The sequence below is a fragment of the Halorubrum ezzemoulense genome (assembly GCF_004126515.1).
In the GTDB taxonomy this organism is placed as follows: domain Archaea; phylum Halobacteriota; class Halobacteria; order Halobacteriales; family Haloferacaceae; genus Halorubrum; species Halorubrum ezzemoulense.
Genome location: NZ_CP034941.1, coordinates 1 through 57,671 on the forward strand (window position 1 = coordinate 1; position 57,671 = coordinate 57,671).

The window sequence follows — 57,671 nt, forward strand, 5'->3', positions numbered from 1 at the left end:
CACGGGGTACCTCCTCCGAGCTCTTCTGTCTCGCTTCGACATCGATAGTTGTTCGATGACCTGATCGACATTTCATATCGCACACGGGGGGTCACTACGATTAATTGATTTCGCCCGTGGTTACGGTATTACTCCATCTACCCATCGTGAAACCGTCTGTATCGGTAGAATTCAGCAAATTTAATCTCGCACACGGTACCCATATTTATTTATAGTTTCGACCTAACTGCGCAAATATGGCTGACGGCGACGACCAACAGTCCCTCTCACAATCTATCAAAGGTCGCCTCCAAGAGGGCGTTCAGAACTCGGTTTTTCGAGATAAGGGTCTTCTTGACCCGGATGCCGTCATCGACGAGGACCGGATCGTCGGTCGTGATGACCAGCTGGACGATATCATCACCTATCTCCGACCGGCATTACAGGGGAACCGCCCGCCCAATATGCTTCTCTACGGGCCATCGGGGACGGGGAAGTCACTCATCATCAACGCGGTCTGTCAGCAGGTTCTTGAACTCGCGAACGCCCAAGATGACCGTTTTGGCGTTATTAAGATCAACTGCCAGACAATCAAATCGCACGATAGGGCCGTCTACCGTCTTGTAGAAAACGCCGCTAATGAAGCCAACGTCGAAGTCGGTGTCCCGCAGAGTGGCGTCTCGACAGACCAGAAACTCAGCCGATTCTATGAGATCCTGAGCAACAATTTCGACTCGGTCATTATCATCCTGGATGAGATTGACCTCCTGGTGGGACGACAGCGGGACCCGAACGAGGAACCAGCTTACTCAAAGCTGCTTTATCAACTCTCTCGGGCCTCACAACTCGGTGAAATCGAGGGACACGTGTCCGTTGCTGCGCTCACGAACGATCCCCGATTCATGGAGAACCTCGACGGTCGGGCTGAGAGCTCGTTCAATCCGCAAGACGTTGTCTTCTCAGACTATGATGCGGACCAACTACAATCTATTCTACGACGACGTCGCGATGCGTATCGGGACGATGTACTTGAAGATGGTATTATTCCACTTAGCTCAGCGTTTGCGGCACAGGATCATGGCGACGCCCGGAAAGCGATCGATCTATTCCGGAAAGCAGGCGAGATTGCGGACCGAGGGAACGAAGATACGGTTGATGAAGGACACGTTCGCGATGCCCAGAAAGAAGCGGAACGGGATCGGACATTGACCCAAATGCAGGGTCTGTCGACCCAAAAGAAGCTCTCGCTTTACGCTACTGCGATCGTCCCCGTCTACTCACAACGCAACCTGAACGCTGTTCCCAGCACAGTCGCGTACCGTGTGTATCAGTATCTTACTGACTTACTTGATGCCGATACAAAATCGCGCGACTCTTATCTCCGCTATATGAGTGAGGCGGAGACATACAACTTTGTCACATCAGAAAAGCGGGGACGCGGCTACGGGAGTGGCGTTCACAAAGAGTACACGTTCGTTGACGATCCTGGTGTGGTTGCTGAAACCCTTCGAGCAGATATCCGGATCGAGGAAGCAGATGATGAAGGTGATCTTATCAAGTCAGTTGTCAACGCCCAGATAGATGACTTCTTTGAGGGAAAGTAACCTAGAGCAACACAGTCGCTGCTATTTGATTCATTTCGCACACGGGGTGTGGCTCCGCCGGAAGAAATGTTATCTATACTAAGTGTGTCTGACAACCGTACTCACAATTTCATTTCGCACACGGGGTGTCCCCGCTTGACTCGTCAACTGTTTCATCTCTCACACGGGGTCTGCCTCGATCGAGAGTAAAATCATTTCGCACACGGGGGGTGCTAACCAGATACCTCTGAGAATTTCATTTCGCACACGGGGTGTGTAGACCTCAATATCGGGCCAGAAACCCGTTCTACTCGTCAGGATTGACTGGAGACTTATACTTGGATTTGATCTGGTCCCCCTCTCGCCACTGCCAGTAGTAGTAGCGATTGTCGTTGATCTCCTTGATCGTGATCGTCGCTCTGGCCGGGACGTCATCCGGAAGATCGTCTGGTCGCTCTTCAACCTCTTCTTGATCTGCCGACTCCTCGAGACGGGCCTCTCGTTCCTTGTGCTCGGCGAGTGCTTCAGCGTATGTCGCAACGTCTCGAAGCTGCTCCGGCTCCGACTCGTTGAGCATGTTGACGATTTCTGTCGGGAGGTTCGCCGGTGGGGTCGGAGGTTCGTAGGACATCGACTACTTGTGTCGCTCTTATGTAGAAACGCGGAAAGCCCGTATAATTACACTCAGACAGTTCTAATCTGGCAATATGCCTTCTGCTCAACCAGCGTTTGGTGGGATGTTTCGGCAGTTGATCGAGCTCGGAGTTATCGAGATCAACACCGAGCCGCTCGATGCCCGCATCGAGCGGCGGCTCAAGCAGTTCTGGGAGAATACATCCTGTCCTCGCTGCGGTCACCAGAGCATTATGACGTGGGAGAAACACGACCGAGTTCGGTGTCGTAATTGCGAATTTAAGCCAGTATACACCCATGGAACGCCATTTCACGAGAAGCACCTCACCGCAGGAGAGGTGCTTCTCGCTTTCACCCTCTACGCAGATACGCTGCTGAGTATCAACCAAATTGCGCCGCTGCTCGGTCGCGCTTACAAAACCGTTCACACGGCGATTCGGGAGGCGGAAGCCGCGGTTCAGCGCGGCTTCCCCCTCACCTGGGAACTGTTTAACCAGACCATCGATGGACCGACACAGGTCGACGAATCTGGCAAAGTCTGTTCTGGCTACAAAGGTCAAGAGCCGCCGCGAAACAGCCGTTCTCGCGGCGGCTCGTCGCGCACTGGCCGATCACGCTGGCGAGGGCGTTACGGTGACCAACTGACGCTCGTCGCGGCGTGCCGCGACTCGCTTCGTGTGATTCGCGGACAGCGTGGGATCGACTACGAAGGCGATCTTGAGCCAGTGATTCAGGAAGCTGAAGACCTCTCCCAGCGGCTGGGAGAGGTCTGGACAGATGGACTCCAAGCGTACCGCGAGATGGATCGGGATCACCGAACGGTCGTCCATAAAGAGAGGTACGTATCGCCTGACGGAGTCCACATCAATCAGGCAGAATGCCTGTTTTCGCTTGTTCAACCGTGGCTGCGGAAGTTCCGCGGCCTGTCCAAGCAAGGCTTGTAACAGGCCGCTCATACATTCGGGATCATTAGATCGCTGAATCTCACAGGCGCATCCGTCGAAATCACCATCGACTGCCTCGTTATGGGGGCTTTCCGTAGTTCTACATAAGAGCGCGAGCTATTAACCAACAAACTGGCGCTTCTGCTGCTATCTGTTGGTTAATCACGGTGAGCTCAATCACGTACGCGCGTATGCTTTTGTCTCGCAGTACTGAATCGCCAGTATGTCGTTTCGAGTGACGTGGGACAACCTCCTCGACAACGTGGAGGAGCTTCCAGCAGACGCAACACTCCTCACTCCGCTCTCTCAGAAACCGTTTCACATTACCGACGTCCAGCAACACCGAGTGCTGATCGGGTATCAGACCGACAGTGAGGCCATCCCGCTCCAGCGGGAGCAGTTCGAGACGCTGTTCAAGCGCGTTGACGATGCGACTAGGCCGTTCGATCTCGATCGCCTCCCACCTGGAGCTGAACCGTATGCCACCGTGATGAGTCTCCATCCGCGATTCATAATCGACGATCGGGACGGCACCCTCTCTGAAAGCGAGACGCCAACCCCGTCGCCGCTCCTCGACGCACACACGGTTGAACAGGACGATGGCCCACGAGAAGAGCCTGATATCTCGGTGTACGCAGACGCACTCCTGTTGATCGACGCGCTTGAGCAGCACGATGTGACGTCACTAACGGAGCTGGACGTGCCGACGCTGGTGAACCTCTATACATTGCTGTCGGATGTCCAGCGCAATGCCAACGATCTTCGACAAGACGTCCGTGGCGTCTTGCTTGACCGTCTCCATCACGACCAGCCGGTCAGTGGGCAATACGGGTCCGTCCAACGAGCTGTCCGTCGGAATCGAACACTCAAAGATGACGAAGAAGTCCTTGAGCTACTGGAGGCGGAAGGGATCGACCCCGAGCGCGTGCTGAGTGTCGACACGAGCAAACTTGACGATGCGCTGGAAGTGACGTCACTCTCTGAGTCCGACGTGTACGAGATCGACGAAAGCGAGTATGTACGGAAGGCAGACGTCGACGACGAGATGAAAGAAAGCCGTCTCCAAGGGCTCAAAGACCAGTTAGCTGGAGCCGACGAAGACACAACCGAGCTCCAAGCTGAAATCGAAGAACTGGAAGAACGTATTACCGAACTCACGAGCTTTGATTCCGGGACATCCTTCCATACCCGTTCAACTGGTGGGTAGCCGGTACCCACATCTGTACCCGTTGAGAGACGACAGACCGGCCACGGGAATTGACTTGATGCTGTGTCCGGTTCTTCTTTGAGGCTGGTTTTATCGGTGTTATGGACGAAGTTATCGTATGAGCGACTCGGCGTCTCCAAGCATCTCTGTCTCGTTATCTGAGCCTACTAATGTTTCGACAGTCCTAGACCGAGCCGGAATCGATTACGTCACCGTTCATGAGCAGCGACTGCTGGCAATCTATCATACCGGAATTTTCAATGTGACAACCGAACCGGAGTCAGTGTCGAATGCCCGCACGCTCGAGATCGAATGCTGGGAAGCCCCACTCCCGTCTCGTAGTGATGAGCGATCGCCACAGGAGCTTCTCGAAGACTTTGCGGCCGTGTTTGATGCTGCGATGAGTCCTGAAGTGGTCTCTCGGGAACCTTGATCAGACCGGCGGTAATCAGTTGAGAGCACTAGAAACGCTAGAACCAAGTCAGCTGGCACGAGTCAACACAATACGCGATTTATGGACATATCTGAGACGCTCCAGACACTGTATACTGCGACTGTTGAGCAAGACGATGGCACCTACCAGATACCTGTGCCAGACCGTGAGATAGCCACCGGGACACTCTCTGAGGGTGAAACATACCGTGTTGCGCTCATATCGACGTCGACGCCGGATACCGAAGCCGCCGACACGACTGAGGACACTCAGTCAGCTGACCACGCTACTCAGCAACACGAATACGACGGCCCGCCTGTCGAGGAAGGTGAACAGCGAGACGTTGAAATCGAGAACCTCGGTGACCAAGGTGACGGGATCGCGAAAGTCGAGCGCGGCTACGTTGTGATCGTTCCCGAAACGAGTGTCGGGGACCGAGTCACCGTCGAGATACAACAGGTGCGTGAGAACGTTGCGTTCGCTGATGTCGTTGATGACACCCTTCGCGAGGAAGTCTAGGACCGCAGGTTGGCACGAACGGGTGGTTATTGCAAACTTCTCACACCACTACTCACTTTCTGGCTTGCCGATGTACTCCGATTTCATTGTGCCGTTCTCACGATAGTAGCGATAGAGATACGGGCCGTGCATATCCGCGGGATTCCCGCTGGCACATTTACAGCTGTCGTCGCCACAGGTGACTTTCTCTTTGACGACGGTCCCGCGTCCTGCGCCATCGGGCTCGTCGACGGGCTCGGCAGCCTCCGGAAGCTCGTCAGTGTCGACCGACTGGTCGCGATATTCGATGAGCGCCTCAATATAGTTCTGTACCTCATGGAGTGTTTCTGTGTCCTGTTTGGGGAGCCCCTCTGCGAGATACTTCGGGAGCGAGGTAGGTGGTGACGGCTGCTCCATACCTTATGTAACAACCGGTGCCATGTTAGCGTTCGGGTGCTACATAAGGAGTTGAACCTTCTCTACCAACCGTGACCACTTCAGCAATTACTCAAGATCGTAGGCCGCAATTTCGTGAGAGCCACACCGTGGACATTCATCGACATCCTGCTCCACACTGTACCCACAGTGACGGCACTCGTGGTGCGTTGTCGATGACGGCTCGAGCCTGACGATCTGCTGGATGAACTGTTTACTGAGCATGGGTGGGGTCAACGATCTCGCCACAGCTTGGACATTCGGCCCACATGCCCGGATCGCCGCCAGTGGTCTCATAGTGGATGATTGCGTGCCGACCCGTGACTGTCTCGCCGCAGAACGAGCAGTCGCCACGGATTGTCTCTGGGTCATCAGGTGTCATTCTCACGAGTTCGCGGGCTACTTCGAGGGGGAGAGGGAGCGTGTGACACTGTTTTAGAGCTAATCCGGCTGTTGAAACCGGGCCAGTGGTGCTCCCTCCCCTCAAAATTAGAGACTCTGTGATTTATAGCTCAGGTGAGCGGGGCGAAAGTATTGTTCTGGGACAGCAGCGTGACCGCAGGTCGTGAGTAGCCATTGCGCGCGATGTCATAGATCCCAACCGTGGTCGGGGTTCTTCCGCCTGAAGACAGAGGGAGATGTCAAAAAAGACGACTACAGGGGACGGCCTGAAGTATCGATATTCTGGAGATCTACAGCGGAAACGTGGGGTGGGTGTGTTGTTCTGTCTGTGGGGCGCGGACCGCTCAAACTGACCGATTCATCACACTCGCCAGTTCACGGTCAATCTGTTCAACCTGCCGAGCCAGTCGGGAGACCATCTCTGTCTGGCTTTCGTTTTCGGCCGCGATCTCTGCGATCTCCTCGCTCACGACGGTGGCCCGCTCGGAGACGTCGTCGACGGCACTCGATATCTCTTCGGCCACGCTCGCCTGTTCGTCTGTCGCAGCGGCAATCTCGCTGATCCCACTCTCGGTCTGCTCAACTGCGGTGAGAATTTGCTTCTGGTTCTCGAGGACGGCTTGGATGTCGTCTCTCGCAGACTGTATCTCGTCGTTGGCTGCGTCCACTTCGGCGGTGGTTTTGGAAGCCTTCTCCTTGATCCTCGCGACAATGCCTTCGATCTCGTCAGCTTGCTCCTGGGAGCGATTCGCGAGATTCTTCACCTTGTCGGCGACGACCGCGAAGCCGTCGCTGTTGCTCCGCGCCGCCTCGACGTTGGCGTTCAACGCGAGCATGTTCGTCTGCTCGGCGATGTCGTTGATCACACCGACGAGCTCTTCGACTTCTTCGAACTCGTCTTTGAGGTCCGCGATGTCGTCATTTCCTTCGCCGTCCCCGTCGCTTCGCCGCTCCCGTAGTATCGCTGTCTCGCTGTTGTCGCCTTCCCACCCCCACCGTCGCGTCACATCTGGTACGGTCACGGTCGCGTCTCCCCGCCCACCCACCCCACACCGCTCACATCGCGACCGCGATTCTCGATGTCGTCGACCGCGCCTCCCACCCCGCACTCTCGCATCGTGATCTGGCCCCCACCTTCTGTCGTCGCCACGCCGCCGCTGTTCGTCATCGGGTGTCGTGTCGTCTCGGCGGTCCCTCCATGTTGTCGCGCGCTCGGTGGTCCGTTCTTGATGGTGGTCGAGGTCGCTGTGTTGCTTCCTGGTCGTCGGGCCGACTTCGCTAGTCGTTCGTCTAATCGCCGAGGGTCGTCGCTGGTCGATTCTCACTTCCCATCGCTCGTCAGGTTGTTGCTGCCGGGTCAGTTCTGCTGGTGGTGTCGTGGCTCGCCTCTGGAGTGCTATCGATCAGCTGGTGGTCCGTCATCGACCTTCGTGGCCGGTTCGTCCCTCGTTCGATGTCGGTCCTCCGAGTCAAGCTCTCCTGCTACCTCGCAGTCGTTGCTGTCTCGCTTCGTCGCCGACACTGGTCGTGGCTCTTCCGTGGTCCTCTGCGCCGCTCTCCGAGGGTTCCATCCACTATCATATCTCTGATAGTATTCGCTTTGTCCGCCTCCCGCCTCCCCCACTTTCCCGCCTCCGTTTCTCGGCTCCGTCCCGAACCGTTCGCTACGCGACTATCCACTGAACTTCATCTCCCCTGAACCCTAATTGTGTGAATTCGGCTGAACGTATTAGACAACCCCAAGTTCGTTAATAGAGTCTATAAAACTCTCTTGTCGTATGGCTGAACGTATGAGACTGATTTGGCTGGTAGCGGTTTCATGAACCACCCCCCGCAATCCCGCCACCTTCCTGTCATTAGATGACCTAACAATATAGATATATATTTAATTATGGATACCCCGAATTCCGCTACCGTCTTGTCATTATAAGATGTTAGCCGGGGGTTGTTGGGTCGAAAATTACTTCATGAAGCACCCCACCAATCCCGCTCCCGTCTTGTCATTACGTACTTCATGAAGCATCCCCGCGATCCCGCCCCCGTCTTGTCATTATGCGGGATCGGCTGCTACTCACAAGATTCACATTTGGTTCATGAAACACCCCCACCAATCCCACTCCCGTCTTGTCATTACGCACTTCATGAAGCACCCCGCTAATCCCGCTCCCGTCTTGTCATTACGGTGTGTCGACCAACACTTGCCGGATTCAGAATCGCTTCATGAAGGATACCCGGTAATCCCGCTGCCGTCTTGTCATTACGCACTTCATGAAGGACTCCCGCAATCCCGGTGCTGTCTTGTGATTATAGTCCAGAATTTCTGCTAGAAGCATATGAGATGTGATAGAATGCTTGGTAGTGGTAGCAATAACGGGCAAAAGCTGTGGTTGCTGGAAGTGGATTTCTCGCCGAACAGCGATCCGCATTTTGCTTTCTGAAAGTCTTGGCTTGGAGCTGTTAGGACGGGGATTTGATGCTAATTCGTCTCTAGTTCCACGCTGTTGTGTCGCCAGTTTGTTTCCAATTCAACGCTGATGTGCCGGTAGTTCGTCTCCAGTTCTACGGTGATGTATTGCCAGTTCGTCTCCAATTCAACGCTGATGTGTCGCTGGTTCGTTTCCTAGACTAAGTATCCGCAGAGGGGGGTTAGAGTACTGGGCTGTGTTACGATGGCTGATGTCGGGTCGATCTAGAGACGGGACGAACGACGCAAAAAGAATAGCTGGTCTCGGAGCGCACGTCGACTGTCTACGGACAGAGACAGTCCGGCGATCTATCGTGTTTGTGTGGGAGCCTACTTAGGTGTGTAGCCGTGCTAGGTCTCGTCAGTAGATGTTGATGGTGAGGCAGCCGCGTAGATCCCTCCGTCTTCATCGAAGTCGATAACCAACCCACCAGGGACGTTATCGCCGCCGATGTCGCCGTTCCATTCCGGTGAATACCGAATAGTTTGGTCCACGGAGAGATCGTGTTCTTTGAAGAATCCTGTTGCGGCGATAACCGTACTCCCATCGCTGCGTTTGAGCGAGTAGACATCACCCCGATCGTAATCTGCTGATAGCGGGATGAGTGCGACCTCATTATTGGCTTTGTTGTACGCGAGGATGACGGCTTCTTTTCCCTTGAGATGCTGTTCAACTACTGTTGAATTTGGCGCGAGGTGGCTATCTGTGCGGAAGGAGATGTACTCACGGCCGTGGAAGATGTCGAAGCGCTCATCGGTGGCGTTAGACCGAAATATTCGTTCCTGCTTATCCACTCAGCTTTGAACGTTGTCGTGTTGACACTATTGGGCCCGAAATCGGAGGAAAAGACGTTCTACGAGGAGTTTACGGTATCGGCCGAACTGGAGAGTGATTCACAGAGGATAATGAAGGCAGCGTTCAGGGCGTTTGAACCTCTAGTGGAAAGTGGAGCGTCTGCGGCTGAACTCCCTTTTCCATGCTCACACCGTCTCAGCCGCCATTTTCGGTCGATTAAGTGTTAGATACTCAACGTTCAAAGCTGAGTATTCACTCATCTGGATCGATACTCGGAACTTCTTGTTCCCAGCTCTCTTCGGCGTAGCTATCGTCGTTGGGTGTCACCTCAAACAGGCGGACAGCCGAATCAAGCGACTCAAGCTGAAGTTTTGACTCATCGACTCGACGTGGTTCAATACACATCATCTGCTCGGTTGATGAGGCCGGTTCCAAAGAGTCGAGCCATCGCGTTTGACGCAGTTGTCTTGTTGAGGTCTGTTCGGGCTACAATTTTATCTGGTGTGAATCCGTACTCGTAGTATGTAACAAGGAAGCTAAGGGCCTTGTACAGGTTTGATTCTGGCGTAACCGGGAGCAGTTCATCAGCCGTGAGTTCTTCAACGGGAACTGGACTTTTTATTACAACCTATCAGAAGATGATATTACAGTTTTTACAGAGCCGTTGTTCCACACGAAATGAGAAGCGTAGTGTGTCACTACTCTCTGTACGTCAGTAGAAGTCGGAATCAGCTAGAGTTCCTGATCTGGTGTGAATGCCGGTGAAACCAACAATTGAGATCCTCGCAAAAAAAACTCTGAGAACAGAGGCCCAAATCCGGCTGTTTAGCTACTTAACACAATATCTCACTAGGGTCAATGACCAGCAGCAGGATGGGTACCATCGTCATCTTGGTCGCTTTCGATCGGCTCGTAGTCAGCGTCTTTACCCACCGGGGTGAAGCCTGGGACGTAGCTGAAGCGTTTCCCTGGCTCCCCACGAAACATTAGTGGGAACGAACCGCGATCCTCTCGAGCCCGATACTGCGGCCCCCACTCATTAAGTGCCGTAGTCGGCTTCGCTACATGCGGGGCAGGGAGTTCTGCACGCTCTAAATCCTTGAGTGTGAGTACCCGTACTTCGAGTTCGCGTGCTAGTTTTTCGGCTCGCGGAGTGAGCTCGGTTGTGTGACAGAGTACTGGCATCGCACGACAGGCAAACGCTACCGTACAGAGCCGAAAGAGGATACGCGGCGTGATTGGGTCTGTCGTCCAGTCTTTACACTGAGCGACGATCCAATCGCTGGGTTCCTGCTGTTTCGTTCGTCGGCGAGCGACAACATCCACCTCGAGACTGAAGATGTGCTGTCGTCTTGCCGCCCCGTATCCCCAGCGGTTGAGTGCCCGATCGAGTTGATACTCGAGCCACCGCCCATCACTGTCACCACGACCCCCAACGTGTGGGTCGATTTCGGCAATAGCGATATCCGCTTGAGCGGCCAGGACTGGGCTTTCTGTCGGCACCGCGGGGATGATGTCGCGTAGCGCTGTAGCGTACTCAAGCGCTGTTGTGAACTTCTCAGCGGGTGCCTCGTCGTAGTTGGCGTCTGCCAACGCAGCCTGTAGTGAGCGGATCAGCCAGCATAACTGTTCTTCCACGCGAGTGAGTGTAGTCGCGTAATCGTTGGCAGAATCGAGTGTATTGTCGTCGGTCGAGTCATCGTCACAATCTGGGTCAGGAAGAATCCGTTCGGCCTCTTTGATGGGCTGGTTGGTTAGATACAGGAGGCGGCGGGCGAACATCCGCTGGTCAGTTGTGAGCGTATGGTCGCCTTCGATCGTTTCACGGAGTGATGTGAGTGTCTCCGTAAGCGAGCACAGATGATTTGCGTACCCGTCTGGGAGGTAGGATTCGTTTGCGCTCATCGGGTGAGTGGGCTGGGGGTGAAGTGGTGGCGTGTCAATGTGGTCTCTGAGAGCGCCTTGATGCTCGGTTGGCCCTGTTGCTGGATGTGGTGGTAGAGTTCCGCTTCGTCGGTGACGGTGACCCACTGAGGGCTGCCGGCCTCTCGGTACCGCAATTCGTCGTCGACGGCCCCAAGCACACCTTGTTCAGTTGTCGCCGTCGCATCGAAGACGAGGACATCTGGATCCGGATGAGTCCACGTACCGCGAATCCAGTTAAGCTGTGTCTCGATCGTCGGCGGGTCGATGGGATCCGGATATCGTGGTTCCGCTGGTGCGCTGATCGCGACGTCGGTGACACTGTCGCGACCACAGATACGCCAGCGTTCACCTGTCCACTCGAGTTCACGGCGGGTCCAACTGTCACCGTCGCTGTCTGGGCCGAGGGTAAGTCGTCGTGGTGGAGTATGAGGTGGGTCCCACTGGAGGACACATGACCCACCGTCAGGGAGTGTACCGTCATCTGTTCGACGCTGGTGTTCGAACAGCGCAGCATCGATCTGCGACCGTGCTCGCCGGAGTGTGACGAGAGGGTCTGCGGACGGTGTGGCTGCTGTTCCGTCGGCGGTATCGACCGCCTCGAACAGGCGATGGAAGCGGGCGTCGATGTCTCGAAGTGTCGCGAGGGCACGGGCTTGTGTCTCAGTCATGCGCTTTCCTCGCGGTCTGGTTTGTAGCAGGCTGTCTGGAGCCGGCGGATGTATTCGGCGAGTGGTTCAGTTGCGTCTGTCGCGGTTACGGTCTTGGATCGGTCATCGTAGTCGACTGCACCGACTTCATCGAGGGTCTCGAGATGCTGTTGGGTCAGCGCGATATAGACCGACGTACGTTCGTCGCTGCCGACCTTGCTGGGATCTATCCCGTTTTCGATGGCCGCGATTTCGACCGCAAGTTCGTTAGTGGGGACTGCTTTGGAAGCGCGTGACAGAGACAATACGACGCGGCGTCGGCGACTATTTCCAATCGCATCGAACGCGACATCTGGTTCCATTGGAACCGCGAGTGAGGCCGTCTCGTCGGGCGTGTCTGTCATTTAGCTCGCCTCCGTAGATGGGATCGTCCGTCGATGTGGCTGGCGTCTCTTCGACAAGCTGTAATTAGTGAGGGGTTCATGCGGGGTGTCCTGTCGCCACGGCTGGGACTCTCTGGTCGGCTTGGGAGGTTGATTACCTATGGTTTGGATGTGGGCGCTGCTGTGCGCTTTGTCACGCTGGTGTGCGAGTTGTACGAGGGTGTCTGTCACTAGGTCAGTTTTGAGCGTAGTGTTCTGAGAGACAGAGTTATGACTCCTGACCCTGGTGTTTTGGATTGCTGTCATTGGGTTGGCAGCACGATTCCTCCGGCGTCCTAGCGCCGGGGGAGTTCTCTCGGATCGTGCTATTCCGCTAGACGAGCGAGTGTGACTTTTATATTCGTGTCACAAATCTCGTCCACTGTATTTGCGTCTTTGAGTGGTTGTATCGGTCGAATCTGTCTGTAGTCTTAATTTCCTGTTAAATCACACTCCACTCCCACCGGTAGCTAAAAATACACTTCTCATAGACGATGAATATACAATCAACGATATCTATGGTAGCAAGAACTGAGATCAACTCTCTTTGCCACCAGTCCGTTGATGTTGGTGGTGATGCTGTTGCGTCGTCGCTCCCACAGTCGTGGTGTCCCGCCGCCGTCGTCTCCCCCACCTCCACTCTCGAACCATCCTCGTAACACTCGATGTCGTCAACATACCACCCCACTCCCCAGTCTCGCATCGGGACGGTAACCCGTAGGTGCTGTTGTCGCCGCCTGTCGCCGCTGCTCATCATTGGGTCTCGCGTCGTAACAGGTGCCCCCCAGGGTCGCTGTTGCCGCTGGTCCGGTCTTGTTTCTAGTTCGTTCGTCGGTCGGCTTCCATGCTGGTCGCTGTTCGGATCGTGGTGTCGTCGATTCTGTTCTCTGTCGATCGCCTAGTCGTCGTCTGTTTTCCTAACCGCATCCCGTTCGTCGAACACTTGGTCCCGGACAACTGCCTCCTCGTCCGATCGATCTGGATAGCTCCCTGCGCTCTGAAAGTACGGTAGTGGGCTGTCGGCTAACTCCACACCAGAGACGCCGGCGGGCATCGGCCGTTCGCTGATAGTCTCGAATCGATCTTCGACTGTGTTCGCGACGGTGGTGCTTGTGCCAAGGTTCTCGAGAAGATGATCGAGCTTCGCGTCCAGTTGTTCGAACCGGTATCGCATCTCGCGTGCTTGGACTCCCTCCCGGAGGAGCAGTTCGATCACTCTGCTCTTCGGGATGTCATGGTGGGCGGCCATCGCTTCGAGAATGCTGTTCAGATCGTCATCTACCATCGCTCCAATTCGTTCTCCCATATGGTGTCACTCCCTCTCCGGGTAGTAAGTTATTTTCGTCAGCCGCCTCGGCTATCCCCCAATCAAGTCAGTATCTGCCGACCCCGGCTACTCCCCGCCCCCGAGTCGCCATCTGGCCCTGCCCTGATCATCCACGTCAGCTCCGTCCTGAACGATCTGCCTACGGCAATCCGGGAGGATCGAGTTTTCGCTCCACCTTCCATCTCCTCCTCCCTTTCTCATCTCTCTCGCCCCCTGCTGATCCCTGTCCCCTGCCGAGCGGTCGGTGATAGCTGTTCCTCGCTGCGGTGGTTTCGGATTGCGTCCCGTTGTCGCCGTCGCCCCCGCCCCTCCGTCGCGTCGCTCTCGCTGTTCGGTCTTCGTCGCCGTCGTCGTTGTCTTCGCTGTCCCCATCGCTTCGCCGCCCCCGTAGTGTCGGCGTCCCGTTGTCGCCGTCGCCTCCGCCCCCACCGTCGCGTCGCATACAGTGCGGTCACGATCGCGTCTCTCGCCACCCACCCCCTCGCCGCCCACATCGCGACCGCGACTCTCGATGTCGCCGCCCGCGCCCCACCCCCACTCCCGCATCGTGATCTGGCCCTTCCCTCCTGTCGTCGTCCCGCCGCCGCTGTTCGTCGTCGGGTGTCGTCTCGTCTCGGTTGTCCCCCCCGTCGCAGCCCGCTCGGTGGTCCATCCTCGATGCTGGTCGTTGGTCGAAGTCGGTGTGTTGCTTCTTGGCTGTCGGGTCGGATCCGCCAGTCGTTCGTCTAATCGCCGGGGGTCGTCGCTGGTCGATTCTCGTTTCCCGTCGCTCGTCGAGTTATTGCCGCCGAGTCAGTCTCGCTGGTGGTGTCGTGGATCGAGATCCGGTGCTATCGATCAGCTGGTAGTCTATCGTCGAGCTCCGGGTCCAGGTTGTTCCTCGTTCGTCGTCGGTTCTCCGAGTCAGGCTCCCCCGCTACCTCGCAGTCGTTGCTGTCTCGCTTCGTCGCCGGCACTGGTCGTGGCTCTTCTGTGGCCTCCTGCTGGTGGTCGTTGCTTGACTGTCGTTGGGGCCTGTTCATCGCCTCATCTCTCCCGTCCGCTGCGCCGCTCCCCGAGGGTTCCATCCACTATCATATCCTTGATAGTCTCTGCCTTGTCCGCCGCTCGTCTCCCCCACTTTCCCCCGCCTGTTTCTTGGCTCCGGCCCGAATCGTTCGCTACGCGACTATCCACTGAACTTCATCTCCCCTGAACCCTAATTGTGTGAATTCGGCCGAACGTATTAGACAACCCCAAGTTCATTAATAGGGTCTCTAAAGATCTCTCGTCGTATGGCTGAACGTATGTAGACGCTGTCGCCGGTGTAATTCTATATACGAACCCCCGTAATCCCGCCGCAGTCTAGTATTTACAGGGAAAGACAGATAGAATACATAAATTAATAGAGGAGGTGTCAATCGCCACGTCGTCTGGTATTACTAAGAAATTTGAATCAAGATCACCGGCTATATACAGAATGCCGCAATCTCTGTGCCGTCTAGTATTTACGAGACTATATACGAGACGGCCGCATCACGCCACCGTCTAGTATTTATGCTGGTGGTTCGCGCGTCGCACCTCGTGTTCTGAGAGTTAATACACACCCCCGCAATACCGGTGTAGTCTGGTATTTACGAGACTATATACGAGAAGGCCATATCATGCTGCAGTCTAGTAAATAGGTAAATGCCAGGTGGTCGTGCGATCGGGACTTTCTAATTAATACGCACCTGCTGAATACCGGTGCCGTCTAGTATTTACGAAACTATATACGGACTACCGCAATCCCGGTGCTGTCTAGTATTTATAGGGTCGGTTGGACTGTGAAAATCATACTAAATGTGGTAGGAAGCACTGAGTAGTGAGGTGATCGAGCCGGTAGCTATCGCGAAAGGAGTGAGGCTGACTTGGGAGGTGTGGGGTGTGAGGACGCTGGCACAAGTTAGTCTTCGATAGCTGAGAGCTAGAGAGTCAGTATTGGTGTGGCTTGCTGAGAATACTTCGTCGAGGGGTTGCGTTCTACTCGTGTGTTAGCCTTGTATTGAGGGTCGGGGGGTCGCGCTCTATTCGGGAGTCATTTTTGCGTCGACAGTCGGGGGGTCGTTTTCCATTTCCGCGTCAGGAATCGCTGAAGCGGGGGAATTGGGAGCAGAAACTGATCGCATCTCGCTGGGTCGAAACAGCAATTCGATGATATCGCTCTCGCAAGTGTGATTCCGAGTTTGAGGGCTTCGATGGTGGCGGGCGAGTATAAGACACGCTTCTTGTACCTCAACGGCCAGTGAATAGTGAGCCTGAAGAGAGTCGTCCAATAGTTTTGCGTCGAGAGTGAGACAGGCGTGGGTTAGGAGTCGTGTGGGAGATCGTTGGGGCTGGGAAGGTATTCACGAGTGGGTCGGCGTGGGGCGAGCCTGTCGGATGTCCTGCGTCAGGCAGTGATCAGTTGGGGATAGCCACTGCTAGCATCTCTGGGAGAGTGGGTTCTGGAGAGAAACAAATGGAGGGTCGGGGGTGACGACGCTGTGACTACGCCCGGCTTCCGATGGTCGTGCGGGAGCTGTTAGTCGGCAGCTTCAGACTCGTCGGTGGTGCTGTCGGCTTCAGACGCATCTGTATTGACGACCTCGCTGTCTTGATCGAGGTCGACTCGGAAGCCACCATCAACTTGGTCGCCGCCGATGTCGTCATCCCACTCCGGGTGATAGCGAACCGTTTCGTCATGCTCGATTCCGTACTCTTTGACGAAGGTCCGCCCTGTAATCGTCCCGCCAGGTTTGTAGCCGTAGACATCTGCCCGGTCGAACCGCTGTTCGAGGGGGACGAGGATGATCTCGTCGTCGTCTTCATTGTAGGCGAGCATCATCGCTTTGGTGTCCTCAAGATACTGCTCGACAACCGTAGAGTTCGGTGCGAGCTGCCCATCTTCCCGGATGGTAATGAACTCGCGTCTGTGGTAGACATCGTGGCCCTCATCGGTGAGGGATTCAGCGACTTTGTCGATGACTAGTTCGGGGAGAGCGTCATCCTCCGGGGGGCCATCTCTGGTGTATCTTCTTTCTTGTTAGCGTTAGTATTGGGTTGGCTGTTTGGGTTGTCTGGTGGATTATTTGTTTCTGAGTCTCCGCTGGCAGTAGCTTCTTCTGACATGCTAAATAGCTACATTCAGCCGAAGGCAGCATATCCTTTTTCCCTAGCAGCTGACTGGATTAGGGCGGGATGGAAGAGATAGAGGCGGGCAGAAAGTGGGCCTATTCGATGGCTTTGCGGAGTGAATCTAGCGTGTGAATCTCTTGGATACCAGGCTTATCGAGTTGCTTGTTTATTTTCTCAATGTTCTGTTCCCCGTGCCCGCTTGGAAGATCATCCACTTCTTCGCTGAGTTTCTCTAGGAGTGTGACTGCGGCATCGTAGTTTTTGACTACCCAGATCGCATCACCATATCCCTCCTTGAGAGCTTCGTAGTCGTCGAAGACGTGCTGTTTCTTCTCCGGGCTCATCTCGACTTCAACGAGCTGGTCGCGGTCTCCAGAGGTTTGCTTTGTCGCTTCTGCGAAGGTGTCTGTCTTGTTTTCCCCTCTGTTGATGTCGCCGTAGAGTGTAATGTCGAACCCCTGCTGGTCAAAGTATGCGGCAGAGAGTCGGACGCCAAGGTGATGCTCTGGACTTTCGTTACCGAGCTCACCGCCTTCGTCTGGGGAGAGGGATTTTCCGTCAGCGAGGAACTCGCCTTCTTTTGTCGGAATGTAGTAGACTTTGTTCTGACCGATCGTGACCTTCTCGACCAGCTCTTGATCTTCGAGGTCTGAGGCGTACTCGCTGTTGGGGAGCGTCGTCATTGGCTTGTTGAGATCGTACAGCTTGATGTCTCCACTGAGGGCGTCGAAGATGTTTTTTAGGAGCGTTTTCTGTTCGGGCTTGAGCCCACCGTCGTCGCCTGTGGTGTCGCTGTCGGTGGTCGTGTTGTCGCCCTCTCCGTCTCCAGATGAGCTGAAGTTAGCGCCGGCGCTGGAGTTGATGTACTCACTGTCCCGGTTGAGGGTGTGGAGATTCCGGCTGCGCTCCCGAACGAATTTGGACTTCGGGGAGACGTCGAACGGGCCTTCGCTGTGTCCTGGCGGGATTGGGAGGGGTTTCAGGGTGAGAATCTCTGGTTTCTGCTTGTGGAAGCCTGTCGATGGAAGCTGGACAACCCATTCTCCACGACGGAGCCCAGCGATTCGATCTTTGATCTCGTCGGTGTCTAGGTCCTCGTGGAACAGCGAATTCGCCAGCATGTCGTCGGTGGCGATGTTCCCGATGATCTTCGTGTTGACGTTGTTGAGGATCTCCTGATACGCCCGCCGATTGCTGCGTGGGTCTTCGCCGAGGACCTGCTCGGGGTACTGCATGATGAGTCCGAGCGAGAGATTGAACTCGCGTCCTTTGGGGAGGAGTTCGTTGTAGACGATCTCGTTGCGGGCGACGTTCGCGGATTCTTCGATGATGACGTTCGTGATGTAGTCGTCACCGCTGGGCGTCCAGAGAGACTGGACCGATGTCCAGAGGTGCGAGAGGAACAGGACAGTGAACACTTCGCTACTTTCTCCGCGGAGGTTTCCGGTGTCCATTAGCAGGACCTTGTTGCCGTTGAGGATGTTTTTCAGGTCCAGCATGGGGACCTCCTCACGGTCGTACCAGTCCTTTTCGTCGTTCCAGTGTTCCTCCGGGACCTCGAAGGAGAGCATGTCCCAGATGAAGTCTCGTTCCTTGAGCTTCCGAATCCGGTTGAGGACCGCGTCGGTCGTGTTCATGAACTGCCGCTCTTCTTTCTCAAGGTGAGACTTGAGGAAGCTCCGGACTTGCTCGTCTTCCGCAGGTGGGAGTGCTTTGTTGAGGTCTTCGGGGTCTGCCTCTTCGAGGTTCTCGATGGACCGGCCGTGGTGTTGGAAGTCTCGGGCTGCGTCCAGTAGATCGCCGATTGTGAAGTAGTCGGAGCCGTTCTCTTCGTCAAAGAGTCCCTTGATGAGGTTGGTGAGGATTTCGTTTGCGACGAAGGCTTGGTCGACCGTCTCCCGTCCGAGGACGAAGCGTAGCAGCTGGAAGTAGTGGTCGATGAGGTCTTGGACGGCTGTTTCACGTTCGCGACCAGCCGAACGTGTGAGCGGTCTGAGGTCGAAGAATGGGATGCCGGGGATGTTGCCGTCTTCTTCGGGAACCTTGATGTACTCGACGTCCTCGAGGTCGCCAAAGAGTGTCCGATGGCATCGCAGGTAGTTCCGACACATCTCTCCGCCCTTGGGATCGATGAGGATTGTTGGGCCATTGAGTTGCTCGTGGGTAGTGAGCATGTCGTTGATCGTGGCGACTGTCTTCCCGCTCCCAGTGGTTGCTGCCCGGACGTAGTGGTGGGTGAGGTCGCCGGCGGAGAGGGCGAGCGCGTCCCGCTTGTCGATCTCGTGCCACCATTGATTCACGCTGTCGATGGCGCTGATCTCGTTTGCGTTGTCGTTGTCATCGCGAAGAGCTGTGACCGCGTGGCCGATGGTCATCCCGTCAGAGAATTCCCTGAACACTTCTTCGTTGGGGGAGGTGAGCGCCGACTGTGCTTTGGGCTTGCCGCCAGTCCCACCTCGGCTTGCTTTCGGGAGTGCGTCGATCGATGAGACGGTGATGAAGTTCGCGAGTTCTTCGGTGTTACAGACGAGCATCGACTTCCGACGAGTCACCATCTCAAAACCGTTTGGGTAGGTGATCCCGTGGTTCAGCATCCGCCGGTACTCGTTTTCGTTCTGGCCAAGGTATTTCCCGTCGATGGAGTAGAACTTCCCACTCAGGTGGCTGAGCGAGTCTTGGAGATTTTTCGCGGTGCGTTCGGTTTGGGCTGCGGCCCGGAGGGAGACGTTGTAGGTGTGGCTAGGGTTTTTCATGTCGATCTGCCCCATCCGGCTCTGGCCGGCTCGTTGCCCATCGACTTGGGAGTCCATGATGGTCCCGCCGATTTCTTCGGGCGTGTCTCCCCGGTGGCGCTGCTGCTTTTCTTCGTCGGAGACGCCCACGATAGCGTCGAAGATACTCCGAGCGACCATGCCGCCAGTCGTGTGGACGCCGCGCTTGAGGCGGCCTTTCTGTCGTTGCGCCTTCGGCGACCAGTCCGAACGCGGCTCGAAAACGACCTGGAAGAGGACTGCGTCATCGGTCTGGATGATGCTTTCAAGCAGGTTTGAGAGGGTAGACCGATCCGTCGTTTCGGTGTCGTACCGGGTGAGAAGCGTCATCCAGTCTTTCCGCCGCTCTTCGACACCCTCGTAGCGAACCATGTGCGGCGTCTCCTCGAACACATCTGTGATGTCGAAGTCCTGCCGGTCGAACTCGAAGTTCTCGGGGTACTGCGAGCGCGTCGTACTCTCAAGAGTATCACAGTTCGTGTCGCCGCGTTCGCCAGGCCCGAGGAAGAATTGGAACTGGGCCTCGTTTTCTGGCTTGTAGATGATGAATTCGAAGTTGGAGACGCCGTCGATGCTGTCGATGTGGAGCTCCATGTCGAGCGGGAGCTTCCGACCCGTCCCGTATCTGTGAAGTCCGTAGAGTTCGCGTTTGACGGTCTCTGAGTTGACCTCTTCTCGGACGGGGATGATCTTGATGTACTCCTGACTAGCCTCTAGTTCAGTAACGCACTCTTCGGTATTTTCTACTCCTCGATTTTTTGTATCGCGTTCGTCAGACGTGTTGTCTGAGGCCCCAGATTCTTGTGAGGGCTGTCGCATGATTGAGAGATCCGATCGCACATCATATGAATTTTTTTGGAGATATACACAGATACTTTGACTTTTATTTTGAAATTGGAAGGTAAATATCTCACACAAGCGTGTCACGAATACCCGATATATGGACCAGTAGAGCACAGAAAGGGCTCACAATATTGTGACGGAATCGAATATTCCAAAGAGATAGTCTCTTGGAGCGTATTTCCGACCGATTCGGGTTGATAGGTTGTGTCGAATCGGGGTAAAGTGGAGGGATTCACTGTGTGACGAAGCGTTTGATGTTATAGACGACACACGCCAACGCGATCGATCTACCCGACATCATCAATTTCTTCGAGAGCCTCCGTGGCCACGTCCCCCAACTCGCCAGCCTCGATATGTGAGTATCGTTCGCGAACCATCTCTTCGGAGTTATCGACATACCGAGCTGCTACGGTGTACCCGAACGCGCGGACGAGGACCTCACCCATCCCACGTCGACCGCCGTGGGGTGCAAGATAGTCGTGTTTCGGATGGTTGATGTCGATCTCGGCAACCTCTGAGAGTCGCTGGAGAATCGACCGTGCGCCGTCCGTCGTGATTGACGGCGGCCGAATGTCCGCATCGAGCGCAAGCAGTAGGTCGCGAGCATATTCTTCACGACGTTTAGTGATTGCTTCTGGGCGTTCCCCTCGTTCGGTTAGCTCTTCTTGGACGAGCTCTGCGAGCGTCCGTTGGTCGAATGTCGGAAACACAGGCCAGCGCTCCGTCGGCGGCTCCATCAGCTTGCGGTAGCTCCGCAGCGGCGAGATCGCCGGGTCGGGGAGACTCGCGGCGTCCCACTGCTGTTTCTTCCGATAGACGTCCATGCTCCCGTCGTCGAGGGAGAGGTCCTCCCAGCGGATGCCACGCCGGCGTGGGTCGTTCGGATCCCGTAGTAGCTCCCCGACTCGAACGGCGGTGTAGGCAAGGACGAACACCAGAGCCCGGTCACGAGCCGTCTTCAGTGCTGCGTAGCGTGCTCGCTGCTTGTCGAGTGGGTCAGTATTCTCCGGGAGTGTCGTGTACGCCTCGACGGCGTCGCGGGCCCGTCCGTCGACGTGGCGGGTGAGGTCGTGGCGCTGTTCGGACGTCCAGGCCTGCTGGTCACCGGGCTTTCGGCCGTCATCCTCGGGGAGTGGGGCCATCGCGCTTGCCCGCTGCGCGTAGTGCGCTTCGAAATACCCCTCATTGACGCACCAGCCACACCACGCAGAGATATAGCGATAATAGGTTTGGACGGTGTTCTGTTTGAGGCCACGGTCACCAGCGAGATGCCGGGCGTACTCGCGGAAGACACGTTCGTCGAGGTCCTCGAAGGTGGGGTCACGGTCGACGTCGTTGGGGACGATCCCAGTCCAGTCGTCATCGCCACGGTCGCCGGCGACCCACTCGGCGAACCGCTCGAGTTCGCGAGCGGCGTTCCGTCGGTAGTTCCCGCCGTCGCCGCCGCGGCCTTTCCCCTTGTCTTGGAGGTAGCGCTCGAAGGAACTCGTGAGCGGTGTCGAACCATCGCGTGTCGATGAGGTGTTCTGATTCATAGGTTTCGTCACGGGAGCAAGTGGTCATCCAGAATATCACTGCAGTCAATCGGAATCCCCTCCCACGCAGCCTTCACGGCGTTGTATCCGGTCCAGCCCTCACGTTCTAACAGCTCGCCGCACGCTTCGCAGAACTCACGACGCGAAATGATGTCGTTGTCGTAGAGGATATAGAACAGAAACGGCGGTGTCACAACACGGATATCTTCGGCTTGGTCGTCGACAGCGCGGCGAATCGAACGCCGGCCCGCTGCGTCCATCAAAATGACGTAGTCGATAGCCTCGGGATTCTGTACCACTTCCTGTCGGAGCGATTCCTCGCCGGCGTCCGCTCCGTGGGGCCGGGGGACGCTCGTCACTTGGGTAAGCGGTGTCTCGTCATCTTCGAGCGCATCAAGCGCGGTACGGCTCCCGTAATGAAGCCGGTATGGGCGACTCCCCTCAGGTGCAGTCTCGCGCGTATTCTCGACGTGCCGCTTGAGTTCCTGTCTACAGACGTTCGTCGTCGTGAGACCGACGTGTTTCGTTATTTGCGTCCACAAGGAGCTATTCGCAACGGCGATCAGCGTGTCCGTATCGACGAGGATCGGATACCGTGTGTCGGCGCTAGCCATTTAGACGAGATAGTCACTGGTGTCGTCGTCGGCAGCCTCACGGAAGGCATCGATGTCCTCCTGGAGCAGATCGAACTCATCACCGAGTAGCACGCGGGCAGCGTCTTCGGAGAGCTCACCAGCCGAATAGCGTTCATAAATCGCAATCTTATCGTCGTCCGTCATCGCTCGCCGAAGCATCTGGGTGAGTCCCTCGCGTGCGAGTTCACTAACGTTGATTCCCCCCAGATGGACCGAGTCCAGCTCAGTAGCCGCCTCTTTGAGCGGGCCAGCACGGAATTTGATCGTATCATCGAGCGATTCTTGGCTCATACGCGGGTCTACGTGGGCCGGGATGTTAGTTGTTCCCCAATGTGTGAACACGTTGGTACAGAAATCATCGAGTCAGAAATCTGTGTAACTTGCCTCCAAGTTAGAGACGCGTTCGTGACACGGCATAGTCACCGTGAGACGGACCACTGATTTATATTGATTATGCGTAGTACGGCTTCCACATAAGTCCCCTATATGGATCGAACCTCACCGGTCTGTTGTGGGGGCGAGGAAGTCCCACTCACGAACGGCGAATCCGACGATCTCGATACGGCGCTGAAGGTGTTCCCATTCACGGGCGATTTCACGCCGTCGGTCTTCCTCATCGGCTTCAAGCGTTTCGTCGACAAGCGTCCCGCGAAGCTGATTCGGTGATTCGACATCGAATTCGTCTTCCCAGTCACTGATTTGTGCTTTCAGATCGGTGAGCCGTTCGGTGAGGCCTTCGGCGGTGTGGTCGCTATCCCGAAGGCGTATGGCCTCCGTAATCGCTTGACGACGGTAATCGGGGAAGTATGTCGTGTGGGCCCCGGTATCGTTATGGTGGAGGATGCCGTCGTCGACGAGCCGTTCGAGGACGCGCTTGATCGGCCCGTGTGACCAGTCCGCCTCGGAGGCGATCCAGTTCGCTGTCCGCGGCTCTGATACCTGCCGGGCGACCATCCGCACCCGGTCTTCACCCGTGGGTTGGCGTTCCATCGAGTCCTCGAAACCTGATTCACCTCCAGTCATAGAACACCGTTCGTACTTTGTCGTAATATAGGTCAGAGGAATCCGGTCTATCAGGAAAACGCCCCTCGCCATCGCCATGGACTCGCCTGAGACGGCCCAGAGAAATCTCAAACCCCGTTATTGGCGGCTCTACCTCAGGGGAAGCGTCTTTCTGAGCCAATTGCAGCATTCGTGCTTCCCCGACGGCGTCGGGGTATTTCAAACTGGTCATGATTATTGCGCTAATTCCTCCCACTCGGTAGCACGACAAACCCGCAACGGGCGTTTTTCGGTTCGTTCACACGATATCCGATATCAATTCCTTATGTAACATATAGATAACACCGGGAAGCAAGAGTTACATAAGGAATTACGAGGATGTTGAGCAGCTACTATAGCCACCCGATCTCGGCGGGTGATCAGCTGTCTTGCTCTTTATCAATACCTCTAGAACACTCGTCATAGTCAACATCGACCGTGGCGGCTCTGTTGAAATCCTCTAATTCTGATAGTTTTGAGAGGCTATGCTGAATACACAGCGCGTATGGCTCATAGCAGGAATCCGAACACCGGGTATGAGCCGATGATCGCCACCGACGGCGTCAACACCCACATCGTCACGATACGCTTGGCCGCCGCCGGGTCGAAGAGACTTCGCTGGTCGATGTCTGCCGGTCCCTCGGCACCGATATCTGGAATATTCGGGGTTTCATCCGGTTTCTCGGCCGATTCCTCGCCTCGGGCAACGTCCCCGATAGTCGGGCCGGCAGGGGCGTCCTCGGCGCGTGACGTGACCAGTGCGCCGGTCGAAACCGCGACATCCGGCCGGTCAGGGGTCGGCGTCACTAACTCTGCCAGTGTCGATATGCGACTCGCTCGACCCCATCCGAGGCCGATGATCGTTGACGTCGTGCTGACGGCGAGACTCGCTGGAATCCCGAACGACGAGAGAGCGGTGATGACCGTTCCACCGATCACGGAAACGATCAGTGAGGCGAGAATGGGGAGCTCCGTGATGTCGTCCCCGACCGTTTCGAGCGTGCGGCGGGCGATGGTGAAACTACCCAACGCGAAGGCCCCCACCGCGAGGAGGACACCCTGATTCACGGTGAGCGAGCCACCCTGACCGACGAGGGGAGCGACGGCGTTCGCGGCGTTCGACGCCCCGGCCGAGAACGCCATATAACAGCCGATGAGGACGACCAACAGCGACCCGACAATGTCCTGTGGTGATGCGTTCGGATTGATGAATGGCCGTGGAACCGTGCTCGATCGGTCAAATTGGATGAACTGGAGATTGAACGTCGTGAACGCGACGTAGCGGTCGAGATACGGGTAGACGTAGCGGCCGATAACGACTCCGAGAGTCAGACACACCAGTGGGGAGACGATCCAGGCGGAGACGATAACGAACATCAACGCCTGATTGAGAGTCCCGGTTGCGAGTCCCAATCCGACGATGGCGCCCACGGCAGTCATCGACGTTGACGCTGGGACCCCGTAGAGGTTCGATATCAACAGCGACGCGCCGGTGAAAAAAAGAACGATGATACTGGCAACGGGCGTGAACTGGATCGCTGGCACGATACTGCTGCTCATCGTTTCGATAACGTTCCGACCCACAGTCCACGCTCCGAGAAAGGCGAAGCCAACGAACAACGCCCCTGCAGTTGTCTTTCGAACGAGCCGTGAGCCGACTGCAGGGCCAAATGCTACCCCTGTGGACGATCCGCCAATATTGAACCCGACGAATGCGGCGACAATAATACCGACAGCAGTCAGGATCATCACCATTGTAATAGGATAGATATTGCCAGACACCGGTTTAGTACCTTTGACGGTCGTTCCAACTGCCAGTTCACGTTCTGCGCTGAACACAGACACAGTAGCATTCGGGTGCCGATACCGACAATATCTCCCGTTATCACTCCGACCGCGCCGGCTGTGCTTGTTCTCCCGATGAACAACACAGTAGACTGGCTATCAACGGCTCGATGTCTGAAAGCCGATTTGCGTTCAGGACAGATCGGGACGTCTGTCTGTTGACTACAGCCTCTGTATCGGTCACGTCGCTACTGAACGACGTTTGAGAAGATCCTACCCGTGATGGACACGACGTAGTGCATCAGCCGTTGCTGTTCCCGAGATACGGATGTATTTTTGTGCAGTCGCCAGATCGCTCCACCCCATTAGTGCTTGGAGCGGCACGGGAGCGACGCCTTTGTAGGCATGGTAGCTGGCGGCAGTCGCTCGTAGACAGTGTGGATAGACACGTCCTGAGAGATCGGCTTCGTCGGCCGCGGCCTGTACCCGCCTGTTGATTGTTGACCGCGAGCGGGGAAACGCATCATACCGGCTAGCGAAACGTTCGACACACAGCTCAAGTCGAAGCGAGAGATCAAACGGAATGAGCCGCGCCGAAGCGACAGTCTTCGGATGCCATCGAGACCCGAGGGCATCCGCAGTAGATAGATCGTCGTTGTGGGTAATTTCCTGTTGGGCTTGACGCCGGCAGTACCCGCACTGGCACGGTTCGTGTTGTGGGATACGAATCGTGCGGCGGTTCCAGTTCACCCACGCGGTCTGGAAGTGTGCAATCTCCCCAGCACGAAGACCCAGTCGGCCTGCGATCAGACAAATGAATCGCGCTTCAAAATCGTGTGGTGCTGGAAGGGCTGAGCATGCTTCCAACAGGACCTCGAACTGGCGGTCAGTAAGGACATCCTCGTGAGTATGTCGAGTGGTAATTGCTTGCCGATGCCGGTCAGCCCATTCAGTTCCGGGTTGCTTGTGATGAGACACGCCTAGCCGTTCTCATGCTGGCAGATTGTGAGTAGCGCCGAACCGTGCTGAATAGAGGGCGCGCGGCCTCCAAATTTTCTGTTAACAAGTCACAAATATAAGAAAACTTATGATAACGTGTACCCTCTACTGTTTGATTATGTATTCAGAGAGACGCAACAACCACCGAAATACTGTGCCACGTACGACCGTCAGCCGTCGGTCACTACTCGCAGCGAGCGGGGTTATTGTAGTTGGGGGACTCGCTGGCTGTCTGAATCAAGTTGCGTCGTCAGTGACGAACACGGGCTCGTCGCCTGCGGCAGTGTTCGCAGGGACAGACTGGAATGATGATGACACGGAAGTCACGTTTATGATGGCTCCGGGGAGCCCGCACGTGAGTCGGTTGGCTCCGACGGTGTCTGCCGGGCAGCTTGGGGATGTCGAGTTGGAGGGGTGGGTTACGTCTTCTGCGGTGATGGCTCAGGACTACAATTCGTCGCGGAGCAACAAGCGGAAGACGCAGGCGGGTGATACGGATTCAGATTCCGATGGTGATGGTGTCGGTGACGGTTCTGAGGAGGACGCTGACCTCGTCGCGTATCTGGGTGGTGAACCGATTGTTGCTGAGCGGTTCTCGGTGTGTTTGCCTGATGCGGAGGTTCCGGGTGGGAATGGGAGTCTCCGTGAGGAGGTGACGCCGGAGCGGCTCATCGCGTATCTGACGGGCGAGTCAGATGGTGAGGGTAAGGTGTACTCGTGGGGGAAGTCGGAGTATGCTGCTGGTTCGGATGGTGGTGGTGATTGTGATAATACTGACTCGTCCGCTCATCCGGGGGCGGTGTGCGGGACGACGCCTCACTTCGTTTCGGAGATGACGGGGCCTGTGGCGACGGGTGGGCGTCTTGAGGTCGTTCGAGGTGGTGACGGGACGGTGACGGTCGTCAGTTCGCCACCGACGGCGGAAGACAAGTCTGCGAAGGTGTGTACTGCGGCGGATGATGACCCGTGTGGTCCGGGTGTCTGGGCTCGTACAACGGAGTCTGGGTCTGGGTTGGGTGTGTTGGTGTATCAAGTGCTGGTGCAGCCGCCGCAGTGTCCGCGTCCGTTCCCGGCGTTGTTGTACGTCCAGCGGTGTGAGAGCAACGACCAACTCGTGTACACGGGTGGATGGGTCATCGACGACGCTGCGCTGTACGAGGATTCGGTGACAGCGTTGTCGATGGCCGGTCCGACGGAGGTGGTTGGTATCGAGTGTTGTTTCGATTACTCGGCTGACGCTGATGGTGACGGGTTCGGTGACTTGGTGAAACGGTCGGTGTCTGGTGAGCGTGCTCGGCGGGGGGCGCGGTTAGATTCCGGGACGGTAGCGGAGTTGGTCGAGACGGGTGTGCTTTCGGAGTCGGGGGGTGTCGACTACACTCTTCAGAAGCGACCGGGACGAGAGGCCGGGAATGAGGTCACGTTAGAGGTGACGGGCGACGAATACGGGTTCGTGACGCACGTGGCGGTGGATGCGCCAGCGTTACACTTGGTGAACGCTGCGAGTGTGTCAGAGGAAGTGAAATTCAAGGCGGGGGCTGAGCTGTCGAAGAGCGTGAACTGATTATCCGTGTGGCACCACGGTACTCCCGGTGACGTCCTGAGTTCTCGAACGGTATCTCTGTGCTCAATCCATCCTCTGTATTCAGCACGGCTCCAAGAATATGTCACTGGTTGAGGATTTCAACAGAGTCTTGTAACCAATTATTTGCTTCCCACCAATGATTTCCATTCAAGCATGACCGGAATCGTGATCCTCCCCGCTGGTCGCGACGACGCGTTTGAGGACTACAAACAGTTCATCCGAGAGGGGCACCCAATTGAGGATATATATTGATATCTCCTTGACAAGGACCTCGAACTATTTCGCACGACTTCTGAAACAGCCAGTTCATAACCCTTGTCGAGATGAAAGGGGTGGTGTCGATATGAACACCCCTCCATCGAAATGAATTCTCTACCTCTTCAATGTCATCACACACCAACTTCGAAGTGAAGACCCCGCCATCGATATGAAATCTCAGACATCACGACACACCGCCGGCACCGTCGGCATCCACTGTTCATGTGGGATTAGCGCAACCGTCGACACTATTTGTCTCAGCTAGATTAAGCGGATATAGTTGTAGCACAACGACTGTAATTTGATTTGGAGCGGTCTTCGATCCCGCTTATCCAAATTTGTTTATAACCCGTATGATTAAGTCGTATTAGAGACAAAGTAATTCAAAATGAGAGCAGAGGATTTGCCACCAGATGCGCCGGGGCACTACCAACAGTCGCATCCGCATCCCTACTATATTCCAGAGAAGTTGCCCCTCTCATCGCGGGTTGAGATTGACGAGGATCTCACAGCGACGATATCAGATGCGACGTTCCAGCTGGGACGTATCGACGGGATTAGTCCCACTGTCGATTTCTCGCCGGTACTGTATACGTCGCTCCTCCGGCTCGAAGCAGTCGAAACAGCAGAAATTGAGGGCGCAGATGTCGAGATGGACGAAGTCTACGCGTATCATACACGCCAGAAATCAGGCAGTTCTGGGCGTGTGAGCCGTGACTTACAGGAGGTTCTGAACGCTGAGCGCGCACTCAGTGATGGATTTGACGCAATTAAACAAGGAGAGTCGATTTCGGTCGAACTGCTCAAATCACTCCACGAAACATTACTCGACGGAGTTCGGAACGAGGGGGACGTTGTTGGTGAGTGGCGAGATGATGATGTTCATATTCCGTCGCCCCGTCCCGGACAGTCCCCATTTGTGCCACCACCGGCGGATCATGTCTCGGAGCTAATGGACTCGCTTGAAGCATATATTCAGATGGACGGCGAGTACCACCCCCTGGTTGACCTTGCGATCACTCACTATCAGTTGGAGACAATTCACCCCTGCTCGGACGGCAACGGTCGTCTCGGACGGATTCTAATCGTCCTCCAGTTACACAAGGCTGGCTATCTGTCTGAGCCGTACCTCTATCCGAGTGCCTATTTTAATCGAAACAAGCAGGAGTACGTCGAGACGATGCGTGCGGTTAGCGAAGAAGGCCAATGGCGCGACTGGATTGCGTTCTTTATCAAAGGCATTGAAGAGCAAGCGAAGGACTCCTACGAGCGAACATTCGAATTACTCGAACTCCGGCGAGAGTACGAAGCGCAGTATCCGAATCAAAAGACAAGTCACAAACTCGCCCGCGAACTGTTTGAACTGCCGTACTTCACCGCAGACAACATCACGGATCGGTTCGACGTAAGTCGACAGACTGCCTACAATGCGATTGAAGAACTCGAATCGGATGGCATTGTTATCGAAGTGACTGGCAAGCAGCGAAATCGTGAGTACAAAGCTATCGATGTATTCGATATTCTTGAACGGCCGGTACAACGGTAGCAAAGCTTAGTCGCCTATCCCGGATGCTGGATCGGTACCCATCGCTCCCGCCCCGAACAGTAGCATAGCACCGCCAATGACTGTCAAGAACCCGAGCACACGTTCCGAGTCTGGCTCTTCGGAGAGAAGCGACGTCGTGCCTGAGGTGTACACCGCGTAATATCGCCCGCTAGCGTCAACTACAATCGCTTCTTGAAGATTCGTCTGAGACTGACTACCCCCGGTCTCAACCGCCTGCTTGACTGCTGGTGAGTACTGGTCAACGGGGCGAGAAACGTCCTCTAACGCCTGTGAGGCATTTACTCGCTCCAAGGTGAGACGATAAGATTGCGCCGACTCGTTCCAGCCTGTAACACGTTTGAAGACACGCCCGTCGCTGGGGAACGCAAGATACCGATCTTGGGAAGCAAGCGACGGGTCTCCGGCGACGTGCCGAACCCCGGGATACGGTGCGAGACCCGATGTCTCACCGGCCAGCCCGGATTCAAAACCACAGATTCTGGTCGGGGACCGCTCTCTGAAGCAGTCGAGTCCATCGATTTGTCTGAGTCTCGGTGAGTCTTGTCGAATCTGTATTCGGTCATCTTCAACGGTGAGCTGTGTGGCGCTATACTCGTATTCTGTTCCTGTTATGTCTAGCGGGGGTGCCCAGAATGGAACTGTGATTAAAACCAGTGCGAGTATAATGAGAGCAATTCGAGGAGGGCTGTCGACCATACCAATAGATATTGTTCTAGCGTTTGTATGGATTTTGCCCAATAGCAACATTAGCTCCTCACTGGTCCGCTCCGTTGAACTCGATGACGGCGTGGGAATCCTTGCTTGAGACCTTGTTTAAGATTGTAATCTCGGTCTGGTGAGCGACCCGTGAACACTTGATTATTGGACTCCTCGTCTGTCACATGGATGCCCGATCGACAGTCAAAGAGTACTACGACGCACTACGGGCTGGTGACCCGCTTGCCCCGTACTTCGCCGAGGAGCACGATGGCGACGACGCATTCGTGAAGTTTGGTATCTCGGAGCGTCTCGTCGGGAGCGAACAGATCCAAACCGGCCTCCGCACCCAGACCGAAACAACGGCTGAGTGGACCGTAACTAGTCACGCACTTCGAGTCAGTGAGCGCGGGACTCACGCCTGGTTCAGCGACACTGTGTCAATGGGCTGGATCAATACAGAATCTGGAGAGCGTCACGAGTTCGACACACGGTGGAGCGGGACACTAACGAAGTCGTCTAATGGGTGGCAGTTCGTCGGAATGCACGTTAGCACGGCTGACGAGCTGTGAGATCCTCGATCGTTCGCGAACGCCACCCCTCGGGGCGATCAATTCAGTGAAATCCGATATTCGCGGGGTCCGTATCGCGGTCGAAGGTCACCTCAAGGATACCGTTGTTGAACTGCGTTTCCCCAGAGGTGTCATCGACGTAGGACGGGAGGTCGACGCGCACAACAAACGGTCGTGGTTCACTCGCCACCCGAATCGCTGCGGTTCGTCCGTCACACTGGACGGTAATGTCGTCCGATACAGCGTGAGGGATGTCTGCAACCACCCGGATCTCCTCGTCGTACTCGTGAACGTCGACCGCGGCGTCGTCGCCGTTCGTTCCGGACAGCAGGTCTTCAATCCCGTTGAATTCACCACCGGATTTGTCCTCGTCGTCCGAGTTCCGCCTCATTATTATCTACAAGGGACTGGCCGGTATAACCCTTCGGCGAGACTGACCGAGCGTACCCAGAGACGCCGACGCCATGCGGGAGCGAACGACCCCACTCGTGTCCTCGTCGAGGCGTACGTTGAAGTGATGGATTAATATCAATCAGCGGGCAGAAACTTACGGAGAATCGAGGAGAAAGCCCTGCGCTTTAGCGCTGTCTCTTACCCATAACTCAGCGCTGCTGAGAAAAATCAACCAAATTCGCTCTGATATGAGTGGATTGGTCAGGAAGGAATCATTATTGATGCTGACTCACGACTTTCAGAGGCTGGACGGTCTGTGACCCTGAACAGAAGCTGGATTGACGAGAGTCTCGCTGAATGAGCGGCTTGGCGCTCATTCAGCACCCAGTTCGTAGCCTTCTGCCCACATGCGGAGCTTCTGAAGCCCTTTCCACATCGTCTCCCAGCCTGGAGGGGGATCTGAACCGCGGTCTAAATATCCGCCAAGCTTCGCCACATGTACCGCGTAGGCTTTCCCGCTTTGACCGCTCAGTTCTGGAAATTTCGTTTCCAGAACTGCGCGTTCGGCCTCGCTTAACAAGATCTCTGGAGCAACTGAACCCTCTCCACGGGCTAGCTCTCGTAACTCCAAGACCTTCCAGGCAATCACTGAGTACACGCTCAACAACACTTCCATACGCTCCCACGTTTGCAGTTGCCGCTCTTCGATTTTACAACCGCTCTTCAGCACCTTGTGCCAGTCTTCGATCCGCCAGCGAAGGCCGTAGTACTCGATAACGGCTAGAATATCGTCGAACGTTTCGACCGATTCAGTGGTGAGTAACACCCACTGAATCGGATCGCCAGCCTCAGTGACTTCATCCACTCTCACCACATTCACTTCGACGGACCCTTCTTGATCCGGATTATTTCGCGGTGCGCGCAACTCACAGGTTCCTGCAGTGATTGAGACTTCGGCTGTTCTGGCTTCTCGTCCACCGCCTTGTTGAATCTCAATGGAGTTGCGACCTCGTTCTGCGAGGTCGCTACTCCAATCGAAGAGTTTCCCACCTTCACCACCTTCTGTCAAGACTCGTCGATTTTGATTGGCTCGAACAACGAAACCAGCGTTAGCACTCTCCTTGCTCAGTTCCTCGTACAACGAGAATGCGTCCCCACCTCGGTCATGGACAAAAATCGGACGCACGTCTTCGGGAAGCCACTTGGCGGCTTCCCTATCCCCACGCAACCACTTTTCATGCTCGTTCTCAAGGAGAATTGGGTCGTCTTTGCCGTTTGTGCTGTAAGTGTTGCCCGCCTGTTGGTCCTCGACCAGCACCTGCTGGTCGATGACCCCAGTCATCTGCTGCGTGTCTGGGCGAATACCAACGGAAGTGTGTAATTTGACGCCTTCTACGTCGATATCTGAGGAACTAATATCTCCAAGACCGTCCTTGGCTGGGTGGCGAGGAAAGGTGAGATACGTCGTGTCGGAGACGACCAACAGCTCGTCTCCGCCACTCACCCGTGATCGCTGTGACTGCTTGTGAGCAGAGAGAATCTCGGTCGGTTCCACACTCTCATTATCGCAAAATCGGTATGTAGCCTTTGTGGACGCCCAGTCCTCGCAGGAAGCCGGGATGGACTCGGCAGGTGAACTGCCGAGTTCATCCCCGAGTTGGACCAATCGATCGGTAAGACGCTTGTCTCCGAACTCCGCTGCCCGAAACTCCGTCCGAATCCAACCTGATACATCCATGTCACACAACTCCCCGTCATCGTTCAGATCAGGTCGCCAACTCCGCTGATCTCGTCCCATCTCCCAGCCTCAACTTCTCAGCTACGGGAATAGAATTTGTGGGTAAGAGACAGCCGTTTACGGCGAGGAGGATGTCACTAGCAGCGTGCTGTGATGAACGACGAAAGGACGTGGTTGAACTGCTCAGGCTCTTCAAGGAACGGACAGTGACCACTATTGGAGAAGCGTTCAAGCTGAGCGTCAGGTGTCTTGTCGGCAACGTATTCGACACCACCATTCTCTAGCATCGTTTCATCTTCACCAAGACACACGAGGGTAGGAACATCTACGTCGGGAACCACTTCCCGGTAGTCGCGTACTGATTGGTCGAAGAGAATCGCGCTCGTGATCGGTGGCGGGACTCGTGTGATCTCATCGAAGAGCATCTGTTCGACAGCATCTGGTTCATCCACGAGCATCTCGTCAATGAGGGACCACGCCAGCTCGTGTGGGTTGGTTTGTGCGAGCTCCATGAGTCCGCGAAGTTCATCAAAGCCGAATACACCGTGCTCGTAATCCTCTTGTTCAAGATCGAGTGGCTGTTGTTCGACACTCACGAAGCCCCGGAACCGGTCTGTCCCAAACTGGCGGACGTACTCCCACGCCACAAGCGATCCCATCGACCACCCGACAAGGACAACGTCAGAAAGATCCTGTGCGTCAAGGAACGCTTCCAGGTCACGGGCATACTGTGGGAGTGTATGGCCCGTTTCGGTCTTTTCCGAGCGACCGTGGCCTCGAAAATCGAGCGTGATCAGCTGATGGTCATCGCTGAGCGACTGCTGTTCGCTGAAGAATCGGCTACTCATTAACACGCCGTGGAGGAAGACAACTGGTACTCCGTCTCCATCTGATTCGTAGTACAACTTCGCCCCGTTGACCGATTCCGTTGGCATATTGGCAGATATGTATGATCGCTGTTAGTTGTTGTGCCGAATGCTGCTGATATCCAGTTGTCCCGCTCCAGTATAGCACATTATGCCTCAGAATACGCTATACTTTACTGACTCTCCTCAGTCGCTTCCGTTGACGCCACCTTCTTGACGATATTGACCGAACATCGATTGTATGAACGTTCTCGTCGCTGGTTCGCATGGACAAGTTGGCCAACACGTGACCCGGTTGCTCGCTGAGAGCGATCACAGTGTTCAGGGGATGGTGCGTGTGGAATCGCAAGCACCAGATATCAGGGATTTGGGTGCTGAGCCGGTTGTAGCGGATCTCACCGGTGATGTCTCACATGCCGTTGAAGAGGTTGACGCGATCATTTTCGCTGCGGGATCGGGTGGTGAAGACGTGTGGGGTGTTGACCGCGACGGTGCGATTAACCTCATTGACGAGGCGGTATCTGCGGGGGTAGAACGGTTTGTGATGCTTAGTTCGATTAATGCCGATCAGCCTGAGAATAGCCCCGAGGCGTTGCGAGAGTATCTCCGCGCAAAGGGTGAGGCCGACGAGTATCTCCAACAGAGCAACCTGACGTACACTATCGTTCGGCCTGGACCGCTGACAAACGAAGGTGGTACCGAACGAATCAAAACAGGTACTGATCTCGACAGAGACGCGATTGAGATCCCGCGAGAAGATGTCGCCCGGACACTGATTGCGACGCTCGGGGCTGAGAGTACGTATGATGAAACGTTCGAACTTGCGGCCGGTGAGGTGTCGGTCGGTGAGGCGTTAGAGACGCCACTCCAGACGTAATCTGACGACCGGATTCGTGGACGGCTATCCTTTTTGATGGTGTCCGTACGGGTGTTGAAGTCCTTTGGCTGTACCACACCGCGCTGTCGATGCCGTCGCCCAGCGCATCCGGATGCTCGGATAGTTGGGGTGGTTCGACGCATATTTCGCCGTTGGCGGCGACCTCCTCGTGAATGAGTCGCTACCGGACGGCCGGCCGCTTCTTGTTGCTGTGTACGGTCTGGGGGACGGCGTTCAAGGCGACGGACGTCGGCCTCGCAGACTTCCCCGTGGTACCGTTCGTAGCCGTGCGCTTTGATGTCGCTGCCGCGCTGCTGTTCGCCTCCGTTCTCGTCTCTGGTGCGGGTGTCCACCCTCGGACTCTTCTGGTTTCAGTTTCACCCTCCTTGACGAACTCTTTTGTCTGTCTTTAACGGTGTGGCAGTATGCGACGATACGGTATCATTCTGCTACTTATCATTGTAGTCGTGGCCGCTGGCACTACGGCTACAACGGGTCAACAAGTCCAAGACAGAGCCCCCGAAAGTTGTATAGATGTTTTTACAGCCCAACAGTGGGAATCGGCTCAGCTTACGGGAGAGATACGACTCGCTGAGGATGACACAGTCCAAATTACATACGATGGCCACGGTGAATTGACCCCATTCGAGGTTGACCCACCGGCTGCGGCTACTGTTGTCAACACGACTGGGTTCTCGAAGACTGCGGATGGGACCTACACCTTTGGTGGACGGCAGGCAACACCGACCCTCACGTATCGCGTGCAAACTGGATTATCCACCAATGAATCTTATGCGAGCGGGGAATCGTGGCTTCATACACCGCTCCCTTCGTACATTCAGACCCGCGTCCACCACACCACTCCCGAAGGCGGCTACGTTGGTACGCAATTCGCGTATCTTGGAAATTATTCAGCTGTAACGCTTCAAGATGGATGCCACGAAGTCACGGGCATCATCGCTGACGAGAGCCGGTCGGCGGTTGACAGTGAGCAAATCGAGCGGCAGCTCCGATACGCGATGACTGAGTACGATGTTGGACACCGTTACAGCAAGACAACAGTATTCGTAACACCGGGAAAAGTCGATCCCACTTCCAGTGGTGAAGCACACAAAGCGGACGCGTGGGCGTCCAGTCGACATGGGCCATTGAATACCACCCATATCGTACTCCACGAGTACTTACATACGAGACATTCTTTTGGTGATGCTTCACTGGGCGAGATGAGTTGGTTCAATGAGGGGACAACGGAGTATATGTCCCTACGACTAATGCTGGGCGCCGGGACACTTTCGCCACGAGAATACAACAACCCGATTGGAGAACACCGCAGGGGGCCATGCTGTCCTATCGAACCGGTCAACGTGGACCGATCATCGTGCCCCATACCAGCGGGGAACGTTATTTAATGCCCATTTAGACCACCGTATCCGAAACGCTACAGACGGCGAGAGTACGCTCGAAGATGTCGTCGCTGTCGCGAACGCTAAACAGGGGAGCCAGTTCCTTCCGTCTGAACGTGCGGTATTCGATATTGTCGCAACTGTTTCCAATACAGACACAGCGACATGGGCAAACAGTACTGTAGATAGCAGCCAGGCTTTCGGAACTTCATCAATCCAACAAAAGACTACCCCTGAATGGGAGTACCGGCTCTCAATCGCTCGCGAAAATCTAAGCGAACAACCTCTGCTTGGTGTCTTCTTTGGATTGGTGCTTGGGGTTCTGTTGATGGCAATTCCCGAAGAGTACGGCAATGAATCGGAGGATGACAGCCCAGAAAAATCAGAAAACAGCTAGTTGGTAGACGGCTAAGTCCTCTATTAAAGAAGGAGCTCATTCAGGGTATCCGAATCTGTCAGTACACGCTGCGAGAGTGAGTATTGGTTCTGTAGGGCCGAGACTGACTGGGCGAAGTCACCCTGATGCTGAATAATATTGGTGAAGCGCCGTACTGTCCGCCTTCTGGTCACTTGTCCGGCTTCGTCCCGGTTCGCAGATTCTCGCGGTACTCAGCCCACGCCTCGTACATTTCGATCTGCTCGTTTTTCGACATTGTCTCATCGGTGTCCGGGTCGAAGAACGGAAGTTCGTCTTTCTCCGGCATCGCCATCACTTGGCTGAGCGGATAGAGCTCAGAGTAGTAGTTTTCTAGGACCCATTCCTCACCGTGATCTTCGACAGCTTCGGCAATGAATGGGGCTGCTTCCGGGTACTCGTCGGCGAGGGTATCGGGCATTGTAGACTGTAGTGGGAAGGGTAGCGGGCCTACGCGTCGGTGAACTCAGCAAGCGAGTGGTTGGAACTGCTGTGGTTCCACTTTCCGATCTGAATAAGATCGAAGGTCTCGATGTCGTCTTCAACAGCGGCGTCAAGTGTGGCAGTAATGTCGGCAGGGAGACTGTCGACACGGATCGCCGTCACCGGGTGACCTCCAAGCTTGTAGCCGGTTGCGAGACTCGTGGGAGAGACGACGATTACCGCATCACCATCGACAGCGTCGAGGGCGAGTTGGGCATCCCGATGTTGGAGGACGGTCGCATCCAGTTCATCGACAGGGAAGAGACAGGCCGCTGTCCCGTACTGAACACTTGCCCCCGCCGAATAAAAATACCCTTTGGACATAATTGAGTCTAACTATATGCTCTAAAGACATTAATATTGCGGCGCCAAGCATTACCGCGCCACGCGATTCGTGCGGCCCATAAGTTGAATACCCAGCCCGGTTCACCGCCGTGTGTGGCCCGAAATCTATACGAGAGCACCGCGGCAGAACTCGCAACTGGCTCTGTTGAACACGTTTCGTACGATACCGCACCGGGTGCTGCTGCTGAGTGGCTCGTGACGAACGGCTACGATGCGGCGCCAGTTGACCGGGACGGCGACCCAGTTGGATTCATCCACGAAGATGACGTCGACACCGACGATACTGGTGACACGCTTGAGACGGCGCTCACACCGCTCACCATTGACTACATGATTAGCGGTGACACGTCGTTCGCGGAGAGTCTCGCAGCGCTAATCGAGGAGCCGGTCTATTTCCTTGGGGGCCACAACCGGATCACCGGTATCCTCACCCGTGCGGATCTGAATACTCCACCCGCACGGATGTATCTCTTCGATCGGATCACGTACTTGGAAGAACATCTGCGAGAGATCATCTCGGCGGAGGTTTCCGATTGGAAGCAGACTCCTGTGAGCACCGACGAAATCGATGGTATCGAAGCCCGGTATACAGATGCCAAAGCGGCCAACGTGGAATTATCAGAGATCCACTACGCCCAATTTTCGACACTCAGTACAATCGTGTCCAGCGTCGACGCCTGTTGGCAAGAGTGCGGGTTTTCAACGACAGGTGAGGCGCAGTCGCGGCTTCACGATATTACGGAACTCCGGAACGATGTCGCCCACGCTAATCTCCTCGTTGAGAACACGGATAGTGATGAGTTTCTGAGTAGTGGCCGCACGACTGAGAACTTGTATACGCTCCTTGCGGACATCAAGCAGATTCTGACCAGCCTACAGGACGGTGGGTACGCTCCGCCGACCGCCGCTGAGTAGTGCTTGAATCAGCCACATGGCTCTGTTGAAATATATTCGCTCTTATGTAGAAACGCGGAAAGAGGTCGTTTGGTTGTGCCAGCTCCGAATTGAGTACGCTATCTCGGGTTCAAATCGCCGGACTACGGTGGGTGTTCAACATGTTAAATCGTCTTTCCGCAGCTCTACACAAGAGCGTCACGCCGCTCTTATGTAGAAACGCGGAAAGCCCGTATAATTACACTCAGACAGTTCTAATCTGGCGATATGTCTTCCACTGAGTCAGCGTTCGGCGGGATGTTTCGGCAGCTGATCGAGCTAGGAGTCATAGAGATCAACACCGAGCCGCTCGATGCGCGCATCGAGCGGCGACTCAAGCGGTTCTGGGAGAATACATCCTGTCCTCGCTGTGGTCACCAGAGCATTATGACGTGGGAAAAACACGACCGAGTTCGGTGCCGTAATTGCGAATTTAAGCCAGTTTACACCCACGGAACCCCATTTCACGAGAAGCACCTCACCACAGGAGAGGTGCTTCTCGCTTTCACTCTCTACGCAGATACGCTGCTGAGTATCAACCAAATTGCGCCGCTGCTCGGTCGCGCTTACAAAACCGTTCACACGGCGATTCGGGAGGCGGAAGCCGCGGTTCAGCGCGGCTTCCCCCTCACCTGGGAACTGTTTAACCAGACCATCGATGGACCGACACAGGTCGACGAATCTGGCAAAGTCTGTTCTGGCTACAAAGGTCAAGAGCCGCCGCGAAACAGCCGTTCTCGCGGCGGCTCGTCGCGCACTGGCCGATCACGCTGGCGAGGGCGTCACGGTGACCAACTGACGCTCGTCGCGGCGTGCCGCGACTCGCTTCGTGTGATTCGCGGACAGCGTGGGATCGACTACGAAGGCGATCTTGAGCCAGTGATTCAGGAAGCTGAAGACCTCTCCCAGCGGCTGGGAGAGGTCTGGACAGATGGACTCCAAGCGTACCGCGAGATGGATCGGGATCACCGGACGGTCGTCCACAAAGAGAGGTACGTATCGCCTGACGGAGTCCACATCAATCAGGCAGAATGTCTGTTTTCGCTCGTTCAACCGTGGCTGCGGAAGTTCCGCGGCCTGTCCAAGCAAGGCTTGGAGCAGGCCGCTCATACATTCGGGATCATTAGATCGCTGAATCTCACAGGCGCATCCGTCGATATCACCATTGACTGCCTTGTTATAGGGGCTTTCCGTAGTTCTACATAAGAGCGACGTCTGAGAGTACGAATTCCTCTGTGATGGGTCTTTATACACCGATCTGTTGGTTAGAAATCATCAGTGGGTATAACACTCGAGATGATGTTTTAATCCTCGAACAATAGACACGGACGATCAACGGTGCAACCTCTCGACTGCGTGCTGATAGGCCCACGGACCGGCACTCGGCGAGCGAAGGGCTTTGTCCGGTGACACCGAAGCGCACCACATGAGCAGAGCCGTTTCCGTCGCCACGGCGTTTCTCGTCGGTGTCTGTGTGTTTGCATGGCTCGCAGGGCCAGTGCTGGAGGCTCAATTCGGTGCTGAGGCGTTGTTGGCCGCCTATGGGGCCGTGGCCGCTGGAACTGCGGCCACAACGTACGTACTCGTCCGTCGGGTTGACGCCCGGCTTTCGGGAGGAGGGACTAGCGGAGACGAACCGACAATCTCCGACGAGGTCGACACGACCGACAACGATGGGCGGAACGCGAATGCTGGCGAGGACGAGACGCTGACCGTCCGGCTCGACAATCTGGACGATCTCGACGTGGAACGGGAGGTTCGACAGCTGAAGGCCGAACGCTCCGGCGGCGACGAGGACTGACGCGCTGTTCATCGACCCACTACGAGACGCTCGATACCACTACGTGAAACGCTTCGGTATCGAGACGAGCTATCGACTCTCCAAACAAAGTATTGCGACGACCTCGACACAAAATCCGGTCGTACGGCTGCTGTACGTCGTGGTGAGCTTGTTTTTATAGAACTTCTGGCGGTATTTACACTGGGAGTACGTGGCGACGCCCCGCCGTGGGGGGCGTCGCCTCTGGAAGTGGTCGTTCAAGGAGTTCATCAATATGATTCAACGGGCAGCGTGGACGGCCCTCGCGACGCGTCGGGCCGTCCCCGCAAATCGATCACCAGACGATCGGTTTACTCGCTAATCTCCGACCGGGCTATACTCAACGTCGAAAGTTTTGAGACACAGAAGCTCATCGTTTGAGTATGTCCAAGGACGGGAACAAGATTCCCGATCTTTCAGTTGAGCGCGTCCGCGAGCAGCTCGCGGACGAGCGTGATCCGAAAGCAATCAAACGGCTCACTACTGCACGCGAATATCTCGCTGGGCTATCTCCAGATAAGATCGAGGAAAAATACGGATGGCCTCGTCAGACAGTGTACAACTGGTTGGATCGCTTCGAAGAGCGCGACTTTGAAGACGCGCTCTACGACGACGAACGTCCAGGAAGACCGCCTGAGCTCTCTGACGAACAGTTCCAACAATTCGCTGAAACACTCAACCAATCACCCGAAGAAGCTGGATACGATGAGCCTGCTTGGTCGAGTATACTAGCTCAACAACACCTCATAACTGAGTTTGATGTTGCACATTCCCGGCGTCACGTTCAGCGACTAATGAAAGAGGCCGAGGTTTCCTGGAAGAAACCTCGGCCAGAACCAGCCTCGGCTGACGAGGAAGATCTTGAACGGTACGACGACGAGCTCAAAAAAAGTCGGGAGACGGGATGAAGACAGGCTGGTCATAACGATTGATCAGTTCAGGAAATCGGTTGGAGCTGATCTCAGATATGCGTGGTTTCCGATTGACGAGAGGCCGACAGTGAACGTGTCGGCCTCTCGTGATGGAATCAATTTCTTGGGCGGTCTCACCGAGAACGGCGAGACCATGTTTTTGGAATGCGCTGGTTCGTTCAACAAGGAAACGACGGTTCGATTTCTCCAGTCACTTCAGGCAAGATTCGGAGAGAAGCTACTCGTAGTTCTCGACAAAGGTTCCTATTTCACAGCGAAGAAAGTCAAGGAGTTTGCCGAGAAATCGAAGCTAGAGCTTCTATATCTCCCGACTGGGATGGCTAAGCTAAATCCAACCGAAGAGTGTTGGCGACAACTTAGATCAGCTCTTGGTAATCAATACTTTGGAGAAGTTGACGAACTTCGGAGTGAGATCCGCTCAGCGATGAAAGAGATTGATCCGCCCGGAGTATATCAATATCTCTGTCGGTGAGTATAGCCTTCGCCAGGAGTGGCAACGCTGTCGCGTCGGCGGCAGCCGCCGCCGACAGCGACAGCTCTCCGTCGGTTCGTCGACGATCTTCTCGTCAAGACCACCCAGCACAACCGCTCCGCCACAGAACTCAGGCTTCAGAAACAGCTAGCCGAGGATGTTTTGTGAGGTACTGATAGTAGTCATACTGTCAGCTAAATATTCTTTAGGTTAGAGTGTGATTAGCAAGTATGTCCACGCTTGACGCCGCCACTCTTGACGACCTCCGCGACGCTCTCGCGGAGGTCGAAGATAAAAAGCCGACACAGCGGCTAATGGCGGTGATCAACTATCTTGAAGAAGACGATGCAACGATGGCGGAGGTTGCTGAACGATACGGATACACCGGTCCATGGTTGTCTCGGTGGGTTGGCCGGCTCGACCGGCTCGCTGATGAGCCGGTCGAGCAAGTCGCCTACGACGATCCGCGCGAAGGCAGACCAACCGAACTCTCTGATGAACAGCACAAGCGGTTCGTCAAGGTACTTCACGAATCGCCCGAGGAAGTAGGATTAGACGCGCCCGCGTGGTCTGTTCCACTAGCTCGTCACTATCTCGCCGAAGAGTTTGACGTTGAGTACTGTGAGCGGCACGTCCGGAGATTGATGTCTGAGGCCGGGCTGTCCTGGAAGACAGCCCGGCCGGAGTTCTACAAATCCGACGAAAGAGCCCAAGAAGCTTGGAAAGAAGGCTTCAAAAAAAGCGCAACGACCTGGACGACGAATACACGATCCTGACCATCGATCAGACGAGACAGGTTCTCTCGACGTTGATTTATGCGTGGTTTCCGGAAGGGGAGCGCCCGTCACTGCCGGTGACGGGCGCGTGGGATAGCATCAAGTTGCTTGGTGCAGTCAGCGATGGCGGTGAGACGTTCTTCCTGCCGTGTGCAGGGAATTTTAACAGCGACACGACGATTCGACTTCTCGACGCACTTCAGACTGAATTCGGCGAGAAGATTTGCGTCGTTTTGGACAACGCCTCGTATTTCACGGCGAACAAGGTCCAAGAGTTTGCTGAAGGTACACCGATAGAACTCTGTTACCTACCGCGGGGTTCACCGGAGCTGAACCCCGCGGAAGAGTGTTGGAGACAACTTGATCAAGAACTTGGGAACCGCCTGTTTGACACACTCGACGATCTGCGTGAGGCTGCTCTCTCTGCACTCAACCGGGTCGAAATCCCAGATGTGTTCACGTATTTATGTCCGTGAGTATCATTCACAGCCATTAGATCCGCTGAAGTCTTATTCTTCAAATGGTCTTGTATTAATAGCACAACAATAATACTTGTCGAGTCACACTAATATAATGTGTCTACACCGACTCAACAGGCGCCGGCGGGGAGTTCTGGGATAAACTCGCTATCAACACTTGAGCAAGTCGTACTTATTCTGTTAGGCATCACAGCCGCAACACACCTATATGCTGGTGTTGTAGAGGGAGCGCCGCCGGTACTTCTTGCTGGTGTTGGCTTCATCGGGGGAATGCTCCTGTACACACGGGGTGTCCGTCGCCATGGTCTCGCTATCGCCGCGATTCCGTATACAGCTGTCCAGATCCCACTGTGGTATATCGCCAAGGCGGGGAACTTCACTCTCGTCGGGTATGTCGATAAAATCGTTCAGATTGTGCTTGTTGTGGCGCTTGTCGCTCTTGTCTTCCGACAACGCGACGCATGAGCCACTTAAGCTGGTGTTAAGTTAGAGGATGAGGCCGACGATTTTGAGTGCCTATGCCAGAGTTCGACCGCCTCAGCTAGGTGGGCCTTCACATAAGTGCGTACAGCTTCCGCCAGCATGCCTCCTTGAAATGGAGCTTCTCCTTTGCCGACCGGACCTGGTCGTTGACCGTCTGCGGGCTTGCCTTTCGATCATCAGCCCACGAAGACTGCCGAGTCGAGTAGAGCGCCTGTGTCATCCAGTAGTCCAAGGTCTCAGCGAGTGACTAGAGTTCGTTCGCCAGCACGGCGAGTTCGACCGTCGTAATCTGCCGACCGATGTCGACCGCAGTCAGCTTCTCTTGATAGTCGTTGATCGCTCGTCAGCCGTCTTCGATCTTGAACTCCAAATTAATGACGCACTTCCCATCCGCCCCGTAGACGAATCCCACATCCACAAACCGTTCTCCGCCGATCCGGCGACGGGTGTGGATAGCGAAGTGAGGAACCGAGTTGTCTCGTACCTCCTCTACAATGGGTCGTCGTCGAACTTAGCCGCTGGGTTACACACGGACACTTTCACTCAACTCCGATGTGATCGGCTGCGAATACATCTCCCACGAAAACTTTGATTATCAACTGTGGCCCGTTCTCCTCAGATAATAAACAATATACAACCAATAGTACATTCACTAATATTCATTATTAATTGGTTTGTATACTCAGTAAACTATGGTAGAACCACCCATAGAGTACGAGCAGTTTGAGGAGGGACGCCATGTCAATTACTGGGATCTCAACCCCGTTCTACAGGAAGAAGCGAGGCGACTCTATCCAGATGACGAATTCGGGTGGGCGGAGGAGAAACTCCAAGAATTCGGCCATATTGTCGGTCACACTATCGCAGACAACGCAGACCGAATCGACAGACACGGGCCGACACTCCAATCACACGACAAGTATGGGAAGTTGCTAAACCAAGTTGAGTACCACCCCGATCAGCTTGAGAACGAACGACTCATCTATGAACATGGAATCGTCGCTGATGCATTCAAGCCACCGGAAGGACGAGATGAACCAGTTGGGTTACTCCACACCTTGACTGAGCAACTACTTCTTTCGTATGCCGACACGGGACTTGTCTGCGCGCAGTCCATGACGGCAGGAGTCGCGCTGACATTGCGAAATCACGACCATACGGAAGACTACACCGAGTATCTGGACCAGCTTGCGTCCACCGACTATGAGACCGTCATCGAAGGTGCGATGTTCCTCACCGAGGAGCAAGGCGGAAGTGATGTCGGGGCGGCCGAAACAGATGCTGAGCCTGTGGTGGCGCCGCACCAGGCAACTGAATCATCAGCTGCTCAAGCCAAAGCCACTCAAGACGGTGGTGAGTTACAGACGCGAGAGTACAAATTGACCGGAGAGAAATGGTTCTGTTCGAACATCGACGCTCAGGGGACTTTGGCCCTTGCTCGACGTCCCGACGCGCCCGATGGTACAAGGGGGCTTTCGCTATTTCTTGTTCCACACGAATTGCCGTCAGGAGAGTTGAACGAACAGCGATATCGGCGGCTCAAAGACAAACTCGGCACAGAGAGCGTCCCTACTGGTGAAGTCGAATTCGACGGTACCACTGGTTATCTCGTTGGTGAGCCCGAGCGCGGGTTCAAGTACATGACGACGATGGTGAACTGGGAGCGAGTGACTAATTCTGTGGGTGCTGTCGGCATCATCGGACGATTGTTGCTTGAGAGCAAGGTCAAAGCAGCGAATCGGGATGCGTTTGGACAGGCGATTCAAGACTTCCCGCTTATGCAGCGCGACTTGGTGGAGATGGCTGTTGACCACGAGGCTACGTTGACTTTCGCAATGGAAGCTGCCCGATGGTTGGACAGATACGAGCGTGATCACGGTGATGACGACGCATTCCAGTTGATGCGACTGCTGGTTCCGGTCTCCAAGCACGTCACGACGCGGAAAGCCGTCGAAACTGCGTCATATGCCATGGAAATCCAGGGTGGAAACGGATATGTCGATGATTTCGTCACCCACCGCCTGTACCGCGATGCACAGGTCCTACCAATCTGGGAGGGGACGGCGAACATCCTCTCACTTGATGTGCTGCGAGCCATGGAGAAAGAGGCCGCACACGAGGCATTGCTACCGCTCGTCTCGGGATATCTAGACAACGTCGAGCATCCGTATCTCCAACCGCTCGCAGAAACGGTACAAGCGGAGTTTGAACAATTACAAGAAGCGCTGCTCGGACTGGCCACGACAGACGACGAGTCCGCACAATATGCCGCAAAGGACGTCACTGAGTACATCTATGACGTCGTCACGGCCAGTATTCTCCTAAGTCGGGCACAAGAACACTTGGACGACGGTGACGCTCGCAAAGCAATCGTTGCGAACCTATTTGTCGAGCGCGAGTTGGCGTCCGATTCGCCTGGCGTGCAGACTGATGCGACTCCCGCGATGGAGTACTTCGACGCAATTGTCCAGTACGACAGTCTCGACGATACGAAACTTCCAGAACAACCAGTTACAACCTAACAATGTACACCATACCCTCAGTCCTCGACAGAGCGCGCACGCTGTTCCACAACAGTACCGTCTCCGACGGGGCCAGTGAAACGACGTACGAACAGGCATACGAGAATGCCCAGAGACTAGCAGGTGGGCTTGCGGATCGCGGGGTAGATGCTGGGACTGTCGTCGCAGTCGCTGACTGGAATACGCCCAAATTTTTCGAATTGCTGTACGCTATCACTGGAATGGAAGCGATCATCTACCCGGTGAATCTGAATCTCCCACCCGAGCAAATCGGATACACGCTGGAGAAATCAGATTCGACCCATCTGATCTACTCTGATGACTTCGAAGCACTCGCCCAGCAATTCCCAGGCGAAACGCTACATACTGATGACCTCGAAGAAAGTGACCCAGTTACTCTCGACGTTGAGGAAGATACCCCAGCAGTTATGCTGTTCACCTCAGGCACGACTGGTAAACCCAAGCCGGTCAGATACACCCACGAGCAATTCATCCACGGTGGCGTGAGTATCGCACACCAACTGACCGAATACGACACACCAGCCTCGCTGTCAGGAGAGGACACCCTGTTACCCAGTATCCCGATGTTCCACCTACTGGCTTGGGGATCCCCGGTCATCGCGCCGTATCTTGGCACAGACCTACTGATGACAGGCCAATACGACCCGGAAACAGTCGGGTCGCTGGTTGAAGACGGCGAGGCAACTTGGACGAACATGGTCCCGACGATGGCACGCCAGTTGCTGGAAACAGATTACTCTCTTGACGGCCTCAAGGTGTTGACCGGTGGTAGCACGATCCAGCGTGATCTGGTCTCCCAGTTCCGCGAGCACGATATCGAATTCTCGACGATCTATGGCGGGACAGACATGCTCGCCGCCTCGATATCGATTTGGAGTGACGAGGCTCGGGACGAGGGAGGGTATGAGTATCTGCGCCGGGTGACTCACCCAGTACCATTCGGCGAATTCCAACTCGTACACCGAGAGGGTATGGAAGATGATATGGGTGAAATTCAATTTCGGGCACCGTGGCTCCCCGACGGCTATTACAAACTGCCAGAAAAGACTGCAGACGCCTTCGTCGACGGTTGGTTCAACACGGGAGACATCGGGCGACGGATGCCAGATGGTGGAATTCGGATTCTCGACCGCGTCGATGACACGATAAAGAGTGGCGGAGAGTGGATTCCATCAAGCATTCTCGAATCGATTATCGTAGACACGACAACCGTCGCCAACGCCGCTGTTCTCGGGAAACCCGACGATGAATGGGGCGAACGGCCAGTTGCCGCTGTAACACCAGTTGACGATACATTCGAGAAAGAATCGGTATATGACCAACTAACGAAGGCAGTCGAAAAGGGACAAATCAACGACTGGTGGATTCCCGATGAGATATTCACATTAGACGAGCTCCCGTTAACCAGCACAGGCAAAATCCAAAAGGAGACCCTCCGAGAGAGGTTGGATTTGAAACACTCTTAACACCCCACCAGGACTCTCATAGCTGCCTCAACCTCCCCGCTTCGTACTCCTGTACTAACTCTCTACTAGGTACTTCCCCGGTGAGGCTCTGTTCTCGTTCAATCTCCAGCGGCATGGGGAGAGGGGGTGACTAACTGCGTAGAAGTGTGAAGTTCGAGGGACACTCATCCACGGTATCCGGGCTGTAGCGCCCATAGATCGGCTTCTTTCGCACACGGACTAGTCAAAAGACGTACTCTGTGGCACGGAATGCAGGTCGGTCTCTTGTGCCCCATGTCTTGTGTTACGCTCATATGGAGTAGCAGCGTTTCCATCAGGTCAACAGAGCAAGTCAAAGAATCTGACACGGTCGATCAGGAGCTAGAAGCCTTTTAGCCGGCAAAATCGTAGCTATCACGCACGTAATGGCAACCTCAGAAAACGAATCGAAAGACACGCTAACCGTGTATCAAGAGCGGTTGGACGCACTCGACGCGACACTGGCATCGAAAATGGACCGTTGGAGTGTTCCAGCGTTGCGAGCCGCTGTCGGAGCGGTGTTCATCTGGTTCGGCGTACTCAAAGTACTCGGCGTCTCGCCGGCCGGTGACCTCGTCGCCTCAACGGTGTACATTCTTCCGCCTGAGTTTTTTGTCCCGGTACTTGGCGTATGGGAGGTGATCATCGGGATCTGTCTGCTCTATCCACCGCTTACGCGTGTTGGATTGCTGCTGTTAGCACTCCAACTTCCGGGGACGTTCCTCCCGATGATACTGCTGCCTGAAGTTGTCTATACCACGTTCCCGTACGGGTTAACGGTCGAGGGTCAGTATATCGTAAAGAACCTCGTAATAATTGCCGGCGCACTCGTTCTGGGAAGTACTGTGAGAGACGAATCTGCGTCAGTGTGAATTAGACAGTTGGCTGCTCGTGCTGAACGATGAACATAGAACGATTCACAAGCTATTGTTTACAGTTAAAATATGTCTGAATTATAGTTGGAAAGATCCTGCGTATTGACCGCCGAGGATTCTACTAAGTCCCACCGCGTCGCCGGCGTCCCCGGTGGCTCCCGTATCGAGAGCAGGAAGCGGTTCGCCTTCGGTCTGGAGATGTCGGAGACGACAGCAGACAGAACCTCGGCCATACCCGCAATCGCAGGGTCGCCGAGACACGTGACAGGGGCTCGTCCGTCGAGAAGCCGACGACTCTGTCACCGGACGACGGTTACAGGGACGGGCGACCGACGAACTACCTTCTCCGCGACGCTCCCAAGCAGGAGGCGTGAGACGCCTTCACGGCCGTGGCTCCCGACGACGACGTGGTTGATGTCGTCGCGTTCTGCGTAGTCGACGACGGTCCGGGCGGGGTCACCGACGTCGTGGACCGTTCGAACCGTTGCGTTCGACTCAGCGGGCGTCTCGAACTTCGTGAATACCTCCTCCGCCCGCTCGGTGGCTAGTTCTGTGAGTTCTGCGTCCGTACCGAAGGGGTCAGGTGTCTCATAGCCCGCTTCTCCCGGATCGAAGACGAATAGAACCGTCACCATGCTGGGGTCGAACCTGTCGAAGACGACCTTCCGGGCGTGTTCGGCGGGCTCCGATCCGTCGTAGGCGAGTAGTATGTTCGTCATAACACAATATAACTCACACAAGAACACAAAATATTCTTGTGGTAATAGCAAAAGGCCACTCTCAAAATTTTGATTAAGCTCTTTTTATTCTCGGTCTCCAGTTGCTCAAAGTCGGATATCGCTGTGTATGCCATAGCGCTTTTGTGTATAACACACAATAAAGCACATGAATGCCCGCAGACGAAAACCAAGGCTTTGAGGAATCGTTCGCAGACATCGGTGCTCGCGAGACCTACCTCGGGACGACTCACGAGGACGCGGTTGAGCGGGTCAGGGAGGCGTTTACCGACGCCGGGTTCGGCACCCCGACCGAGTTCTCCCCCTCGGAGAACATCCGCGAACACACCGGCGAGGAGCTCCCGGCGACCCGGATCATCGGCATCGGCAACCCCCACGCGGGGAAAATCGTTGCCGAGGAGACGCGTGGCGACGCGGCGACGCTGTTCCCTTGTAACGTCGTCGTCCAGCAGGTCGGCGAGGAGACCCAGCGTGTCTACCACGTCAGCCTGCCGAAGGTGCTCGAACAGGTCGGTCTCGCACCCGACGACCCTGCGTCGTCCGACACCTGGCAGGAGGCCCTCGACATCGCCGGCGGTGGTGTTGAAGACGCCTTCGAGCGGCTGAACGCGAGCGACGTCGCTGCGCCCAACGGCCCTGCGCCAGCAGACGACTGAGACATCACACCTTACTTCCACACTCACACTCATGCTCCGGAATTTTCTCACCGCTGTCAAGGAGAATCTAATCTACGTTGTGGTCGCGTCGCTTGTCGCCGGTCTCGCGTTCGGGCAGGTCGCCGGCACCGGGACGAGGAGCCTGCTGAAGGCTGCTGTCCTCCCGGTGCTGTTCCTGATGATCTACCCGATGATGATCAACATCGACCTCAAGGAGGTCATCAACCTCCGCAGGCACGCGAAGCCGGTCGGGCTGAGCTTGATTGTCAACTTTGCCGTCGCGCCGCTGGTCGCAGTGGGGCTCGCCCGCACCTTCTTCGCTGGGAACCCCGCCTACGCGGTCGGACTGTACTTCATCGCGCTCATCCCCACGTCTGGGATGACCGCTGCGTGGACCGGGTTGGCCGACGGCGATCTTGAGGCCGCGCTGGTAGCGATGGCCGTGAACCTGCTCGCGGCCGTCGCCATCCTGCCGGCGTACCTCTCGGTGCTCGTACCTGCCTCGGTCGCGTTCGACCCGACGGCACTGTACCGCCAGCTGGCACAGGTTGTCGTGCTACCGATGGTGGCTGGGAACCTCACGCGACGCGTGCTGCTCCGCCAGTACGGCTCTGACGGTTTCACTCGGCTCAAGCCGATGTTCGGTGGCCTGAGCTCTGTTGGCGTGATGCTCATCGTCTTCATCGCGATGACGATGCGCTCACAGAGTATCCTCGCTGACCCGGTCGCCTCCGCTAGTACCATCGTCCCGCTGGTCGTCTTCTACGCCGTCATCCTCGTGGTGGGCGCGGGGCTCGGCCAGACACTGCTTGACACTGAACGCGGTGTCAGCTTAGTGTACGCGACGAGCATGCGCAACCTTTCCATTGCGCTGGCCATCGTCGTCGCGGCCGGGTCGGTGCCTGCCGAGGCGATCCTCCCCATCGCGCTGGCGTATATCCTCCAGCCGCCGCTCGGCGCGGCGTACATGCACTACCGTCGCGACGTCGTCGGCGAGGGGCTGACCCTCCGCGAGGCCGTCGCCGACCTGGTCTGACGTCGCTGGTCGGTTTTTTGTGTAATCATAATGTCCACGCAGGGGTAATTAAGATACCCGGGCTTGTGTGACCGGGTACGCGGAACGCAGTGGAAGATCTCCCATACGAAGCAGGGCTCCTCCCTACAGCTACGATACCGGAGGGAAATCTGAAACCGCGATTCGGTCGCTTTACAGCGACCAGATTAATTCGCTGAAATCAGTCTTCGAGTCCGAAGTCAGCAAGTGAGTGCGTATGATGCCACACGGCGACTACTTCGTCAACATCGAATGTGAGGACGCCGTCTGTCAACTGAATCTTGATGACTCCGTCTTCGATTTCTGAATCGTGGAGATGCATCTCCAGCGGCTCATCGAACTCTGAAACTGCGAGCATTAGTTCGCCTTTCTCTTCCAGTTCCGATTGGAGTTCCGCTGTTTCAACTCCCATTGTACTACCGAATACGGGTTTGACAAATGTAAAGATTAGTTTCATTTCTAAAAATCTATTTTTGCCGAAGGGTTTAATTGTTTTAATAGCACAATACTGCTGTAGCTGAATCTGCCGTATCAGTCACGAGTCGGTAGCATCAATCTACGCTTACGGAGAATCGAGGAGAAATTCTCGGGCTTCAGCGCAAGGAGAATGTCACTCTGCTGGCACGGATTCGATTCGTTCGTTGTCGTCCGTCGCCGCGTACTCGTAGCGGTAGTAGCCGCCGGTCAGGCTGCGAGCGGTTATCCCGTACTCTGCCAGTACCCGCGTTGCCATGTAGGAACTCTTCCCGATCTTACAGTATGTGAACACCTCTCCGTCTGGGTTGGCGTCGGCGGCCCACTCTCGGAGCTCGCCGAGCGGGACGTTCTCGTCGCCGTCGATCCGTCCTTGGGCCTCCCGCATCTCCGGAGGGCGGGTGTCGATGACCGTTGCCTCGTCTTTCCGTTCGAGAAACTCATCGAGATGGACGACGTCGGCGATGCCTTCGACGACGTTCGCACCGATCATTCCTAACATGTTTACCGGGTCTTTCGCGGCCGAGTATGGCGGCGCGTATGCGAGATCGTAATCGCGGATATCGAACACGGTGTCCCGGTGTGCGATGGCCGTCGCGAGGACGTCGGTTCGCTTGTCGACGCCGCTCTCGCCGATAGCTTGGGCACCGAAGAGCGTTCCGTCGTCGGGATCGAACAGGAGTTTGAAGTCGATCTCTGACGCCCCGGGGTAGTACTCCGCGTGGTTCGGCTGACTTGTGTAGACCGCTTCGTAGGCCTGTCCCGCCTCGTCGAGCGCCGCTGCCGTGTCACCGACGGTACCGACGTCGAGATCGAACACCTTCGCGATCGAGGTGTCCAAGACCGGATCGAGGCGGTCGTCACGTCCAGCGATGTCGTTCGCGGCGACCCGGCCCATCCGGTTGGCCGGCCCACCGAGCGGTACCCACGCGTTCCCGTCGGTCCGAGCGGCCGGCGGAGCGGCGACGTCGCCGACGGCGTGGATCGACGGCGTCGACGTTCGCATTCTATCATCGACCGCGACCGCACCGCTGTCGTGTAGCTCAACGCCTGCCGACTCCGCCAACTCCGTTCGCGGCGTGACGCCGGTTGCGACGACGACGAGATCGAACGTCTCTTTCGAGCCGTCCGTCGTGGCGACAACTGTCCCGTCACCGGGTTCCGTCAGCGAGTCGACGCCGGTTCCCAGCCGGAGATCGACGCCCCGGTCGCGGAGCCGTGACTCGACTCTCGCTGCCATTTCCGGACCGAGTGTGTTTGGCATTACCTGTTCAAGTAACTCGGCGACGGCGACGTCGTTCCCGGCTTCAGAGAGGTTTTCGGCGACTTCGAGGCCGATGTAGCCGCCGCCGATAACGAGCGCTCGCTCGTCACCGGCCATCCCCTCGCGGACAGCCGTCGCGTCTGGGACGGTCCGGAGCGTGTGACAGTGTTCCAGTTCGGACAGGTCGAACATGGGCGGGACGAGCGGCTTCGCTCCCGTCGCGATAACGAGGTCGTCGTAGGCAATCGCCGCTGGCTCGCCGTCGGCCGCAGTGACCGAGACCGTCTGCGTATCCGGATCGACATTTGTCGCAGCGACGCCCGTTCGGATATCGAGGTCGAAGGCGGCTGCGAGCTGCTCGCTCCCCATCACTGTGAGATCGTCTTCAGCGACAGTGCCGCTGAGGTGATACGGCAGTCCGCAACTCGCGTACGAGATGTTCTCCCCCCGCTCGAGGACGACGATCTCGGCGGTCTCGTCGAGTCGTCGGAGTCGCGTCGCGGTGCTCATCCCGGCAGCGTTTCCCCCGATAACGACGTACTGCTGTGACACGCGTGGACGTTGCGTTCGTAGCAAATATATATTGAGCCGTATTCCTAATAGTGGGAATTATTGTGAGTTATGACCAAGTGCGCTAACGGGTTGTCTCGGGATCTCGTTCGCACCGTCGGCTCGCTGTATTTCACCGGTCAGATCACGCTGACGGTCTGAGACGGGCGCACCCGACCTGCGGGTTTGCTACTAGCAAACCGTTTATATCACACGAGCGGGTAGTATCAACGAGATGAGCGACGAGACGCCACACCGCCGCCGGCGGCGCCGGCGTCGTCGCGACAACGGCCGGTTCGCGGAGACAGTCCCGCCCGAGGCGGTCCAAGACGTGTTTAGCGCCGTTGACGGCCCGGTCGTGACGACCACAGACGTCGCAGACGTGCTCGGGGTATCGACCGAGGCAGCGCGGACGAAGCTCAACGGGCTGGTCGAGCGGGGAGAGCTCCGCCGGCGTGAGACCGGCCGGACAGTCGTGTACTGGGTAGCCGACGACACCGGTGGCCGACCGGCAAAGGAGCGGCACGGGGGTGGACACGATGAGTGACGCGTCCTCTGCGAGCCTCCCCGTGAGCCCGGCGGAGGGGCGTCATCTCTGCGGGCTGCTGGTATTGACGCTCGCCGACGACTCCCCGGTCGGCACCGGTGTTTTGGCCGACTCCCTCGGCGTGAGCGGGCCGACGGTCACCGAGACGATTAAAACACTCGACGAAGCGGGGCTGGTGACCTACGAGCCCTACGTCGGGGTGGAGTTGGCCCCCCGCGGCGAGCGCATCGCACGGGACCTGTTGTGGCGGCGGTGCCTCGTCCAGCAGTTTTTCGAGACGGTGGATATCTCCTTGGACACCGAACAGGCCTACCGGATCGGCCGGACCGTTCCCTCCGGAGAGCTCTCCCGGCTAGACGACCAGCTCTCCCGGCCCTGTGACCGCCCCTGCGAGGCGACCGACGCGCTCGACTGCGAGCGGCTGGTCAGCCGGTGACCGACGGTGCGGTCCGTCAGTCTCCTCGCGGCCGCTGGGTTCGCGCTTGTTACCGCTGGCGCCGTGGCCGTACGGCCCACTAGCAACGAGCTCCGGCGCTACCGGTGGATCGTCGCCGTCATCTTCGGAGCGTCGGCGGTCAGCTACGCCGGTATCGGCCTCGGCTACGGACGGGTTGACCTCGCCACAGGCTCGGTCGCATGGCTCCACTACGCGGAGTGGCTCGTCGGGACGCCGGCGTACGTCGCCGGGTTGTTCTTGCTTACCGAGGAGCCCAACACGGTCCGTCTCGCAGTCGGCCTGGATCTGCTGATGGTCGGCGCCGGCATCGGCGCCGCGCTGACATCGGAGCCGGCGCGCTACGCACTGTTCGCACTCGCGACGCTGTCGTTGGTCGGACTGTTTGCCCTGCTCGTCGGTCGCCAAGGCGCCGGCGGCTGGCGCTCGGCGCTGTACACAGACCTACGGCGGTTATTTTTAGCTGTCGGCCCGGGCTATCCAGTTGTGTGGCTGCTCGGCAGTGAGGGGCTTGGCTTATTTGGGTTCGGCGTAACGAACCTTGGGTTCCTGTTACTCGACGCAGTGGTGAAAGCCGGGTTCTTGGTGTTGCTCTGCCGGGCTCAGCCCGTCGACATTATTCTCCCCGTCTGGGATGGCTGACCGCCCGGCAGACAACGGTATTGCTTGGACACCCGGTATCGCAGTATTGTAGAACCACCGTAGTGCCGTAATGGTACCCGCGAATGGGTTCGTCGCAGTGGCGGCGTCACGACCGCAGTACTTTTTAGGCGGGCCAAAAAATACTGAGTCAGAGCGAGTGAGTATAATAATGCTCTCTGGACTCATCGCCTCGGTCATACCTGAACAGACGAATAACGGGTCGTCCGTCGGTAGCACCCACGTGGCGGCCCTCGAAAGCGGACAGACCGGAACGATTGAGCGGGTCGACGAAGACGTATCTGATCGCGCCCTCGCGATGGGCATTCGACCCGGACGCGAGCTTGAGGTGCGGTCCAAACAGCCGTTCCATGGTCCACTGGTTGTTGCGGTTGATCAGTCGGTGACGTCGATCAGTCGACAGTGCGCTCAAGGGATCGAACTCTCCGTTGAGTGATGTCCGATCCCTCGCAGATACTCCTCGTCGGACATCCAAACGTCGGCAAAAGCGTGCTGTTCAACCGGCTCGCCGGCGCGAGTGCGACCGAGTCGAACTATCCCGGGACAACCGTCGACTACGCCGAGGGTGAGCTCGTCATCGACGGTGATCCGATTCCCATCATCGACACGCCAGGCACCTTCTCGCTTGATCCGCGAGACCGCGCAGAAGAGGTAACGGTCGAACTCCTCGAAGACGCTGCCGATGTGCTCGTTGTCGGCGTGATTGATGCCACACGTTTTGAGCGGGGGCTCAACCTCATGCTTGAGCTAATCGAACGCGGATACGAGCTCGTCGTGGCGCTCAATATGTGGGACCAGGCCTGTCGCAAGGGGATCGACATCGATGTCGACCGGGTTGAATGGTTGCTTGGCGTACCGGTTGTTCCGGCCGTTGCTACGGAGGGACGGGGGATTAAAACCCTCCAGCGTCGGATAGATGAGGCACACGCCCCGTCAATTGAACAGGTACAGACACGCGTTCGAAACGGCTCCTGATATGGACTCACAGCTTGATCCTGCGGCGCGGTGGGATCTCGTTGACGAAATCGCAGATCAAACCGTTGAGTACGAAACCGCTGAGGCCTCGGTTGCCGACGAAATCGGTCAGTTGATGGTTTCGCCGTGGACCGGCTTTCCCTTCGCAATCGCCGTGCTCTACGGGATGTGGGGATTCTTCGGCGCCGTCGCCGGCTTCTTCACCGATGGGTACTTCGTGCCCCTGTTCGATCGGTACTGGCTACCCTGGCTTCAGGAAACGTTCCCGTTTGAGGGCACTTGGGTGTACTTCGTCTTAGTCGGCGACCCGGCGGCAACCAATAGCTTCGAGGCGTTCGGGATGCTCACGAGTGGTCTCTTCGTCGCCGTGGGCGTTGTTGTTCCGGCGCTACTTGCGTTATATTTCATCCTATCCGTCCTTGAGGATTCAGGGTATATCCCACGGCTGGCCGTGTTGCTCGATACGTTCTTCCACCGGATCGGCCTACACGGCTTCGCGGTCGTGCCGATGGTTCTCTCCTTTGGGTGTAACGTGCCGGGCGTCGAGGCGACCCGGTCACTAGAGGGGGAAAAACAGCGGTTTATATTGATGACCTTGCTGTCGGTGTTTATTCCCTGTGGCGCCCAGCTGGGGGTGATGCTCTCGTTGATCCCCCAGTATACGGGCTTCATCCTCCTGTATCTGATTGCTGGCTTCTTTGTGTTCGGTGCCGTCCTCAACCGGGTTGTCAGTGGCTCGACACCGGAGTTTATTGTCGACATCCCACCGCTTCGCTGGCCGCGGCCGCGACCACTCGGCCAGAAACTCGCGATGCGCACCCGCGGCTTTCTCACGACCGGTTTGCCGTTCGTCCTCGTGGGTGTCGGAGTGATGAACGTACTCTATGTGACTGACCTCATGAGTGTAATTGGGATGGCAGTCCAGCCCGTGCTAACCGGCTGGTTCGGCGTACCGGCAGACACGGTCCCCGCCCTTGTCGCCGGCTTCATGCGGAAGGACCTTGCCGTCGCCCAGCTGAGCGCCATCGCACTCACTCCCTACGAGACAGTAATGTCCGTAATCATGATCAGTATCTACTTTCCCTGTGTAGCCACTTTCGTTATGCTGATTAAGGAGGGCCGCAACAGCGGCGGACTCACGCGCGTCCTTCTTGGGAGTCTCGCCACGCTGATCGCAGCGCTGTTCATCTGGGGCGGCCTGTTCCATCTACTTGGGATCGTTATGGGGGTGGCATAAATGCGGATTACGCGTCTCTACTGGGCGTTTTTCGGAGCCGGCCTGCTCGTCGTTGGCGGAATCGAACTCGCCGCCGGGATCCTTGGCGTCAGTCGGGCAGTCGGACCAGTCTCGATCGGTGGCACCTACGTCCTCTGGCGTGGCATCATCCTCGCCACCGCCGGCGGACTGTACACCCATGCTGTCCTCGCCGACGTCCCCAGTGTACGCGAGCGGGCGACCGTTGTTCTCGCCAGTGGTATGCTCTGGATCACGGCCGGAACTCAGCTTTTGACTGCGGTCTTGGAAGCGATCCCGGGCGGCGCTGAGACGTGGATTGCTCCACCAGGGGCAATTTTCGGCGCATTAGCGCCACCGTACGTGCCAGCACTCATCGCCGTTCTGCTCACGCTCCCCGCCGTCCGTCACGTTGACGGAATCGCTGTTATCGACCGACTTCGTGAGGTGGTTGCGTCGTGAGTACCTACCGTCGTGTCCTCGCGATGGTCGCGCGAAACGTACCCGTCTCGACGATCGCCACCCGGTTGGACACGCGGGAAGATGCCATCCGTGGGATGCTTGACTCGATGGTCCGTGAGGGGTACCTCCGCACGATCGACTGTGAGTCGGCGGCCTGTAGCGGCTGTCCGA

At 56.3% G+C, this 57,671-nt stretch carries 54 protein-coding genes and 3 pseudogenes (1 of these 57 running past the window's edge); 30 read left to right on the top strand and 27 right to left on the bottom strand.

Annotated elements, in window-relative coordinates; all coding sequences use genetic code 11:
- The first annotated feature begins 236 nt into the window (after positions 1-236).
- A complete protein-coding gene (locus EO776_RS15620; RefSeq protein WP_050022874.1) occupies positions 237-1,583 on the top strand; it encodes an orc1/cdc6 family replication initiation protein in 1,347 nt (448 codons plus the stop codon).
- Positions 1,584-1,869: 286 nt separating this feature from the next.
- On the opposite strand, the gene EO776_RS15625 is transcribed toward EO776_RS15620, so the two are convergent.
- Positions 1,870-2,193: a hypothetical protein gene (locus tag EO776_RS15625; protein ID WP_094520959.1), complete on the bottom strand. Its 324-nt coding sequence runs from the start codon at positions 2,191-2,193 to the stop codon at positions 1,870-1,872.
- A gap of 76 nt (positions 2,194-2,269) precedes the next feature.
- On the opposite strand from EO776_RS15625, the pseudogene EO776_RS15630 reads away from it, so the two are divergent.
- The 4 genes and pseudogenes from EO776_RS15630 (at position 2,270) to EO776_RS15645 (ending at position 5,298) form a co-directional block, all read left to right on the top strand.
- Positions 2,270-3,247, top strand: a pseudogene (locus EO776_RS15630) (IS1595 family transposase).
- A 115-nt stretch (positions 3,248-3,362) separates the two neighbouring features.
- Positions 3,363-4,346, top strand: a complete 984-nt coding sequence (locus EO776_RS15635; protein ID WP_094520960.1) for a hypothetical protein — start codon at positions 3,363-3,365, stop codon at positions 4,344-4,346.
- Between the two features lie 118 nt (positions 4,347-4,464).
- Positions 4,465-4,779, top strand: a complete 315-nt coding sequence (locus EO776_RS15640; protein ID WP_129452549.1) for a hypothetical protein — start codon at positions 4,465-4,467, stop codon at positions 4,777-4,779.
- 81 nt (positions 4,780-4,860) lie between these two features.
- Entirely contained in the window at positions 4,861-5,298 is a 438-nt protein-coding gene (locus EO776_RS15645; protein ID WP_129452550.1) for a TRAM domain-containing protein, read from the top strand.
- Positions 5,299-5,346: 48 nt separating this feature from the next.
- Here EO776_RS15645 and EO776_RS15650 read toward each other — a convergent pair whose 3' ends face one another.
- The 18 genes from EO776_RS15650 to EO776_RS15740 all read right to left on the bottom strand — a co-directional run bounded on the left by EO776_RS15650 (position 5,347) and on the right by EO776_RS15740 (position 26,419).
- Positions 5,347-5,694 carry a DUF6788 family protein gene (locus tag EO776_RS15650; RefSeq protein ID WP_129452551.1) on the bottom strand — a complete coding sequence of 116 codons (348 nt, stop codon included), beginning with the start codon at positions 5,692-5,694 and terminating at the stop codon, positions 5,347-5,349.
- A 232-nt stretch (positions 5,695-5,926) separates the two neighbouring features.
- Positions 5,927-6,094, bottom strand: coding sequence for a DUF7837 family putative zinc-binding protein (locus EO776_RS19920; protein ID WP_455768283.1), 168 nt, complete (start codon positions 6,092-6,094; stop codon positions 5,927-5,929).
- A 364-nt stretch (positions 6,095-6,458) separates the two neighbouring features.
- Positions 6,459-7,439, bottom strand: coding sequence for a methyl-accepting chemotaxis protein (locus EO776_RS19670; protein WP_276425006.1), 981 nt, complete (start codon positions 7,437-7,439; stop codon positions 6,459-6,461).
- A gap of 1,490 nt (positions 7,440-8,929) precedes the next feature.
- Positions 8,930-9,373 carry a hypothetical protein gene (locus EO776_RS15660; RefSeq protein WP_129452552.1) on the bottom strand — a complete coding sequence of 148 codons (444 nt, stop codon included), beginning with the start codon at positions 9,371-9,373 and terminating at the stop codon, positions 8,930-8,932.
- Positions 9,374-10,229: 856 nt separating this feature from the next.
- Positions 10,230-11,279 (bottom strand): hypothetical protein, encoded by a 1,050-nt coding sequence (locus tag EO776_RS19110; protein WP_179235229.1) that lies wholly within the window; start codon positions 11,277-11,279, stop codon positions 10,230-10,232.
- Entirely contained in the window at positions 11,276-11,968 is a 693-nt protein-coding gene (locus EO776_RS15675) for a hypothetical protein (protein WP_094579931.1), read from the bottom strand. Before EO776_RS15675 ends, EO776_RS19110 begins: the two co-directional genes overlap by 4 nt.
- Positions 11,965-12,351, bottom strand: a complete 387-nt coding sequence (locus EO776_RS15680) for a DUF7344 domain-containing protein (protein WP_202593960.1) — start codon at positions 12,349-12,351, stop codon at positions 11,965-11,967. The genes EO776_RS15675 and EO776_RS15680 overlap by 4 nt, the downstream gene beginning before the upstream one ends.
- A 460-nt stretch (positions 12,352-12,811) precedes the next feature.
- The gene (locus EO776_RS15685) at positions 12,812-13,123 is read right to left on the bottom strand and encodes a hypothetical protein (RefSeq protein WP_129452553.1); all 312 of its coding nucleotides are present in this window, start codon (positions 13,121-13,123) and stop codon (positions 12,812-12,814) included.
- Positions 13,124-13,267: 144 nt separating this feature from the next.
- Complete coding sequence (locus tag EO776_RS15690) at positions 13,268-13,654, bottom strand: hypothetical protein (RefSeq protein ID WP_218827473.1); 387 nt, start codon at positions 13,652-13,654, stop codon at positions 13,268-13,270.
- Between the two features lie 181 nt (positions 13,655-13,835).
- Positions 13,836-14,138: a hypothetical protein gene (locus EO776_RS15695; protein WP_129452554.1), complete on the bottom strand. Its 303-nt coding sequence runs from the start codon at positions 14,136-14,138 to the stop codon at positions 13,836-13,838.
- A gap of 2,100 nt (positions 14,139-16,238) precedes the next feature.
- Positions 16,239-16,541 (bottom strand): hypothetical protein, encoded by a 303-nt coding sequence (locus EO776_RS15700; RefSeq protein WP_129452555.1) that lies wholly within the window; start codon positions 16,539-16,541, stop codon positions 16,239-16,241.
- A 385-nt stretch (positions 16,542-16,926) separates the two neighbouring features.
- Positions 16,927-20,421: an ATP-binding protein gene (locus EO776_RS15705; RefSeq protein ID WP_246041541.1), complete on the bottom strand. Its 3,495-nt coding sequence runs from the start codon at positions 20,419-20,421 to the stop codon at positions 16,927-16,929.
- Between the two features lie 311 nt (positions 20,422-20,732).
- Positions 20,733-21,980, bottom strand: coding sequence for a phage integrase SAM-like domain-containing protein (locus EO776_RS15710; protein ID WP_100050427.1), 1,248 nt, complete (start codon positions 21,978-21,980; stop codon positions 20,733-20,735).
- Positions 21,981-21,988: 8 nt separating this feature from the next.
- The gene (locus tag EO776_RS15715; protein ID WP_094521036.1) at positions 21,989-22,594 is read right to left on the bottom strand and encodes a hypothetical protein; all 606 of its coding nucleotides are present in this window, start codon (positions 22,592-22,594) and stop codon (positions 21,989-21,991) included.
- Complete coding sequence (locus tag EO776_RS15720; protein ID WP_094521037.1) at positions 22,595-22,906, bottom strand: hypothetical protein; 312 nt, start codon at positions 22,904-22,906, stop codon at positions 22,595-22,597.
- 207 nt (positions 22,907-23,113) lie between these two features.
- Complete coding sequence (locus tag EO776_RS15725; protein ID WP_094521041.1) at positions 23,114-23,638, bottom strand: DUF7342 family protein; 525 nt, start codon at positions 23,636-23,638, stop codon at positions 23,114-23,116.
- A 528-nt stretch (positions 23,639-24,166) separates the two neighbouring features.
- Positions 24,167-25,411: an inorganic phosphate transporter gene (locus EO776_RS15735; RefSeq protein WP_050022909.1), complete on the bottom strand. Its 1,245-nt coding sequence runs from the start codon at positions 25,409-25,411 to the stop codon at positions 24,167-24,169.
- Between the two features lie 303 nt (positions 25,412-25,714).
- Entirely contained in the window at positions 25,715-26,419 is a 705-nt protein-coding gene (locus tag EO776_RS15740) for a tyrosine-type recombinase/integrase (protein ID WP_199058307.1), read from the bottom strand.
- 457 nt (positions 26,420-26,876) lie between these two features.
- On the opposite strand from EO776_RS15740, the gene EO776_RS19435 reads away from it, so the two are divergent.
- From EO776_RS19435 to EO776_RS15765, 3 genes are all read left to right on the top strand, one after another.
- Positions 26,877-28,004: a hypothetical protein gene (locus tag EO776_RS19435; protein WP_246041543.1), complete on the top strand. Its 1,128-nt coding sequence runs from the start codon at positions 26,877-26,879 to the stop codon at positions 28,002-28,004.
- A 667-nt stretch (positions 28,005-28,671) separates the two neighbouring features.
- A complete protein-coding gene (locus EO776_RS15755) occupies positions 28,672-29,829 on the top strand; it encodes a Fic family protein (protein ID WP_094494455.1) in 1,158 nt (385 codons plus the stop codon).
- A gap of 902 nt (positions 29,830-30,731) precedes the next feature.
- The gene (locus EO776_RS15765) at positions 30,732-31,118 is read left to right on the top strand and encodes a nuclear transport factor 2 family protein (RefSeq protein WP_049933511.1); all 387 of its coding nucleotides are present in this window, start codon (positions 30,732-30,734) and stop codon (positions 31,116-31,118) included.
- 43 nt (positions 31,119-31,161) lie between these two features.
- On the opposite strand, the gene EO776_RS15770 is transcribed toward EO776_RS15765, so the two are convergent.
- The 3 genes from EO776_RS15770 to EO776_RS15780 all read right to left on the bottom strand — a co-directional run bounded on the left by EO776_RS15770 (position 31,162) and on the right by EO776_RS15780 (position 34,184).
- Positions 31,162-31,509: an Hsp20/alpha crystallin family protein gene (locus EO776_RS15770; RefSeq protein WP_158228716.1), complete on the bottom strand. Its 348-nt coding sequence runs from the start codon at positions 31,507-31,509 to the stop codon at positions 31,162-31,164.
- 375 nt (positions 31,510-31,884) lie between these two features.
- A complete protein-coding gene (locus EO776_RS15775; protein WP_094580467.1) occupies positions 31,885-33,309 on the bottom strand; it encodes an IS4 family transposase in 1,425 nt (474 codons plus the stop codon).
- A 77-nt stretch (positions 33,310-33,386) separates the two neighbouring features.
- The gene (locus EO776_RS15780) at positions 33,387-34,184 is read right to left on the bottom strand and encodes an alpha/beta fold hydrolase (RefSeq protein WP_094580480.1); all 798 of its coding nucleotides are present in this window, start codon (positions 34,182-34,184) and stop codon (positions 33,387-33,389) included.
- Between the two features lie 172 nt (positions 34,185-34,356).
- On the opposite strand from EO776_RS15780, the gene EO776_RS15785 reads away from it, so the two are divergent.
- Together EO776_RS15785 and EO776_RS19440 are read left to right on the top strand one after the other, a co-directional pair.
- Complete coding sequence (locus EO776_RS15785) at positions 34,357-34,992, top strand: SDR family oxidoreductase (RefSeq protein ID WP_094580479.1); 636 nt, start codon at positions 34,357-34,359, stop codon at positions 34,990-34,992.
- Positions 34,993-35,165: 173 nt separating this feature from the next.
- Positions 35,166-35,354: pseudogene (locus tag EO776_RS19440) on the top strand (DMT family transporter); the annotation flags it as partial.
- A gap of 1,607 nt (positions 35,355-36,961) precedes the next feature.
- Here the strand turns inward: EO776_RS19440 and EO776_RS15795 are convergent.
- Together EO776_RS15795 and EO776_RS15800 are read right to left on the bottom strand one after the other, a co-directional pair.
- On the bottom strand, positions 36,962-37,231 hold the full coding sequence (locus tag EO776_RS15795) for a hypothetical protein (protein ID WP_094580478.1): 270 nt from the start codon (positions 37,229-37,231) through the stop codon (positions 36,962-36,964).
- 29 nt (positions 37,232-37,260) lie between these two features.
- Complete coding sequence (locus tag EO776_RS15800; protein ID WP_094580477.1) at positions 37,261-37,617, bottom strand: hypothetical protein; 357 nt, start codon at positions 37,615-37,617, stop codon at positions 37,261-37,263.
- Between the two features lie 114 nt (positions 37,618-37,731).
- Between EO776_RS15800 and EO776_RS15805 the strand changes: the two genes are divergently transcribed.
- From EO776_RS15805 to EO776_RS15850, 10 genes and pseudogenes are all read left to right on the top strand, one after another.
- Positions 37,732-38,553, top strand: a complete 822-nt coding sequence (locus EO776_RS15805) for a CBS domain-containing protein (protein WP_186279068.1) — start codon at positions 37,732-37,734, stop codon at positions 38,551-38,553.
- A gap of 246 nt (positions 38,554-38,799) precedes the next feature.
- Complete coding sequence (locus tag EO776_RS15810) at positions 38,800-39,777, top strand: IS1595 family transposase (RefSeq protein ID WP_129452557.1); 978 nt, start codon at positions 38,800-38,802, stop codon at positions 39,775-39,777.
- Positions 39,778-39,997: 220 nt separating this feature from the next.
- Positions 39,998-40,372 carry a hypothetical protein gene (locus tag EO776_RS15815; protein WP_094520620.1) on the top strand — a complete coding sequence of 125 codons (375 nt, stop codon included), beginning with the start codon at positions 39,998-40,000 and terminating at the stop codon, positions 40,370-40,372.
- Positions 40,371-40,712: pseudogene (locus EO776_RS15820) on the top strand (ISH3 family transposase); the annotation flags it as partial. The gene EO776_RS15815 and the pseudogene EO776_RS15820, both read left to right, overlap by 2 nt.
- 61 nt (positions 40,713-40,773) lie before the next feature.
- Positions 40,774-41,794, top strand: a protein-coding gene (locus EO776_RS15825) for an IS630 family transposase (RefSeq protein WP_100050522.1) whose coding sequence is annotated in 2 segments (ribosomal slippage) — positions 40,774-41,274 and positions 41,276-41,794 — 1,020 coding nt in all. Because the reading frame shifts where the segments join, the coding sequence is not laid out codon by codon here.
- Positions 41,795-42,024: 230 nt separating this feature from the next.
- A protein-coding gene (locus EO776_RS15830; protein WP_246041545.1) for an IS630 family transposase occupies positions 42,025-43,046 on the top strand; the annotation gives its coding sequence in 2 pieces (ribosomal slippage) (positions 42,025-42,528 and positions 42,531-43,046; 1,020 coding nt in all).
- 99 nt (positions 43,047-43,145) lie between these two features.
- The gene (locus tag EO776_RS19445) at positions 43,146-43,514 is read left to right on the top strand and encodes a hypothetical protein (protein WP_241897965.1); all 369 of its coding nucleotides are present in this window, start codon (positions 43,146-43,148) and stop codon (positions 43,512-43,514) included.
- A gap of 710 nt (positions 43,515-44,224) precedes the next feature.
- Positions 44,225-46,054 carry an acyl-CoA dehydrogenase family protein gene (locus EO776_RS15840; RefSeq protein ID WP_094519922.1) on the top strand — a complete coding sequence of 610 codons (1,830 nt, stop codon included), beginning with the start codon at positions 44,225-44,227 and terminating at the stop codon, positions 46,052-46,054.
- Positions 46,055-46,056: 2 nt separating this feature from the next.
- Complete coding sequence (locus tag EO776_RS15845) at positions 46,057-47,541, top strand: AMP-binding protein (RefSeq protein WP_094519923.1); 1,485 nt, start codon at positions 46,057-46,059, stop codon at positions 47,539-47,541.
- Between the two features lie 404 nt (positions 47,542-47,945).
- The gene (locus tag EO776_RS15850) at positions 47,946-48,431 is read left to right on the top strand and encodes a DoxX family protein (RefSeq protein WP_129452559.1); all 486 of its coding nucleotides are present in this window, start codon (positions 47,946-47,948) and stop codon (positions 48,429-48,431) included.
- A gap of 302 nt (positions 48,432-48,733) precedes the next feature.
- Here the strand turns inward: EO776_RS15850 and EO776_RS15860 are convergent, their stop codons facing one another.
- Positions 48,734-49,153, bottom strand: coding sequence for a universal stress protein (locus tag EO776_RS15860; protein WP_094521198.1), 420 nt, complete (start codon positions 49,151-49,153; stop codon positions 48,734-48,736).
- A gap of 170 nt (positions 49,154-49,323) precedes the next feature.
- Between EO776_RS15860 and EO776_RS15865 the strand changes: the two genes are divergently transcribed.
- Both EO776_RS15865 and EO776_RS15870 read left to right on the top strand, forming a co-directional pair.
- Positions 49,324-49,827, top strand: coding sequence for a DUF302 domain-containing protein (locus EO776_RS15865; protein ID WP_094521197.1), 504 nt, complete (start codon positions 49,324-49,326; stop codon positions 49,825-49,827).
- Positions 49,828-49,858: 31 nt separating this feature from the next.
- Positions 49,859-50,863, top strand: a complete 1,005-nt coding sequence (locus EO776_RS15870) for an arsenic resistance protein (protein WP_094521196.1) — start codon at positions 49,859-49,861, stop codon at positions 50,861-50,863.
- Positions 50,864-51,062: 199 nt separating this feature from the next.
- Here EO776_RS15870 and EO776_RS15875 read toward each other — a convergent pair whose 3' ends face one another.
- Together EO776_RS15875 and EO776_RS15880 are read right to left on the bottom strand one after the other, a co-directional pair.
- Positions 51,063-51,293: a hypothetical protein gene (locus EO776_RS15875; protein ID WP_049933177.1), complete on the bottom strand. Its 231-nt coding sequence runs from the start codon at positions 51,291-51,293 to the stop codon at positions 51,063-51,065.
- Positions 51,294-51,491: 198 nt separating this feature from the next.
- Positions 51,492-53,171: an FAD-dependent oxidoreductase gene (locus EO776_RS15880; RefSeq protein WP_099289191.1), complete on the bottom strand. Its 1,680-nt coding sequence runs from the start codon at positions 53,169-53,171 to the stop codon at positions 51,492-51,494.
- Between the two features lie 232 nt (positions 53,172-53,403).
- On the opposite strand from EO776_RS15880, the gene EO776_RS15885 reads away from it, so the two are divergent.
- From EO776_RS15885 to EO776_RS15920, 8 genes are all read left to right on the top strand, one after another.
- Positions 53,404-53,715, top strand: a complete 312-nt coding sequence (locus EO776_RS15885; RefSeq protein ID WP_094521194.1) for a Fic family protein — start codon at positions 53,404-53,406, stop codon at positions 53,713-53,715.
- On the top strand, positions 53,708-54,151 hold the full coding sequence (locus EO776_RS15890) for a metal-dependent transcriptional regulator (RefSeq protein ID WP_094521202.1): 444 nt from the start codon (positions 53,708-53,710) through the stop codon (positions 54,149-54,151). The genes EO776_RS15885 and EO776_RS15890 overlap by 8 nt, the downstream gene beginning before the upstream one ends.
- Before the next feature lie 6 nt (positions 54,152-54,157).
- Positions 54,158-54,811 (top strand): bacteriorhodopsin, encoded by a 654-nt coding sequence (locus EO776_RS15895; RefSeq protein ID WP_094521193.1) that lies wholly within the window; start codon positions 54,158-54,160, stop codon positions 54,809-54,811.
- Between the two features lie 169 nt (positions 54,812-54,980).
- Positions 54,981-55,265: a FeoA family protein gene (locus EO776_RS15900; protein ID WP_186279069.1), complete on the top strand. Its 285-nt coding sequence runs from the start codon at positions 54,981-54,983 to the stop codon at positions 55,263-55,265.
- The gene (locus tag EO776_RS15905; RefSeq protein WP_129452562.1) at positions 55,265-55,804 is read left to right on the top strand and encodes a FeoB small GTPase domain-containing protein; all 540 of its coding nucleotides are present in this window, start codon (positions 55,265-55,267) and stop codon (positions 55,802-55,804) included. Before EO776_RS15900 ends, EO776_RS15905 begins: the two co-directional genes overlap by 1 nt.
- Position 55,805: 1 nt before the next feature.
- Positions 55,806-57,041 (top strand): nucleoside recognition domain-containing protein, encoded by a 1,236-nt coding sequence (locus tag EO776_RS15910; RefSeq protein WP_129452563.1) that lies wholly within the window; start codon positions 55,806-55,808, stop codon positions 57,039-57,041.
- On the top strand, positions 57,042-57,500 hold the full coding sequence (locus EO776_RS15915) for a hypothetical protein (protein WP_094521189.1): 459 nt from the start codon (positions 57,042-57,044) through the stop codon (positions 57,498-57,500).
- A protein-coding gene (locus EO776_RS15920; RefSeq protein ID WP_094521188.1) for a FeoC-like transcriptional regulator crosses the window boundary here: on the top strand, positions 57,497-57,671 show its 5' portion. The gene runs 110 nt beyond the window's last position; the window shows 175 of its 285 coding nt (coding positions 1-175); it begins with the start codon at positions 57,497-57,499; its stop codon lies off the right edge, out of view. Before EO776_RS15915 ends, EO776_RS15920 begins: the two co-directional genes overlap by 4 nt.

Coding starts and splice junctions, on each gene's coding strand:
- EO776_RS15620 (WP_050022874.1), top strand. CDS start 237: ATGGCTGACGGCGACGACCAACAGTCCCTCTCACAATCTATCAAAGGT.
- EO776_RS15625 (WP_094520959.1), bottom strand. CDS start 2,193: ATGTCCTACGAACCTCCGACCCCACCGGCGAACCTCCCGACAGAAATC.
- EO776_RS15635 (WP_094520960.1), top strand. CDS start 3,363: ATGTCGTTTCGAGTGACGTGGGACAACCTCCTCGACAACGTGGAGGAG.
- EO776_RS15640 (WP_129452549.1), top strand. CDS start 4,465: ATGAGCGACTCGGCGTCTCCAAGCATCTCTGTCTCGTTATCTGAGCCT.
- EO776_RS15645 (WP_129452550.1), top strand. CDS start 4,861: ATGGACATATCTGAGACGCTCCAGACACTGTATACTGCGACTGTTGAG.
- EO776_RS15650 (WP_129452551.1), bottom strand. CDS start 5,694: ATGGAGCAGCCGTCACCACCTACCTCGCTCCCGAAGTATCTCGCAGAG.
- EO776_RS19920 (WP_455768283.1), bottom strand. CDS start 6,094: ATGACACCTGATGACCCAGAGACAATCCGTGGCGACTGCTCGTTCTGC.
- EO776_RS19110 (WP_179235229.1), bottom strand. CDS start 11,279: ATGAGCGCAAACGAATCCTACCTCCCAGACGGGTACGCAAATCATCTG.
- EO776_RS15675 (WP_094579931.1), bottom strand. CDS start 11,968: ATGACTGAGACACAAGCCCGTGCCCTCGCGACACTTCGAGACATCGAC.
- EO776_RS15680 (WP_202593960.1), bottom strand. CDS start 12,351: ATGACAGACACGCCCGACGAGACGGCCTCACTCGCGGTTCCAATGGAA.
- EO776_RS15685 (WP_129452553.1), bottom strand. CDS start 13,123: ATGAGCAGCGGCGACAGGCGGCGACAACAGCACCTACGGGTTACCGTC.
- EO776_RS15690 (WP_218827473.1), bottom strand. CDS start 13,654: ATGGTAGATGACGATCTGAACAGCATTCTCGAAGCGATGGCCGCCCAC.
- EO776_RS15695 (WP_129452554.1), bottom strand. CDS start 14,138: ATGCGACGCGACGGTGGGGGCGGAGGCGACGGCGACAACGGGACGCCG.
- EO776_RS15700 (WP_129452555.1), bottom strand. CDS start 16,541: ATGATGCTCGCCTACAATGAAGACGACGACGAGATCATCCTCGTCCCC.
- EO776_RS15705 (WP_246041541.1), bottom strand. CDS start 20,421: ATGCGACAGCCCTCACAAGAATCTGGGGCCTCAGACAACACGTCTGAC.
- EO776_RS15710 (WP_100050427.1), bottom strand. CDS start 21,980: ATGAATCAGAACACCTCATCGACACGCGATGGTTCGACACCGCTCACG.
- EO776_RS15715 (WP_094521036.1), bottom strand. CDS start 22,594: ATGGCTAGCGCCGACACACGGTATCCGATCCTCGTCGATACGGACACG.
- EO776_RS15720 (WP_094521037.1), bottom strand. CDS start 22,906: ATGAGCCAAGAATCGCTCGATGATACGATCAAATTCCGTGCTGGCCCG.
- EO776_RS15725 (WP_094521041.1), bottom strand. CDS start 23,638: ATGACTGGAGGTGAATCAGGTTTCGAGGACTCGATGGAACGCCAACCC.
- EO776_RS15735 (WP_050022909.1), bottom strand. CDS start 25,411: ATGGTGATGATCCTGACTGCTGTCGGTATTATTGTCGCCGCATTCGTC.
- EO776_RS19435 (WP_246041543.1), top strand. CDS start 26,877: ATGGCTCAGGACTACAATTCGTCGCGGAGCAACAAGCGGAAGACGCAG.
- EO776_RS15755 (WP_094494455.1), top strand. CDS start 28,672: ATGAGAGCAGAGGATTTGCCACCAGATGCGCCGGGGCACTACCAACAG.
- EO776_RS15765 (WP_049933511.1), top strand. CDS start 30,732: ATGGATGCCCGATCGACAGTCAAAGAGTACTACGACGCACTACGGGCT.
- EO776_RS15770 (WP_158228716.1), bottom strand. CDS start 31,509: ATGAGGCGGAACTCGGACGACGAGGACAAATCCGGTGGTGAATTCAAC.
- EO776_RS15775 (WP_094580467.1), bottom strand. CDS start 33,309: ATGGGACGAGATCAGCGGAGTTGGCGACCTGATCTGAACGATGACGGG.
- EO776_RS15780 (WP_094580480.1), bottom strand. CDS start 34,184: ATGCCAACGGAATCGGTCAACGGGGCGAAGTTGTACTACGAATCAGAT.
- EO776_RS15785 (WP_094580479.1), top strand. CDS start 34,357: ATGAACGTTCTCGTCGCTGGTTCGCATGGACAAGTTGGCCAACACGTG.
- EO776_RS15795 (WP_094580478.1), bottom strand. CDS start 37,231: ATGCCCGATACCCTCGCCGACGAGTACCCGGAAGCAGCCCCATTCATT.
- EO776_RS15800 (WP_094580477.1), bottom strand. CDS start 37,617: ATGTCCAAAGGGTATTTTTATTCGGCGGGGGCAAGTGTTCAGTACGGG.
- EO776_RS15810 (WP_129452557.1), top strand. CDS start 38,800: ATGTCTTCCACTGAGTCAGCGTTCGGCGGGATGTTTCGGCAGCTGATC.
- EO776_RS15815 (WP_094520620.1), top strand. CDS start 39,998: ATGAGCAGAGCCGTTTCCGTCGCCACGGCGTTTCTCGTCGGTGTCTGT.
- EO776_RS15840 (WP_094519922.1), top strand. CDS start 44,225: ATGGTAGAACCACCCATAGAGTACGAGCAGTTTGAGGAGGGACGCCAT.
- EO776_RS15845 (WP_094519923.1), top strand. CDS start 46,057: ATGTACACCATACCCTCAGTCCTCGACAGAGCGCGCACGCTGTTCCAC.
- EO776_RS15850 (WP_129452559.1), top strand. CDS start 47,946: ATGGCAACCTCAGAAAACGAATCGAAAGACACGCTAACCGTGTATCAA.
- EO776_RS15860 (WP_094521198.1), bottom strand. CDS start 49,153: ATGACGAACATACTACTCGCCTACGACGGATCGGAGCCCGCCGAACAC.
- EO776_RS15865 (WP_094521197.1), top strand. CDS start 49,324: ATGCCCGCAGACGAAAACCAAGGCTTTGAGGAATCGTTCGCAGACATC.
- EO776_RS15870 (WP_094521196.1), top strand. CDS start 49,859: ATGCTCCGGAATTTTCTCACCGCTGTCAAGGAGAATCTAATCTACGTT.
- EO776_RS15875 (WP_049933177.1), bottom strand. CDS start 51,293: ATGGGAGTTGAAACAGCGGAACTCCAATCGGAACTGGAAGAGAAAGGC.
- EO776_RS15885 (WP_094521194.1), top strand. CDS start 53,404: ATGAGCGACGAGACGCCACACCGCCGCCGGCGGCGCCGGCGTCGTCGC.
- EO776_RS15890 (WP_094521202.1), top strand. CDS start 53,708: ATGAGTGACGCGTCCTCTGCGAGCCTCCCCGTGAGCCCGGCGGAGGGG.
- EO776_RS15900 (WP_186279069.1), top strand. CDS start 54,981: ATGCTCTCTGGACTCATCGCCTCGGTCATACCTGAACAGACGAATAAC.
- EO776_RS15905 (WP_129452562.1), top strand. CDS start 55,265: ATGTCCGATCCCTCGCAGATACTCCTCGTCGGACATCCAAACGTCGGC.
- EO776_RS15910 (WP_129452563.1), top strand. CDS start 55,806: ATGGACTCACAGCTTGATCCTGCGGCGCGGTGGGATCTCGTTGACGAA.
- EO776_RS15915 (WP_094521189.1), top strand. CDS start 57,042: ATGCGGATTACGCGTCTCTACTGGGCGTTTTTCGGAGCCGGCCTGCTC.